Origin of the sequence: Pseudomonas sp. LABIM340 (assembly GCF_040017195.2) — a bacterium.
GTDB lineage: Bacteria > Pseudomonadota > Gammaproteobacteria > Pseudomonadales > Pseudomonadaceae > Pseudomonas.
On sequence record NZ_CM200227.1, the window covers coordinates 6,316,193 to 6,370,620 of the forward strand.

56 protein-coding genes and 1 pseudogene (1 of these 57 cut by a window edge) are annotated in these 54,428 nt (G+C 66.2%); 30 read left to right on the top strand and 27 right to left on the bottom strand.

The genetic code is table 11. The features are described 5' to 3' along the window. From ABKS89_RS29045 to desA, 6 genes are all read right to left on the bottom strand, one after another. Positions 1-844: the 5' portion of a lipopolysaccharide biosynthesis protein gene (locus tag ABKS89_RS29045; RefSeq protein ID WP_348588510.1), read on the bottom strand. 677 nt of this gene lie to the left of the window's left edge; only the first 844 of its 1,521 coding nucleotides appear in the window; it begins with the start codon at positions 842-844; its stop codon lies beyond the left edge, outside the window. Between the two features lie 10 nt (positions 845-854). Continuing rightward, entirely contained in the window at positions 855-1,949 is a 1,095-nt protein-coding gene (locus ABKS89_RS29050) for a DegT/DnrJ/EryC1/StrS family aminotransferase (RefSeq protein WP_348588511.1), read from the bottom strand. A 57-nt stretch (positions 1,950-2,006) separates the two neighbouring features. Continuing rightward, on the bottom strand, positions 2,007-3,428 hold the full coding sequence (locus ABKS89_RS29055) for a hypothetical protein (RefSeq protein WP_138213719.1): 1,422 nt from the start codon (positions 3,426-3,428) through the stop codon (positions 2,007-2,009). Further along, complete coding sequence (locus ABKS89_RS29060) at positions 3,428-3,895, bottom strand: hypothetical protein (RefSeq protein WP_348588512.1); 468 nt, start codon at positions 3,893-3,895, stop codon at positions 3,428-3,430. Before ABKS89_RS29060 ends, ABKS89_RS29055 begins: the two co-directional genes overlap by 1 nt. 576 nt (positions 3,896-4,471) lie before the next feature. Next, complete coding sequence (locus ABKS89_RS29065; RefSeq protein ID WP_081515216.1) at positions 4,472-5,440, bottom strand: sensor domain-containing diguanylate cyclase; 969 nt, start codon at positions 5,438-5,440, stop codon at positions 4,472-4,474. Between the two features lie 137 nt (positions 5,441-5,577). Beyond that, complete coding sequence (gene desA, locus ABKS89_RS29070; RefSeq protein WP_081515215.1) at positions 5,578-6,759, bottom strand: delta-9 fatty acid desaturase DesA; 1,182 nt, start codon at positions 6,757-6,759, stop codon at positions 5,578-5,580. A gap of 178 nt (positions 6,760-6,937) precedes the next feature. Between desA and ABKS89_RS29075 the strand changes: the two genes are divergently transcribed. The 7 genes from ABKS89_RS29075 (at position 6,938) to ABKS89_RS29105 (ending at position 14,494) form a co-directional block, all read left to right on the top strand. Beyond that, a complete protein-coding gene (locus ABKS89_RS29075) occupies positions 6,938-9,211 on the top strand; it encodes a putative bifunctional diguanylate cyclase/phosphodiesterase (protein ID WP_348588513.1) in 2,274 nt (757 codons plus the stop codon). 140 nt (positions 9,212-9,351) lie between these two features. Continuing rightward, positions 9,352-9,534, top strand: a complete 183-nt coding sequence (oscA, locus tag ABKS89_RS29080; protein ID WP_017520779.1) for a sulfur starvation response protein OscA — start codon at positions 9,352-9,354, stop codon at positions 9,532-9,534. Positions 9,535-9,692: 158 nt separating this feature from the next. Beyond that, positions 9,693-10,691, top strand: a complete 999-nt coding sequence (locus ABKS89_RS29085) for a sulfate ABC transporter substrate-binding protein (RefSeq protein WP_045215475.1) — start codon at positions 9,693-9,695, stop codon at positions 10,689-10,691. 123 nt (positions 10,692-10,814) lie between these two features. Next, a complete protein-coding gene (gene cysT, locus ABKS89_RS29090) occupies positions 10,815-11,633 on the top strand; it encodes a sulfate ABC transporter permease subunit CysT (RefSeq protein WP_138213716.1) in 819 nt (272 codons plus the stop codon). 10 nt (positions 11,634-11,643) lie between these two features. Continuing rightward, complete coding sequence (gene cysW, locus ABKS89_RS29095) at positions 11,644-12,516, top strand: sulfate ABC transporter permease subunit CysW (RefSeq protein ID WP_348588514.1); 873 nt, start codon at positions 11,644-11,646, stop codon at positions 12,514-12,516. 14 nt (positions 12,517-12,530) lie between these two features. Then, complete coding sequence (locus ABKS89_RS29100; protein ID WP_138213714.1) at positions 12,531-13,520, top strand: sulfate/molybdate ABC transporter ATP-binding protein; 990 nt, start codon at positions 12,531-12,533, stop codon at positions 13,518-13,520. Between the two features lie 224 nt (positions 13,521-13,744). Continuing rightward, complete coding sequence (locus tag ABKS89_RS29105) at positions 13,745-14,494, top strand: sulfite exporter TauE/SafE family protein (protein WP_348588515.1); 750 nt, start codon at positions 13,745-13,747, stop codon at positions 14,492-14,494. A 57-nt stretch (positions 14,495-14,551) separates the two neighbouring features. Here the strand turns inward: ABKS89_RS29105 and ABKS89_RS29110 are convergent, their stop codons facing one another. Next, positions 14,552-15,115, bottom strand: a complete 564-nt coding sequence (locus tag ABKS89_RS29110; RefSeq protein ID WP_348588516.1) for a TetR/AcrR family transcriptional regulator — start codon at positions 15,113-15,115, stop codon at positions 14,552-14,554. Positions 15,116-15,220: 105 nt separating this feature from the next. Here ABKS89_RS29110 and ABKS89_RS29115 point away from each other — a divergent pair, with 105 nt between their 5' ends. Together ABKS89_RS29115 and ABKS89_RS29120 are read left to right on the top strand one after the other, a co-directional pair. Continuing rightward, entirely contained in the window at positions 15,221-15,949 is a 729-nt protein-coding gene (locus ABKS89_RS29115) for an SDR family oxidoreductase (protein ID WP_138213711.1), read from the top strand. 35 nt (positions 15,950-15,984) lie between these two features. Further along, positions 15,985-16,575 carry a 2-hydroxychromene-2-carboxylate isomerase gene (locus ABKS89_RS29120; RefSeq protein WP_348588517.1) on the top strand — a complete coding sequence of 197 codons (591 nt, stop codon included), beginning with the start codon at positions 15,985-15,987 and terminating at the stop codon, positions 16,573-16,575. Between the two features lie 110 nt (positions 16,576-16,685). Here ABKS89_RS29120 and ABKS89_RS29125 read toward each other — a convergent pair whose 3' ends face one another. Next, positions 16,686-17,087: a hypothetical protein gene (locus tag ABKS89_RS29125; RefSeq protein WP_348588518.1), complete on the bottom strand. Its 402-nt coding sequence runs from the start codon at positions 17,085-17,087 to the stop codon at positions 16,686-16,688. Between the two features lie 158 nt (positions 17,088-17,245). On the opposite strand from ABKS89_RS29125, the gene ABKS89_RS29130 reads away from it, so the two are divergent. After that, positions 17,246-18,049 (top strand): MmyB family transcriptional regulator, encoded by an 804-nt coding sequence (locus tag ABKS89_RS29130; protein WP_348588519.1) that lies wholly within the window; start codon positions 17,246-17,248, stop codon positions 18,047-18,049. Between the two features lie 6 nt (positions 18,050-18,055). Here ABKS89_RS29130 and ABKS89_RS29135 read toward each other — a convergent pair whose 3' ends face one another. Beyond that, positions 18,056-18,580, bottom strand: coding sequence for an Mpo1 family 2-hydroxy fatty acid dioxygenase (locus ABKS89_RS29135; protein ID WP_348588520.1), 525 nt, complete (start codon positions 18,578-18,580; stop codon positions 18,056-18,058). 74 nt (positions 18,581-18,654) lie between these two features. On the opposite strand from ABKS89_RS29135, the gene ABKS89_RS29140 reads away from it, so the two are divergent. The 3 genes from ABKS89_RS29140 (at position 18,655) to ABKS89_RS29150 (ending at position 21,100) form a co-directional block, all read left to right on the top strand. Beyond that, a complete protein-coding gene (locus ABKS89_RS29140) occupies positions 18,655-19,344 on the top strand; it encodes a Crp/Fnr family transcriptional regulator (protein ID WP_348588521.1) in 690 nt (229 codons plus the stop codon). 205 nt (positions 19,345-19,549) lie between these two features. Then, the gene (locus ABKS89_RS29145) at positions 19,550-20,047 is read left to right on the top strand and encodes an outer membrane beta-barrel protein (protein ID WP_138213705.1); all 498 of its coding nucleotides are present in this window, start codon (positions 19,550-19,552) and stop codon (positions 20,045-20,047) included. 285 nt (positions 20,048-20,332) lie between these two features. Further along, positions 20,333-21,100: a hypothetical protein gene (locus tag ABKS89_RS29150; protein ID WP_138213704.1), complete on the top strand. Its 768-nt coding sequence runs from the start codon at positions 20,333-20,335 to the stop codon at positions 21,098-21,100. 4 nt (positions 21,101-21,104) lie between these two features. On the opposite strand, the gene ppk2 is transcribed toward ABKS89_RS29150, so the two are convergent. Together ppk2 and ABKS89_RS29160 are read right to left on the bottom strand one after the other, a co-directional pair. Continuing rightward, positions 21,105-21,992, bottom strand: a complete 888-nt coding sequence (ppk2, locus tag ABKS89_RS29155; protein WP_171039398.1) for a polyphosphate kinase 2 — start codon at positions 21,990-21,992, stop codon at positions 21,105-21,107. Between the two features lie 241 nt (positions 21,993-22,233). Then, positions 22,234-23,199 carry a magnesium transporter CorA family protein gene (locus ABKS89_RS29160; protein WP_138213703.1) on the bottom strand — a complete coding sequence of 322 codons (966 nt, stop codon included), beginning with the start codon at positions 23,197-23,199 and terminating at the stop codon, positions 22,234-22,236. Positions 23,200-23,288: 89 nt separating this feature from the next. Between ABKS89_RS29160 and ABKS89_RS29165 the strand changes: the two genes are divergently transcribed. The 3 genes from ABKS89_RS29165 to ABKS89_RS29175 all read left to right on the top strand — a co-directional run bounded on the left by ABKS89_RS29165 (position 23,289) and on the right by ABKS89_RS29175 (position 26,843). After that, positions 23,289-23,567: a hypothetical protein gene (locus ABKS89_RS29165; protein WP_138213702.1), complete on the top strand. Its 279-nt coding sequence runs from the start codon at positions 23,289-23,291 to the stop codon at positions 23,565-23,567. A gap of 100 nt (positions 23,568-23,667) precedes the next feature. Beyond that, positions 23,668-23,901, top strand: coding sequence for a TIGR02647 family protein (locus ABKS89_RS29170; protein ID WP_138213701.1), 234 nt, complete (start codon positions 23,668-23,670; stop codon positions 23,899-23,901). Positions 23,902-23,993: 92 nt separating this feature from the next. Beyond that, positions 23,994-26,843, top strand: coding sequence for a class I adenylate cyclase (locus ABKS89_RS29175; protein WP_348588522.1), 2,850 nt, complete (start codon positions 23,994-23,996; stop codon positions 26,841-26,843). A 45-nt stretch (positions 26,844-26,888) separates the two neighbouring features. Here ABKS89_RS29175 and rnk read toward each other — a convergent pair whose 3' ends face one another. The 4 genes from rnk to ABKS89_RS29195 all read right to left on the bottom strand — a co-directional run bounded on the left by rnk (position 26,889) and on the right by ABKS89_RS29195 (position 29,052). Beyond that, positions 26,889-27,293, bottom strand: coding sequence for a nucleoside diphosphate kinase regulator (rnk, locus tag ABKS89_RS29180; protein ID WP_081515196.1), 405 nt, complete (start codon positions 27,291-27,293; stop codon positions 26,889-26,891). Positions 27,294-27,474: 181 nt separating this feature from the next. Next, positions 27,475-27,681: a DUF1289 domain-containing protein gene (locus tag ABKS89_RS29185; RefSeq protein WP_138213699.1), complete on the bottom strand. Its 207-nt coding sequence runs from the start codon at positions 27,679-27,681 to the stop codon at positions 27,475-27,477. Beyond that, positions 27,659-27,994 carry an iron donor protein CyaY gene (cyaY, locus tag ABKS89_RS29190; RefSeq protein WP_024762102.1) on the bottom strand — a complete coding sequence of 112 codons (336 nt, stop codon included), beginning with the start codon at positions 27,992-27,994 and terminating at the stop codon, positions 27,659-27,661. Before cyaY ends, ABKS89_RS29185 begins: the two co-directional genes overlap by 23 nt. Beyond that, on the bottom strand, positions 27,991-29,052 hold the full coding sequence (locus ABKS89_RS29195; RefSeq protein ID WP_081515194.1) for an AraC family transcriptional regulator: 1,062 nt from the start codon (positions 29,050-29,052) through the stop codon (positions 27,991-27,993). The genes cyaY and ABKS89_RS29195 overlap by 4 nt, the downstream gene beginning before the upstream one ends. Before the next feature lie 153 nt (positions 29,053-29,205). On the opposite strand from ABKS89_RS29195, the gene lptM reads away from it, so the two are divergent. The 6 genes and pseudogenes from lptM (at position 29,206) to ABKS89_RS29225 (ending at position 32,854) form a co-directional block, all read left to right on the top strand. Further along, a complete protein-coding gene (gene lptM / locus ABKS89_RS29200) occupies positions 29,206-29,346 on the top strand; it encodes an LPS translocon maturation chaperone LptM (RefSeq protein ID WP_081515193.1) in 141 nt (46 codons plus the stop codon). Positions 29,347-29,437: 91 nt separating this feature from the next. Then, positions 29,438-29,668: pseudogene (locus tag ABKS89_RS29205) on the top strand (diaminopimelate decarboxylase); the annotation flags it as partial. Between the two features lie 13 nt (positions 29,669-29,681). Further along, positions 29,682-30,512, top strand: coding sequence for a diaminopimelate epimerase (gene dapF, locus ABKS89_RS29210; protein WP_138213698.1), 831 nt, complete (start codon positions 29,682-29,684; stop codon positions 30,510-30,512). Between the two features lie 11 nt (positions 30,513-30,523). Further along, positions 30,524-31,225, top strand: coding sequence for a DUF484 family protein (locus ABKS89_RS29215; protein ID WP_081515190.1), 702 nt, complete (start codon positions 30,524-30,526; stop codon positions 31,223-31,225). A 34-nt stretch (positions 31,226-31,259) separates the two neighbouring features. Continuing rightward, entirely contained in the window at positions 31,260-32,165 is a 906-nt protein-coding gene (gene xerC, locus ABKS89_RS29220; RefSeq protein ID WP_348588523.1) for a tyrosine recombinase XerC, read from the top strand. Continuing rightward, the gene (locus ABKS89_RS29225; RefSeq protein WP_348588524.1) at positions 32,162-32,854 is read left to right on the top strand and encodes an HAD family hydrolase; all 693 of its coding nucleotides are present in this window, start codon (positions 32,162-32,164) and stop codon (positions 32,852-32,854) included. Before xerC ends, ABKS89_RS29225 begins: the two co-directional genes overlap by 4 nt. A gap of 159 nt (positions 32,855-33,013) precedes the next feature. Here ABKS89_RS29225 and sutA read toward each other — a convergent pair whose 3' ends face one another. From sutA to glnK, 4 genes are all read right to left on the bottom strand, one after another. Beyond that, positions 33,014-33,346 carry a transcriptional regulator SutA gene (sutA, locus tag ABKS89_RS29230; protein ID WP_045215410.1) on the bottom strand — a complete coding sequence of 111 codons (333 nt, stop codon included), beginning with the start codon at positions 33,344-33,346 and terminating at the stop codon, positions 33,014-33,016. Between the two features lie 78 nt (positions 33,347-33,424). After that, positions 33,425-33,850 (bottom strand): secondary thiamine-phosphate synthase enzyme YjbQ, encoded by a 426-nt coding sequence (locus ABKS89_RS29235; protein ID WP_138213695.1) that lies wholly within the window; start codon positions 33,848-33,850, stop codon positions 33,425-33,427. A 107-nt stretch (positions 33,851-33,957) separates the two neighbouring features. Further along, positions 33,958-35,292 (bottom strand): ammonium transporter, encoded by a 1,335-nt coding sequence (locus tag ABKS89_RS29240; RefSeq protein ID WP_138213694.1) that lies wholly within the window; start codon positions 35,290-35,292, stop codon positions 33,958-33,960. Positions 35,293-35,333: 41 nt separating this feature from the next. After that, complete coding sequence (gene glnK, locus ABKS89_RS29245) at positions 35,334-35,672, bottom strand: P-II family nitrogen regulator (protein ID WP_003457590.1); 339 nt, start codon at positions 35,670-35,672, stop codon at positions 35,334-35,336. 403 nt (positions 35,673-36,075) lie between these two features. Between glnK and ABKS89_RS29250 the strand changes: the two genes are divergently transcribed. Both ABKS89_RS29250 and ABKS89_RS29255 read left to right on the top strand, forming a co-directional pair. Beyond that, positions 36,076-36,357, top strand: coding sequence for an accessory factor UbiK family protein (locus ABKS89_RS29250; protein WP_138213693.1), 282 nt, complete (start codon positions 36,076-36,078; stop codon positions 36,355-36,357). A 39-nt stretch (positions 36,358-36,396) separates the two neighbouring features. After that, a complete protein-coding gene (locus ABKS89_RS29255; RefSeq protein WP_348588525.1) occupies positions 36,397-37,887 on the top strand; it encodes a YifB family Mg chelatase-like AAA ATPase in 1,491 nt (496 codons plus the stop codon). Here ABKS89_RS29255 and ABKS89_RS29260 read toward each other — a convergent pair. Together ABKS89_RS29260 and ABKS89_RS29265 are read right to left on the bottom strand one after the other, a co-directional pair. Then, positions 37,884-38,372: a RidA family protein gene (locus ABKS89_RS29260; protein ID WP_348588526.1), complete on the bottom strand. Its 489-nt coding sequence runs from the start codon at positions 38,370-38,372 to the stop codon at positions 37,884-37,886. The two genes, ABKS89_RS29255 and ABKS89_RS29260, sit on opposite strands and share 4 nt — an antisense overlap. A 28-nt stretch (positions 38,373-38,400) precedes the next feature. Further along, a complete protein-coding gene (locus ABKS89_RS29265) occupies positions 38,401-38,631 on the bottom strand; it encodes a DUF1127 domain-containing protein (RefSeq protein ID WP_138217074.1) in 231 nt (76 codons plus the stop codon). Between the two features lie 185 nt (positions 38,632-38,816). Between ABKS89_RS29265 and ABKS89_RS29270 the strand changes: the two genes are divergently transcribed. Together ABKS89_RS29270 and ABKS89_RS29275 are read left to right on the top strand one after the other, a co-directional pair. Further along, on the top strand, positions 38,817-40,265 hold the full coding sequence (locus ABKS89_RS29270) for an aminotransferase-like domain-containing protein (RefSeq protein ID WP_348588527.1): 1,449 nt from the start codon (positions 38,817-38,819) through the stop codon (positions 40,263-40,265). Positions 40,266-40,347: 82 nt separating this feature from the next. Next, positions 40,348-41,151 (top strand): prolipoprotein diacylglyceryl transferase family protein, encoded by an 804-nt coding sequence (locus ABKS89_RS29275; protein ID WP_348588528.1) that lies wholly within the window; start codon positions 40,348-40,350, stop codon positions 41,149-41,151. Positions 41,152-41,164: 13 nt separating this feature from the next. On the opposite strand, the gene ABKS89_RS29280 is transcribed toward ABKS89_RS29275, so the two are convergent. The 4 genes from ABKS89_RS29280 to ABKS89_RS29295 form a co-directional block, all read right to left on the bottom strand. Beyond that, positions 41,165-43,141, bottom strand: a complete 1,977-nt coding sequence (locus tag ABKS89_RS29280) for a methyl-accepting chemotaxis protein (protein ID WP_348588529.1) — start codon at positions 43,139-43,141, stop codon at positions 41,165-41,167. A 433-nt stretch (positions 43,142-43,574) separates the two neighbouring features. Further along, on the bottom strand, positions 43,575-44,051 hold the full coding sequence (locus ABKS89_RS29285) for a BRO-N domain-containing protein (protein ID WP_348588530.1): 477 nt from the start codon (positions 44,049-44,051) through the stop codon (positions 43,575-43,577). A 600-nt stretch (positions 44,052-44,651) separates the two neighbouring features. Continuing rightward, a complete protein-coding gene (gene pchP / locus ABKS89_RS29290; protein WP_518300976.1) occupies positions 44,652-45,704 on the bottom strand; it encodes a phosphorylcholine phosphatase PcpP in 1,053 nt (350 codons plus the stop codon). A 184-nt stretch (positions 45,705-45,888) separates the two neighbouring features. Further along, complete coding sequence (locus ABKS89_RS29295) at positions 45,889-46,797, bottom strand: AraC family transcriptional regulator (RefSeq protein WP_348588531.1); 909 nt, start codon at positions 46,795-46,797, stop codon at positions 45,889-45,891. A 229-nt stretch (positions 46,798-47,026) separates the two neighbouring features. Between ABKS89_RS29295 and rclC the strand changes: the two genes are divergently transcribed. Both rclC and ABKS89_RS29305 read left to right on the top strand, forming a co-directional pair. Then, entirely contained in the window at positions 47,027-47,599 is a 573-nt protein-coding gene (gene rclC / locus ABKS89_RS29300; protein WP_348588532.1) for a reactive chlorine resistance membrane protein RclC, read from the top strand. Between the two features lie 26 nt (positions 47,600-47,625). Next, positions 47,626-47,844, top strand: a complete 219-nt coding sequence (locus ABKS89_RS29305) for a DUF2790 domain-containing protein (protein ID WP_348588534.1) — start codon at positions 47,626-47,628, stop codon at positions 47,842-47,844. Positions 47,845-47,850: 6 nt separating this feature from the next. On the opposite strand, the gene ABKS89_RS29310 is transcribed toward ABKS89_RS29305, so the two are convergent. Continuing rightward, complete coding sequence (locus ABKS89_RS29310) at positions 47,851-48,771, bottom strand: LysR substrate-binding domain-containing protein (protein ID WP_348588535.1); 921 nt, start codon at positions 48,769-48,771, stop codon at positions 47,851-47,853. A 139-nt stretch (positions 48,772-48,910) separates the two neighbouring features. Here ABKS89_RS29310 and ABKS89_RS29315 point away from each other — a divergent pair, with 139 nt between their 5' ends. Further along, entirely contained in the window at positions 48,911-50,305 is a 1,395-nt protein-coding gene (locus ABKS89_RS29315) for a NorM family multidrug efflux MATE transporter (RefSeq protein ID WP_348588536.1), read from the top strand. Here ABKS89_RS29315 and ABKS89_RS29320 read toward each other — a convergent pair. Beyond that, a complete protein-coding gene (locus ABKS89_RS29320) occupies positions 50,302-51,978 on the bottom strand; it encodes a putative bifunctional diguanylate cyclase/phosphodiesterase (RefSeq protein WP_138217084.1) in 1,677 nt (558 codons plus the stop codon). The genes ABKS89_RS29315 and ABKS89_RS29320 overlap by 4 nt on opposite strands. 294 nt (positions 51,979-52,272) lie before the next feature. On the opposite strand from ABKS89_RS29320, the gene rep reads away from it, so the two are divergent. Next, the gene (gene rep / locus ABKS89_RS29325) at positions 52,273-54,282 is read left to right on the top strand and encodes a DNA helicase Rep (RefSeq protein WP_138217085.1); all 2,010 of its coding nucleotides are present in this window, start codon (positions 52,273-52,275) and stop codon (positions 54,280-54,282) included. Positions 54,283-54,428: the final 146 nt, after the last annotated feature.

Consider the following 54,428-nt stretch of genomic DNA (forward strand, 5'->3'; position numbering starts at 1 on the left):
GATTGACCAGTGTGAGGACGCCGCCGGAAATCAGCGCCACCAGGGAGAAGTAACCGTACTGCTGCAACGGCAGCAGATTCGACAGCAGGACCTTGTCCAGCTGGGTGAGCACGATCCACAGGCAGGAAGTGAAGGACATGCCCAGAGCAAAGGGCAGTACCGGACGCACCGTGTCCCAGCAGAAGCGGGTCAGCAGGCGCACGCCCATCCACAGGTAAGCCTTGCCGCCCAGCAGCAGCGCCTCGATCAGCGACACCGCGACCTGGAACTGGAAGAACACCAGCGGGTCCTGGCTGACCTGCGCCACCAGCAGCAGGCCGCCGAAGTAGCGCAGGGTGGTGATGAACACGTTCACTGCGTTGATGAAGCCGTGCAGCTCCTGCCCCTGCAGCGCGCTGCGGTACAGGGTGGCGTACAGCCGCAGGGCCACCAGCAGGCCCATCAGGCTGATGCACTGCGCGACCAGCTCGGGCGAGAGTTGCTGCACATTGAGCCACTGCCCGGCGACCCAGTGGCTGCCGCCCCAGACCGCCAGGCTGCTGAGCAGGGTCAGCGGCAGCAGGATCAGTTCGAAGGAACGCAGCAGGCGGGCCTGGGCCTGCTCTTCACCGCTGACGCCGCGGCCGTGGGCAACCTGGCGCACCAGCGCCGGCGACAGGCCCATGTCGAGCAACAGCAGCCAGCTCTGCAACACCGCGAAGAAGCCGATCAGGCCGTAGGCCTCGGCCCCGAGGTGGCCGAGGTAGAACGGCTGGATCAGGATGCCGATGACGATGGCGTACGCCTGCCCTGCGTAATTGATCAGGGTGTTGCGGACCATCGACAGCGAGCGTGCGGTGCGCATGATCGTCCCCTTACACCGCGACAGCGACGCGGCCGCTTTCCAGCAGCAGCACTTCGATCACCGCGCGCTGGATCTCCTGCGGCAGACCCGGGTACAGCGGCAGGCAGAGGATGCGCTGGCTCAGCTCGCGGGACAGAACCTGCGGCACCTGCGGGGCGAGGTAATCGAGGGTATCCAGCGACGGGTAGAAGTAACGCCGCGGGTTGACCCCGATCTCGTTCAGCGCGGTGCGCACGCGCAGCACCTGGGCTTCGTCGCGCAGACCGATGGGGTAGTAGCTGTTGTTCAGCCGCGCGTAGCTCTCGCTGGCCTGCAGGTCGTAGTAGCCGCTGAGGGCTGCGGTGTAGCGGGCGGCGATCTCCTCGCGCTGGGCGAGGATGGTGTCGATCTCGTCGAGCACGCACAGGCCCATGGCGGCGGAGAACTCGTTGAGCTTGGCGTTGATCCCCAGGCCGACGATCTGGTCGACGCCGGCGATGCCGAAGTTGCACATCAGGCGGATCTGCTTCGCCAGCTCGTCGTCGGAGGTGACGATGGCGCCGCCCTCGATGGTGTGGAACAGCTTGGTGGCATGGAAGCTCAGGGTGGTGGCATCACCCCAGGCCAGCACCGACCGGTCGCGGTAGCGCGAGCCGAAGGCGTGGGCGCCGTCGTAGATCACTTTCAACTGGTTGCGCTGGGCCACCGCCTGAATCTCCTCCACCGCACAGGGATTACCGAACACGTGGGTGGCGACGATGGCGGTGGTATCCGGCGCAAGGCTGGCTTCGATGCGCGCAGGGTCGAGGTTCCAGGTCCGCGGGTCGATGTCGGCGAAGCGCGGGCGGATGCTCTCCCACTGCAGCGTGCTGCTGGTGGCAACGAAGCTGAAGGGGGTGGTCACGGCACTGCCGGTCACGCCCAGGGCCCGGTAGGCCACTTGCAGGGCGATGGTGCCGTTGTTGGTCAGAATCACATGGCGAACGCCGAAGTAGTCCTGCAGGCGCTCTTCCAGTTCCGTGACGAAGGGGCCGTGGTTGGTGATCCAGCCGGAGGCATAGATCTGGTCCACGTAGGCCTTGAACTTCTCCGGGTTACCCAGGTAGGTCTTGGTCACATTGATCACGGTCGCATCCCTCTCTTGGATGGAAAGTCCGTTGGCTGTCGAGCCGGCGCGCGCCGCTCAACCCAGTGCCGACAGCGCGAAGGGCGCGTCGTCGATGCCGGTGTGGCTGTGGTCTTGAGAAGCTTGCTCGGCTTGCGTTGCGCGGTTGGCCAAGTGCTCCTGCAGGGCCTCGATGACCCGGCCGCTGGCGTCGTTGTGGAACTGCCAGACGCCGTAGATGCGGCTGTCGAAGGAGCGCTCGCTGCCCAGCATCGGGTTGGCCGCCAGACCGGACCCGAGGCCGAAGCTGTAGAGGCCGGGAATCGGCCGTCCGGTGTGGTCACGCAGGCAGCCGGCAGCGTCGGAATCCAGCCCGCCCTTGCTCTCGCGCACCTGCAGCGGCTCGCCGTTGGCCCGGCGCAGGGCCGGCAGGCATGGCTGGTAGCCGATGGCCTGGACGAACACGCCGTCGTCGCTGCAGCACTGCTCCAGGCGTTCGCGCGCGGCAGGTGAGCGATCTTCCAGGCACAGCAGCTCGACCTTCACCCGGGTGCCGCTGACCACGCCGTTCGAGAGCACGTCAGTGCCGACCTGGTGGGCGCGGTAGCGCAGGCCGCCGGAGCGGTTGACCCGACCGGACACCGGACAAACATCCATGCCCTCGTCCACTCCATAGCCGGCCGCGCGAGCTTCCTCGACGCTCTCGAAGAACAGGCGGATCGGCGCGCGGTGCAGCAGGGTGATCTGCTCCAGGCCCAGGCAGTCCAGGGCGCAGGCGAGGTTGTCGAGGATCGAGAAGGCGCTGTGGGAACCACCGACCACGGTGAAGCGGGTGCCCGGGGTCACCCGGTCGCCGAACAGCTCCACCAGCTCGGCGGCGTTCAGGCTCAGCAACGCGTCGGAGGAGTAGACCGTGGGGCCGTCGTGGGACAGGTGCAGGTCTTGCTCGGCCAGGCTCCAGTTCAGGTACTCGCGGTTCTGCCGGCCGCCCAGGTTCATCACCAGCGCGCCGGCGTCGATCTGCGCGGTGTGGGAGCCGCTGCGCAGCGCCAGCTGGAAGCTGCCGTCGTCCAGTGCGGTGATCTTTTCGATACGCGTACCCAGCGCCACTTCGACACCCAGGTGCTCGGTGACGTAGCGCATGAACAGCGTCGAGGCGTGCGCCAGCAGCTCGCCCACCTGGGTGAGCATCGGCGCGCCATGGGGATCGTTCTGCAGGGCGCGGAACGCGCTGGAATGCGCCAGCGGCGCGAAGATGGGCAACAGCGCCGGATCGCGCAGGCAGTCGAGGAACACATCGCCCACCGAGTTGGCGGTGATGTGGTAATCCCCCAACCGGCCACGGCCGACCGCCAGTGCAGCGTCCACGACCAGCAGGCCATCGCGGGCGAGGCTCGCCAGCGCACCGGTCTTGTAGGCGTTGAACAGGAAGCCCATGCCTGCCGGGCCGGCGCCGCCGACCACACAGGCATAGTTGGAACGAAGCGTTTGCTCGGCCATCAGCCTTGACTCCCAGCGCGTCGGGGCGCGCGGCTTTCGTGAGGCCGGCGCTGTCGGCCGGCAGGGTGGCAGCGCTCGCGCCGGAATTCCGTCACTCGCGGCGCAGCCGCCGTCGCGCGGACCTTCCTCGGGAAGGTCACGGGAGTCAGTTCGGAATGGATGGCGAACGCCTGCAGAAGAACTTCGTCACGACGCCGAAGTTGCTGTTTCAAAAATGAAACGCACACTGTCTGGCGCGGCTTTATTTCCGGGGAAAGTTCATCTTTGTTACACCGCAAAGAACCGGCATAACAAAATTTCGAACTAAAGGAATCAGCTCGACTAAACTTTTTATTAACGCCTTGGGGATTGGCGCCAAACTCCCGCAGTTTCACCAGCGAAACACTTCCCGTCCGGGAAGCGCCGCTCTTTTTGCCTGTTTCGACGGCACGATAAGTTCCGTCGCTTTCCATTGTTCCAGCGGCCATCGTCACTCACTCCAGTCCAGGAGGTGCTCTACGCCGGGCCATAATCAAAATTCGAAGACAAGGCTACCGCCCGAGTTCGAATGACCCGATTCGATTAACGACAATCAACTGTTCGTCCCTGGAGTGGCCGTTACTTTTCGCTGGGCAAAGCTACCGCCCCTCGGCCAAGTTCCGAAAATCTGGAAAAACAAAAAGCAAAAATCTATCGCGCTTCCGCAGCGAGAGGCTGGCGAAAGTTGTCAGGCAGCGATAGGAAAATGACAGGAAGAAGAGGTGGCAGAATCTTCCATGACCTTACTGCTCGTGCGACTGCTCCCTGAGGTGTCTCATCCGGACACCACACGATATTGCTATGTGGATAGTAATAGTGGGGGGGACGAAGGCATGTCAACGTAGGAAGCAGTCCTACGCCGGGATTCCGACAGAAGGCAAATCACGCTCCGTAAGCTATTGATTTATAATGCGTCATAAAGCCGACACAGGCATTTTGACAGCAGAAACATACAGCCCCGAATCTGCGAAAAAGGGATTAATCAGAAAGTATTAATGTTTCCACCGCGGACAGGCTGGAGTGTTTCATCCCTGAACAATGCGGTCCTTGCCGGTGCGTTTCGCCTGATACAGGGCCGCATCGGAACGGCTGTAGAGCGCGGAAAGATTCTGGTCATCGGGCTGTAGCAGAGTCAGCCCCTGGCTGATGGTGACGCTGAAGAAATGCTCGGCCTCGTTGAAGCGCAGGCGCTGTACTTCCCGCTGCAGGCGCTCGCCGATCTGTCGCGCCATGCTCTCGTCGCAACCGGGCAGCAGCACGGCGAACTCCTCGCCGCCGATGCGGCCGAACAGGTCGCCGCGGCGCAGCGCGCCCGCCCCGCTCTGGGCGATGCGCTGCAGGACCACATCACCGACCTGGTGGCCATAGACGTCGTTGATCTTCTTGAAGTCGTCCACGTCCAGCAGCAGGAAGGCCAACGGCGTGGAGGTCGCCTTGCAGTCGCGGAAGGCCTGCTCGGCGCTGTCGAAGAAGTAGCGGCGGTTGCTGCTCTGGGTCAGCACGTCGGTGGTGGCCAGGCGGTGCAGCTCGGTTTCCAGGTGCTTCTTGTCGGTGATGTCTTCGGCGATGCCGACGATCATCAGCGGCAAACCGGCATCGCTGTGCTGGCTGACGAAGCATTTGTCGCTGAGCCAGCGCACTTCACCGTCGGCGCGCAGGATGCGGTATTCGCGCTGCTCGATGGCGCCGCGCTGCAGCACTTCCTGCAGGGTGCTCTGGGCATAGTCCAGGTCATCGGGGTAGATGCAGTTGCGCCACTCGTTGTAGTCCGCCAGCAGCAGCGCGGCGGAGCGGCCGAAGATGCGCTCGTACGCCGGGCTGACATAGACCATGCGCTGGGCCTGCCAGTCGAAGGCCCAGAGTACCGAGTTCACGCTCGCCAGCAGCGCGCTGAAGAGCTGTTCGCGCTCCTTCAGGCGCGTCACCTCGGCGCGACTGTGCAGCAGTGCCAGCAAAGCCTCTTCCTGATCGGCCGGCAGTTTATTCTCATCCATGTATCAGCGTCCTCCCGCTCATTGACCGGGGCTATGACCGCAAACTACGCCAGGCTGCTGCAAATTAAACGAAAAGCCCGCCGAACGGCGGGCTTTTCTGAGACGCATCTCTCAACGTCCTAGGACGATTCCGCCAATCAGACGGCCGGACGCAGGGAGTAGGTCTTCAGTTGCTCGGCAAACTCGCGCAGGGACTGGATGCCGCTGGCTTCCGCCTCGTGCACCCACTGCTTGATCGCCGCGAGCATGTCGTGGCCGTTGGCGCTGGTTTTCACCCAGATCTGCTGCAGGGCCAGGCGCTTCTCGTAGATCACCTGCAGGGACTGGCTCTGCGCGAGCAGGTCCTGGATGCGCGCATGGTGGCGCTCTTCCAGCAGGCTGGTTTCACGCGAGAGCAGGCGCTTGGCGCGGCGGAACAGGTGGCGTACCGACTCGTCGGCCTTGGCCAGTTCCTGCTTCACCAGCGGGCCGATCACCAGCTTGCGGTACTGGGCCATGATCTGGAAGCGGTTGTTGAGGATGGCCATGGCGGTATCCATGTCCAGGTTGCCCTTGCCTTCCACGCGGTGCGCGATGGGTGCCACGCGGGCAACCTTGGCCAGGCGCAGGAAGCTGAACACCTTGATCCAGGCCCAGCCCAGGTCGAATTCCCACTTCTTCACCGACAGCTTCGCCGAGTTCGGGTAGGTGTGGTGGTTGTTGTGCAGCTCCTCACCGCCGATCAGGATGCCCCAGGGCACGAGATTGGTCGCGGCGTCGCGGCATTCGAAGTTGCGGTAGCCGACAGCGTGGCCCAGACCGTTGATGACGCCGGCGGCCCACACGGGGATCCACATCATCTGCACGGCCCAGACAGTCATGCCGAGCACGCCGAACAGGGCGAGGTCGATGATCGCCATCAGCACGATGCCGCCGATGGGGTAGCGCGAGTAAACGTTGCGCTCGATCCAGTCTTCCGGGCAGTTCTTGCCGTAGATACGCAGGGTATCGGGGTTCTCCGCCTCCTTGCGATACAGCTCGGCGCCGGTGCGCAGCACGGTGCCCAGGCCCTTGTACACAGGGCTGTGCGGGTCTTCGGCAGTTTCGCATTTGGCGTGGTGCTTGCGGTGGATGGCGGTCCACTCGCGGGTATTCATGGCCGTGGTCATCCACAGCCAGAAACGGAAGAAATGCTGCAGCGCCGGATGCAGCTCAAGCGCGCGATGCGCCGAGTAGCGGTGCAGATAGACGGTGACGCTGACGATAGTGATATGCGTCAGGACCAGAGTGACTGCCACCAGTTGCCACGGCGACAGGTCAAGGAAACCGTTGTACCACATAGGCGATACTGTACCTCGGAAGGGGGTAGAACTACGCCCTGCTGGGCGTGTTGTACCGGGAAAAGACAGCCGCATTATCACCAAGCAGGTCCGGATTACCATCCGGTCTTTTAGATACGAATGTGGCCACGTGGCCATCATTTATACTGCACAGCCAATAAATCCAACCCACGACCGCATGAATCCACGCCTCAGCGCCCTGCGCATCAGCTTTCTGTACCTGGTCGCCGCCACCCTCTGGGTCTGGCTGGGTGACCAATGGTTACAAAATGTCCTGCTCGACCCCGCCTCGCTGGCGCGGGCGATGGAGCTGAAGAAGTACGGATTCCTCGCGGTCACCTTCCTCGTGCTGTTCTTCCTGCTCTGGCGGCACTTTCGCCAGCAGCACGCCGCCTTCGCCGCGCTGACCGACAAGGAGCAGCGCCTGAGCCGCGCCTTCGCAGTGGTCGAGGACGGCATCTGGGACTGGGACCTGGAAACCCAGCGCGTCCATTACTCCTCCGGCTACGCCAACCTGCTCGGCCTGCCCCTGGAGCACCTGAGCGATGACCTGCTGCTGTGGGAAAACCGCCTGCATCCGGAAGACCGCGCGCGCGTCCTGGCCCTCCACCAGGATTGCCTCCAGGGCCTGCGTACGCGCCTGGAATGCGTCTACCGCATCCGCCACAGCGACGGCACCTACCGCTGGGTTCGCAGCAGCGGCCGCCTGACCCGCGACGAGGACGGCCGCCCACTGCGCCTGACCGGCGTCAACCGCGACATCACCCACCAGCGCAGCAACGAAGACCACCTGCGCCAGGCCGCCGCGGTCTTCGAGGCGACCCAGGAAGGCCTGCTGGTGACCGACGCGCGCGGCGTGATCGTGCATACCAACCCGTCGTTCTCGCGCATCACCGGCTACAGCGCCGAGGACGTGCTCGGCGGCCAGCCGTCGCTGCTCAAATCCGGCCGCCAGGACGATGCCTTTTACCAGCGCATGTGGACCGCCCTGCACGACAACGGTGTGTGGAGCGGCGAGATCTGGAACCGCCGCAAGAGCGGCGAGGTGTACCCGCAGTGGCAGCACATCCGCGCCGTGCGCAATGACGAGGGCGAACTGACCCACTACGTCGCGGTGTTCTCCGACCTCAGCAGCCTCAAGCGCTCGCAGCACGAACTGGATTTCCTCGCCCACCACGACCCGCTGACCGGCCTGCCCAACCGCCTGCTGCTGCGCGAGCGCATCGAACAGGCGCTGGCCCGTGCCGAGCGCGAACAGGGCGGCGGCGCGCTACTGAGCATCGACCTTGACCACTTCAAGCACATCAACGACAGCCTCGGCCACAACATCGGCGACCTGCTGATCCGCGCGGTGGCCAAGCGCCTGGAAGACTGCCTGGACGAACGCTGCTGCCTGGCGCGGCTGGGCGGCGACGAGTTCGCCGTGGTCCTCGAAAGCCAGCAGCCGCACCATGCCAGCAGCCTCGCCCAGCGCCTGCTGGAAGCGATGAGCGCGCCCTTCGAGGTCAACGAACAGATCATCTACATGTCGGTAAGCCTGGGGGTCAGCCTGTTCCCCGAGGACGCGCGCAACGTTGACCACCTGCTGCAGCACGCCGACGCCGCGCTGTTCCAGGCCAAGGCCAGCGGGCGCAACCTCTACGCCTTCTATACCCCCGAGCTGACCGCCCGCGCGCGTTCCCACGTGCAGGTGGAATCAGCGCTGCGCCACGCGCTGGACCACGACGAGCTGCGCCTGTACTTCCAGCCGGTACACGACCTGGCCACCGGCCGCATGGTCGGCGTCGAGTCGCTGGTGCGCTGGCAGCACCCGAGCCAGGGGCTGATTCCACCCAGCGAGTTCATCCCGGTGGCCGAGGAAAGCGGCCTGATCACCGCCATCGACGCCTGGGTGCTGGAACAGGCCTGCCGACAGATGCGCCAGTGGCTGGACGCCGGCATTGGCCTGGACTTCATCGCGGTCAACGTTTCCAGCCGGCTGTTCGGTCGCGGCGGCCTGGAAGAGCGCGTGGCCCTGGCGCTGGAGCAGAGCGGCCTGGAGCCGCATCACCTGGAGCTGGAAGTCACCGAAAGCGCGGTGATGGAGAACTTCGACCAGGCCCTGGAGCTGCTCTGCCAACTGCGCCTGCTGGGCGTACACCTGGCCATCGACGACTTCGGCACCGGTTATTCCTCGCTGATGCGCCTCAAGCGCATGCCGGTGCACAAGCTGAAGATCGACCAGGGTTTCGTCGCCGGCCTGCCGGACGAATCCGAGGACGCCGCCATCGCCTGCGCGGTGATCGCCCTGGGCCAGAGCATGGGCCTGCAGGTGGTCGCCGAGGGTATCGAGCGCCCGGACCAGGCCGCCTTCCTCCTCACCCACGCCTGCAACTTCGGCCAGGGCTACTGGTACGGCGCCCCGCAGCCGGCCGACATCCTGCTGGCGCAATTGCCGCGCGGCACCGCGTAAATCCTCGCTAAAAACTTTCTGATATATAAAAATTCTTAAACAGTATTTTTAAGAATATCCAGCTCCTGCCTAAGATGCGCTCACACCGCACGCGCCGTCGATGAAACGGCCGGTGGTAAACCCACTAGGAGCAGATACCCATGAGCGCAACCCTCCGTAGCCTGGACGGCCAGGACGAAGCCAACATCCTGCGTGAAGTGCAGAGCGCCCTGCGTGGCCTGCGTTTCGGTGCCGTCGAGATCACCGTGCACAACGGCCAGGTCGTGCAGATCGAGCGCAAGGAAAAATTCCGCCTGCAGCAGAGCCCCGGCAAACCTGCCTGAGCCCTGAACGAACCGACTGGACATCCGGAGCGTCGCCATGACCGAACTGCCCCACCGGTATTGCAGCTGCCAGCCACGAATGCGTGGCTGACAACGCCCCTCCCCCGAAAGACCCTGCCAAACAAACATAAAGAACTGCATTTTTTCAGGAGCTGCACATGTCCATCCGCCGTTTCGCCCTGGCCGCACTGGCCAGCGCCTTGATCGCAGGCCCCGTCTCCGCCGCGACCCAACTGCTCAACGTTTCCTACGACCCGACCCGCGAGCTGTACCAGGCCTACAACGCCGCTTTCATCAAACACTGGAAGGCCCAGGGCGGTGACGACCTGACCGTGCAGCAATCCCACGGTGGCTCGGGCAAGCAGGCCCGCGCCGTGATCGACGGCCTGAAGGCCGACGTGGTGACCCTGGCCCTGGCCGGCGACATCGACGAACTGAACAAGCTGGGCAAGCTGCTGCCCGCCGACTGGCAGGCCCGCCTGCCCGACAACAGCACTCCCTACACCTCGACCATCGTGTTCCTGGTCCGCAAGGGCAACCCCAAGGGCATCAAGGACTGGGCCGACCTGACCAAGCAGGGCGTGGAAGTCATTACCCCGAACCCGAAGACCTCCGGCGGCGCCCGCTGGAACTTCCTGGCCGCCTGGGCCTGGGCGAAGAAGGAATACGGTAGCGACGAGAAAGCCCAGGAATACGTGCAGAACCTGTACAAGCACGTGCCGGTTCTGGACACTGGCGCCCGCGGTTCGACCATCACCTTCGTCAACAACAACATTGGCGACGTGCTGCTGGCCTGGGAGAACGAAGCCTTCCTGGCCAAGAAGGAACAGGGCGGCGAGAACTTCGAGATCGTCGTGCCGTCGGTGTCCATCCTCGCCGAGCCGCCGGTGGCCGTGGTCGACAAGACCGTCGACAAGAAAGGCACCCGCAAGGTCGCCGAGGAATACCTGAAGTACCTGTACAGCGAAGAAGGCCAGCGCATCGCCGCGCAGAACTTCTACCGCCCGCGTGATGCCAAGGTCGCTGCCGAGTTCGCCAACCAGTTCCCGAAACTCAACCTGGTGACCATCGACAAGGACTTCGGCGGCTGGAAAGTCGCGCAGCCCAAGTTCTTCAACGACGGCGGCATCTTCGACAAGATCTACCAGGCGCAGTGATGCACCACCCGCCCGGCCTTGCGCCGGGCGGCCCGATCCGCGCGGGCCGGTGCACAGCCCGCGTGGAAGGAAAACCCCCGCCCCATGGCGGGGGCTCAACGCGTTCATGAGAAAGGACAGACAATGTCGCGACGCATCTCCCCGGTCATACCCGGCTTCGGGCTGACTCTGGGCTACACCCTGGTGTATCTCAGCCTGTTGGTGCTGATTCCGCTGGGGGCCATGTTCCTCAAGACGACCCAGCTCTCCTGGGATCAGTTCTGGACCATCATCACCGCGCCGCGGGTCATCGCCGCCCTGAAGCTGAGCTTCGGCACCGCGCTGATCGCCGCCCTGATCAACGGCGTGATCGGCACCCTGCTGGCCTGGGTGCTGGTGCGCTACCGCTTCCCGGGACGCAAGATCATCGACGCAATGATCGACCTGCCCTTCGCCCTGCCCACCGCCGTGGCCGGTATCGCGCTCACCGCGCTGTACGCCCCCAACGGCATGGTCGGCCGCTTCGCCACCGAGCTGGGCTTCAAGATCGCCTACACCCCGCTGGGCATCACCCTGGCGCTGACCTTCGTGGTCCTGCCGTTCGTGGTGCGCACGGTGCAGCCGGTGCTGGCGGACATCCCGCGTGAAATCGAGGAAGCCGCCGCCTGCCTGGGCGCCAAGCCGTTGCAGGTGTTCCGCCACGTGCTGCTGCCGGCGCTGCTGCCGGCCTGGCTGACCGGCTTCGCCCTGGCCTTCGCCCGCGGCGTCGGCGAGTACGGCTCGGTGATCTTCATCGCCGGCAACATGCCGATGAAGACCGAGATCCTGCCGCTGCTGATCATGGTCAAGCTGGACCAGTACGACTACACCGGCGCCACCGCCATCGGCGTGCTGATGCTGGTCGTCGCCTTCGTCCTGCTGCTGCTGATCAACCTGCTGCAACGCCGCATCGAAACACCCTGAGGAGCGCGCCATGAGTACCGCAAGCCTTTCCGCCGCGGCCGCTGCCAACGCTGCTCGCCGGGGTAATGTCTGGGGCCGCCGCGCCCTGATCGCGCTGGCCTGGCTGGCCTTCGCCGTGTTCCTGCTGCTGCCGCTGTTCGTGGTGCTGAGCGAGGCGCTGAAGCAGGGCTTCGGCACCTTCTTCGACGCCATCCTGGAACCCGACGCGCTCGCCGCGCTGAAGCTGACGCTGATCGCCGTGGGCATTTCGGTGCCGCTGAACCTGGTGTTCGGCGTCGCCGCCGCCTGGTGCGTGACCAAGTTCGAGTTCCCCGGCAAGAGCATCCTGGTGACCATGATCGACCTGCCGTTCTCGGTCTCCCCGGTAATCGCCGGCCTGATCTACGTGCTGCTGTTCGGCGCCCAGGGCTACTTCGGCGAGTGGCTGTCGGACCACGACATCCAGATCGTCTTCGCCGTGCCCGGCATCGTCCTGGCCACCATTTTCGTTACCTTCCCCTTCGTCGCCCGCGAGCTGATCCCGCTCATGCAGGAACAGGGCACCCAGGAGGAAGAGGCCGCGCGCCTGCTCGGCGCCAACGGCTGGCAGATGTTCTGGCACGTGACCCTGCCGAACATCAAATGGGGCCTGATCTACGGCGTGGTGCTGTGCACCGCGCGGGCCATGGGCGAGTTCGGCGCGGTGTCGGTGGTCTCCGGGCACATCCGCGGCGTCACCAACACCCTGCCGCTGCACGTCGAAATCCTCTACAACGAATACAACCACGTCGCCGCTTTCAGCGTCGCCACCCTGCTGCTGCTGATGGCCCTGGTCATCCTGCTGCTCAAGCAGTGGAGCGAGTCGCGCCTGTCCCGCACCAAAGTCAAAGCTGACGATGAATAAGTGAGAGCCACGCCATGAGCATCGAGATCCGTAACGTCAGCAAGAACTTCAACGCCTTCAAGGCGCTGAACGACATCAACCTCGACATCCACAGCGGCGAGCTGGTCGCCCTGCTCGGCCCGTCCGGCTGCGGCAAGACCACCCTGCTGCGCATCATCGCCGGCCTGGAAACCCCGGACGTGGGCAACATCGTGTTCCACGGCGAGGACGTATCCCAGCACGACGTGCGTGATCGCAACGTCGGCTTCGTGTTCCAGCACTACGCGCTGTTCCGCCACATGACGGTGTTCGACAACGTCGCCTTCGGCTTGCGCATGAAGCCGAAGAAGGAGCGCCCGAGCGAGTCGCGCATCGCCGAGAAGGTCCACGAACTGCTCAACATGGTGCAGCTGGACTGGCTCTCCGACCGCTACCCGGAGCAGCTCTCCGGCGGCCAGCGCCAGCGTATCGCGCTGGCCCGTGCACTGGCGGTGGAACCGAAGATCCTGCTGCTCGACGAGCCCTTCGGCGCCCTCGACGCCAAGGTGCGTAAAGAGCTGCGCCGCTGGCTTGCACGCCTGCACGAGGAGATCAACCTGACCTCCGTGTTCGTCACCCACGACCAGGAAGAAGCGATGGAAGTTGCCGACCGCATCGTGGTGATGAACAAGGGCGTGATCGAACAGATCGGCTCCCCTGGCGAGGTCTACGAGAACCCGGCCAGCGACTTCGTCTACCACTTCCTCGGCGACTCCAACCGCCTGCACATCGGCGGTGACGAGCATGTGCTGTTCCGCCCGCACGAAATCTCGCTGTCGCGCTCCGAAGTGGCCGAGCACCGTGCCGCCGAAGTCCGCGACATCCGCCCGCTGGGCGCGATCACCCGGGTGACCCTCAAGGTCGACGGCCAGGACGAGCTGATCGAGGCCGAAGTGGTGAAGGACCACGACAGCCTGACCGGGCTGGCCCGTGGCGAGACGCTGTACTTCAAGCCGAAGGCGTACCAGCCGGTGGCGAATATCTGATCGGGCGGTCTTCCGCCTCATGCTCCAGCACGGGGGCTTGCCCTCTCCCCAGCCCTCTGAGCGGGGCGCGCAGCCAGGGTTAGGGTGAGGGCCGATCCGAGCACCGAAATATCCTGTAGGAGCGTCCCATGGACGCGATCGCGGGCATGGCCCGCTCCTACAGGTTCGCGCCGAGCCTCGTTCTTCCGTATCCTGCCCCGGTCCTTTTCACGCAAGGCCCGGCCATGTTCGACGCCCTCCCCCAGCACCTCGAACTGATCGTCCTCACCTTCCTCCTCGCCGGTCTGGTGAAGGGCGTGGTGGGCCTCGGCCTGCCCACGGTCGCCGTCGGGCTGCTCGGGCTGGTGATGCCGCCGATGCAGGCAGCCGCGATTCTCGTCGTGCCGTCCACCGTCACCAATATCTGGCAGCTCGCCGCCGGGCCGCGCTTCCTCGGGCTGCTCAAGCGGATGTGGGGCATGCTGGTCGGCATCGTCATCGGCACCCTGCTGGTGGGCTGGCTGCTGGCGGGCCGCAACTGGCCGGCGGCGACACCGCTGCTGGGTGTGGCGCTGATTCTTTACGCGCTGCTGGGACTGTCGAACAAGCGCTTCAGCGTGGCGCCGAAGCATGAGCGCTGGCTGTCGCCGCTGATCGGCGTGATCACCGGCGGCGTCACTGCCGTGACCGGCGTCTTCGTGATTCCCGCCGTGCCTTTCCTGCAAGCTCTCGGGCTGGAGAAGGACGACCTGGTGCAGGCACTGGGATTGTCCTTCACCGTCTCGACCCTGGCCCTGGCGATCACCCTCAGCCAGCACGGCTCGCTGCTGCAGGCGGACGTGCTCGGCCTGTCGCTGCTGGCCCTGTTGCCGGCGCTGGCGGGCATGTACCTGGGCACCTGGCTGCGCTCGCGGATCAGCCCGCTGGCGTTCCGCCGCTGCTTCTTCGGTGGGTTGTTATTGCTCGGTGCAGACCTGGCGATACGTGGTCTTTAACCTGTAGGAGCGCGCCATGCGCGCGATCGCGGGCATGGCCCGCTTCTACAAGGGAGATTACTGCTCGTCGAGATGACGCAGCAGGAAGTCCCGGCTCGATTCGATGATCGCCTTCTGCGTCTTCTCGCTGGCAACCATCCGCGCCACCACCAGCGCGCCGACGCACTGCGCCAGCAGCGCCCAGGCGTCTTCCGGCGAACCCAGCGCCTCGGCCCAGGCCTGTTGCAACTCCACCAGGGCATCCTCGGCGCTCTGCCGCACGGGCTCCTCGGCGCGGGCGATCTCCGCCCCCAGCGCCGGAATCGCACAACCGGCGCCAGCGTCCTGCACGTGGGTAACGCTCAGGTAGCGCTTCAAACCGCGCTCCAGGCGCGCACGATCGAGCACCTTGCCCTTGGCGGCGAGGCGCTCGACGCTCTGCCGCAGCTCGCGTTCGACGATGGCGGCGAACAGTTCGTCCTTGGAGCCAAAGTGGTTGTAGAACGCCCCGCCGGACAAGCCCACCGCCTTCATCAGTCCGTCCACGCCGGAGGTGGCGAAGCCGCCCTGCTTGGCGAGCGCGCCGCTGCTGTCGAGCAGGCGCTGGCGGGTTTCTTCCTTGTGGGTGGCTGAGTAGCGCATCGGGGCGACTCCGGTGAAGCGGTTGACGTTGGAGTCGAGAGTAACATAACGTTCGTTTACCTAACGACCGTTTACCCACTTTCGCGCAACCCTGAGGAAACGAGAATGTCGAACAAGAAAGTCGTCCTGGTCATCGGCGCCGGCGATGCCACCGGCGGTGCCATCGCCCGCCGCTTCGCCCGTGAAGGCTACGTCGCCTGCGTCACCCGGCGTTCGGCGGACAAGCTGCAGCCGCTGGTAGAGCAGATTCGCGCCGAAGGCGGCGAGGCCCACGGTTTCGCCTCCGACGCACGCAAGGAAGAGGCGGTGATCGAGCTGGTGGAAACCATCGAGCGCGACATCGGCCCCATCGAAGCCTTCGTCTTCAACATCGGCGCCAACGTGCCCTGCAGCATCCTCGACGAGACCGCGCGCAAGTACTTCAAGATCTGGGAAATGGCCTGTTTCTCCGGCTTCCTCACCGGCCGCGAGGTGGCCAAGCGCATGGTCAAGCGCCAGCGCGGTACTCTCCTGTTCACCGGCGCCACCGCCGGCCTGCGCGGCGCCTCGGGCTTCGCCGCCTTCGCCGGAGCCAAGCACGGCATCCGCGCACTGGCGCAGAGCATGGCCCGCGAGCTGGGGCCGATGGGCCTGCACGTTGCCCACGTGGTGGTGGACGGCGCCATCGACACCGAATTCATCCGCGAGACCTTCCCCGAGCGCTACGCGCTGAAAGACCAGGACGGCATCCTCGACCCCGAGCACATCGCCGACAGCTACTGGTACCTGCACTCCCAGCCGCGCGATGCCTGGACCTTCGAACTGGATCTACGCCCCTGGATCGAGCGCTGGTAATCCGCCCATAACGACAACAAGAAAGAGAGCCACTCATGAGCAAGAGCGTCGAGTTCTACTTCGATTTCGGCAGCCCGACTTCCTACCTGGCCTACACTCAGCTGCCGGCGATCTGCGCCGAAGCTGGCGCCGGGCTGGTCTATCGCCCCGTGCTGCTGGGCGGCGTGTTCCAGGCCACCGGCAATGCCTCGCCCATCGCCATCCCGGCCAAGGGCCGCTACACGATGATCGACATGCTGCGCTTCGCCCGCCGCTATGGCGTGCCGCTGAAGATGAACCCGTACTTCCCGATCAACACCCTCACCCTGATGCGCGCCGCCACCGGCGTGCAGCTGCGCCAGCCGGAACGCTTCGAGGCGCTGCTGGCCTGCGTGTTCAAGGGCATGTGGGTGGACGCGCTGAACCTGGGCGACCCGGCGGTGCTCGGTCCGCTGCTGGCTGAGGCGGGCTTCGACCCGCAGGCGCTGCTGGCGCTGACCGCCGAGCAGGAAGTGAAGGATGCGCTGAAGGCCAACACCGAGGCGGCGATCAAGCGCGGGATGTTCGGCGCACCGACGATGTTCGTCGGCAGCGAGATGTTCTTCGGCCAGGATCGCCTCGACTTCGTCCGCGAAGCCTTGGCATAACGCGTTCCGCATCCTGTAGCGCCGTAGGGCGCATAACCTGGAACAGGTTATGCGCCGGATTCAGTCCGGCGGATAACGCTGGCGCGTTGTGCGCCCTACTGTTGTTGCATTCACAAGGCCAGGACAGCCGACCGGCGCAGACCGAAGAACTCCAGTTCGGCCAGCAGCAGGACCACCAGCGCCTGGCCGATGACGAAGGCGTAGCCCAGGGTGGTCGGCTGTACGTAGCCGGTCACCAGCAGGGCGACGCTCTCCACCACCCACAGCGCGTTCAGGGCGATCACCGCCCAGACGCCGGTGCGCGACAGCAGCGTCTGGTTGCTCATCCAGTAGAGCACCAGCGCCAGCGGCAGGAGCACGATCCCGGCCACCAGCAGCAGGACGAAGGGCAGGCCCAGCAGTGTGCCCAGCGGTTGCGCGGCCAGGGCCATCAGCAGGCCCATGGCGCCGCCGGCGATGGCATCGACTTTCAGGGTCAGGCGAAGCAGCGGGGAAGGTTGCAGCAGAGTCATGGCGAAGCTCCTTCAGGGGTCACCACCGGTTGGCGGCGTGTGGCTGAAGAATCCGCCCGGGACGTAGGTGCGTCGATTACCTGCCAGGTAATGGCCGTCACGGGGTGGCAGGTCTATTGTTCGATGCCATGACCCGTACTGCCACGAACGGTCCAGCCATGAACAGCCCAGCCCACAACAGCCCGGCCCAACCGGTCGGCACCCTGCTCCGCCAGTGGCGTCAGCGCCGCCGGCTCAGCCAGCTCGACCTCGCCTGCGACGCGGAGATTTCCACCCGCCACCTGAGCTTCGTCGAAACCGGCCGCGCCCTGCCCAGCCGCGAGATGCTGCTGCATCTGGCCGAACAGCTGGACATTCCCCTGCGCGAACGCAACCGCCTGCTCAGCGCCGCCGGCTACGCCCCGGTGTATTCGGAGAAGGGCCTGGACGACCCGGCACTGACCGTGGCCCGGCAGGCCATCGATCAGCTGCTCAAGGCCCACGAGCCGAACCCGGCGATGGTGGTGGACCGCCACTGGAACCTGCTGGCGTCCAACCGCACGGTGGATATCTTCCTGCTTGGCGTCGACCCGGAGCTGCTGCAGCCGCCGATCAACGTGCTGCGCATGAGCCTGCACCCCAAGGGGCTGGCACCGCGCATCCTCAATCTGGGGCCGTGGAAGGCGCATGTGGTGGAGCGCCTGCAGCGCGACTTCGAGGCCAGCGGCGACCCCGCGCTGGCGGCGCTGCGCGACGAAGTGGCGGCCTACCCGGCGCCGCCCTACGACGAGGCGGCCAGCGGCGACATGGTGCTGATCCCGGTGCAACTGCAGACGGAGCTGGGCGTGTGCAGCCTGATCGGCACCATCACGGTGTTCGGCACACCGGTGGACGTGACGCTGTCGGAGCTGGCCCTGGAAACCTTCTTCCCGGCCGACCCCGACAGCGCGCGAATCCTGCGCCAGCTCAGCGGTACGGACTGAAGCGAATCAGGCGGTCGCCTTCTTCTCGCGGATGCAGGTGGGGCCGGCGCGCTCTTCCACAGCGTGGCGCACTTCGTCGCGCAGGCCGAGCAGGAAGGCCGCTTCGGCGGCCACGAACAGCGGACCGACGATCAACCCGGTAAGGTCATCGACGAACGCCGGCTTGCGCCCTTCGTAGTAGTGGCCGACGAACTGGATGATCCAGCCCACCACGAACAGGCCGATGCCCCAGGTGAGCCAGTAGGCGGTGCTGCCGGCGGCAAAGCCGGCGCCCAGCCACAACGACAGCGCCAGCAGCGCGGTCATCAGCAGGCCGAAGCGCAGGTCCAGGCGCAAGTAGAACACCACCGAGGCCAGCGCCAGCAGCGCGGCGGGCGAGACCAGCAGGCCCGCCAGCTCGAAGCCGGGGCGCGACAGCAGGGTGGCGATGGCCAGCACGATCATCGGAATCCCGATGAAATGGCTGACGATGTTCCGCCGGTCACGGTGGTAGGCGGCATATTGGGCAAGGTGATCGACCAGAGTTTTCATTGTTGTTCTCCCGCAAGGTACTGGCATGATGGCGATCTGTGCCCTGCCACTCTGTCAGCTAGCCGACATTGCCCATGACCGACGCCAAGCCTTACCTCGCCTGCCTGCAAGATGGCCGCTGGTTCCAGACCCTCCCCGAGGGCCTGCGCCAGGCCCTGTGCGACGCCGCCGTGGTGCGCCGCCTGCCCGCCGGCCAGCGCCTGTTCGCCCGTGGCGATGCGCCGTGCGGCCTGTATTGCGTGGTGGAAGGCGCGATGCGCGTCAGCGTGGTCGGCGAGACCGGCAAGGAAGCGCTGCTGGCGCTGGTGGAAGCGCCCAACTGGTTCGGCGAGATCTGCCTGTTCGACGGCCAGCCGCGCACCCACGACGCCTACGCCGAGGGCGCCACCGTGCTGCTGCAGGTACCCGTGGCGCCGCTGCAGGCGTTGCTGGCGCTGCACCCGGAATACTGGCGCGACTTCGCCCTGCTGATGAGCCACAAGCTGCGCATCACCTTCGCCGTGCTGGAGGAGCTGTCGCTGCTGCCGGCCGCGCCGCGCCTGGCCCGGCGCCTGCTGATGATCGCCGAGGGTTACGGCGAGTCGGCCACCGCCAAGCGCGAGCTGCACCTGCCGCAGGAACAGCTCGCGGCCATGCTGTCGCTGTCGCGGCAGACCACCAACCAGATCCTCAAGGAGCTGGAAGCCCAGGGCATCGTGCGCCTGAGCTACGGCGGCATCGAGATACTGGACCGCGAGCGACTGCGCCAGGCCGCCCACGCCTGACGCTCGCCGACAACCTCCAGAACGGCAGCCTCTAGAACAAAAGCCAGACGAGTCTCGACAAGCTTCGATGGTCGCGCACGCCACCGCCCCGCTCTAATGCCCCCGCCGCTGCGCCGGAGCCGAAAAGCCCGCGCCAGAGCGGCACCCCAACCCTCCGCAAGACAGCAAGGCGGCCGGCTCTCCACGTCGGCCGCAAGGGAATCCTATGCGCCTTTCGAAACTCCTCTGCGCCCTCGCCCTGACCGCTCCGGCCCTGGCGATGGCCGACGACAGCGGCCTCTACGTCGGTGGCGGCGTCACCCGCCTCGAGATCGACGACCGCTCCTTCGATGACCAGGACGACAGCTACAAGCTGTACGCCGGCTACCGCCTGAACAACTACCTGTCCCTGGAAGGCGCGGTGGTCGACTTCGGCGACATGAGCGACGGCGACAAGCACTTCGACGGTCAATCGCTGCAGGCCAACGTGCACCTGGGCTTCCCCATCGGCCAGCGCATCCGCCTGTACGGCATCGCCGGCGTACACGCCTGGCACGCCGATAACGATGCCGCCGGCAAGTCCGACGACGTGGACGCGCTCTATGGCTTCGGTGGCGAAATGGACGTGATCGGCGGCCTGGGCGTGCGCCTGGAACAGGAATACCTGGACGTCGGTGACATCGACCTCGACCAGACCACCCTCTCCGCCTACTGGCGCTTCTGACGCCAGCCTGCCCCTCAAGCCCGGCGGAAGGTCCGGCTCTCTCCCCAGAGCACTCCCCCCTCCCGACCTTCCGCCGGCACCTCCACCCGTATAGCGCATCACCCGTACAAAGCATCCCCGCACCAGGCGTCACCCGTACCAGGCATCACCTGCGCAAATCACTCTTTCGGTCGGTTGCAGCGGCCTCGTTCGCGGCTAGCCTAGGAATAGCTGCGTTTCTGGCGCCAAAAAGACACACACCCGGCGAATCGCGCGGCTCACAATAACAATAAGGACGCCTCCGCCATGCTCCGGAATCTCGATGTCGTTCGTGGGTTCATGCTGTGCTGTTTCGGACTCTTCGCCCTCGCCGCCCAGGCCAACCTCCCCAGCGAGGAACTGCAGCTGCAGACCCTGCAGGTCTATACCTGCCGCTCGATCAACAGCCTGTTGCTGCTGCGCGGCGAAGGTTTCCAGGAGGGCCACGCCGCCCAGTTGGAGAAGGACCTGGCTACCCTCGACAACGCCGTCAAGGCCTACCCCAAGGCCGACGATGCGCTGCGCAAGGCCCACGCGGAGTTCGTTACCCAGATTCGCAATGGCGTTTCCTACGGCCCCAAGGAAGAAGACCTGCCCTGGCGCTACAACCAGGACCTGAGCCGTTCCCTGCGCGACCTGCTCAACCAGATCGAACGTTTCGTCCCCGCCACCGCCGACGCCAGCCAGATTCCGCTGTGGGAGCTGCCGGTACGCGTGGAATACCTCGCCACCCAGTACCTGGGCCGCGCCTATATCAGTGGCCTGGAGCTGGCCCGCGAACAGCCGCAGGAATACCTCGGCCAGGACGAGGGCGTGCTGGTGCCGCTGCTGACCCAGCGCATCGACCAGTTGCCCGAGAGCGACGCGACCAAGAAACTGCGGACCCGCTGGGAGTACCTGAGCAAGGCGCTGCTGGACATGAACAGCAAGAGCAACAGCGGCGTCAGCGCCTCCGGCCGGCCCTGGGCGCCGATCATCGTCGATCGCAACGCCCGCGCGGTCTCCGGCCAGCTCATGCTGATCAGCCAGCAGTAACGCCTCAGGCCGGGATGGGTTCCGGTTCCGGCTCCGGCGCCTGCACCGCCACCATTGTCTGCGCCGGGCGCTCCAGCTCGTCGCGGTCCATCAGCGCGGCACGCCCCGTCAGCAGCGCATCCGGCGCGCGGGCGATCTTCGGGTTCTTGTCCGGGTAGTCCAGGCTGTGCAGGAAGTGCCGCAGGCAGTTGAGCCGCGCGCGCTTCTTGTCGTCGGACTTGACCACCACCCAGGGCGCGTCGGCGGTGTCGGTGTGGAAGAACATCGCTTCCTTGGCCTGGGTGTAATCGTCCCAGCGGTCCAGCGACTGGATGTCGATCGGCGACAGCTTCCAGTGCTTGAGTGGGTCGTCGCGGCGCGAGACGAAGCGGCGCAGTTGCTCCTCGCGGCTCACCGAGAACCAGAACTTGAACAGGTGGATGCCGTTGCGCACCAGCATGCGTTCCAGCTCCGGCGTCTGCTGCATGAACTCCAGGTACTGGCGCGGCGAACAGAAGCCCATTACCCGCTCGACCCCGGCGCGGTTGTACCAGGAGCGGTCGAAGAAGACGATTTCACCGGCCGTGGGCAGGTGCTGGATGTAGCGCTGGAAGTACCACTGGCCGCGCTCGGCGTCGCTGGGTTTCTCCAGCGCCACTACGCGGGCGCCGCGCGGGTTGAGGTGTTCGGTGAAGCGTTTGATGGTGCCGCCCTTGCCGGCGGCATCGCGGCCCTCGAAGAGCAGGACGATGCGCTGGCCGGTCTCCTTCACCCAGTTCTGCACCTTCAGCAGCTCGATCTGCAGCTCGGCCTTGGCCTTCTCGTACTCCCTGCGCTGCAGGCGCTTGCGGTAGGGATAGCTGGCGGGCAGCTGGGCGGAGCCGGAGTCCTCGTTGCTGCCGCGCGGGGCCATGGCGACGGTCAGCGCGACCGGGCCCTGACTCTGCGCCTGGATCTGCGCGCCGCCCTCGGTGGTCGCTTCGGGCAGCGCGGCGGCGGCGGGCTTGCTGGCTTCGGGTTGCGGCAGGCTCTCCTGGGAAATGGGCTGCCGGGGCTTGGGCTGCTGGGCCATGGTCTCCTCCTGTGAGACGTGGGGACGGCCCTCCACTGTGCTACCCGTGCCGCAAGCCTTTCTTGACCCGCATCAACCCCGTCTAGAGCCAGCCTTTGTACTTGAACCAGTAGTAGGGAATGATCGCCGAGATCACCATCGCCACCAGCGCCATGGGGTAGCCGGCCAGCCATTGCAGCTCTGGCATGTGCGCGAAGTTCATGCCGTACACCGTGCCCACCAGGGTCGGCGGCAGGAACAGCACGGCAGCGATGGAGAACACCTTGATGATGCTGTTCTGCTCGATGTTGATCAGGCCCAGGGTGGCGTCCAGCAGGAAGGTGATTTCCCCGGCCATCTTGGTCTGGTACTCGCTGAGCGAGCGCACGTCGCGCTCCACCGACTTCATGCCCAGCTTCACCTCGTCGCTGATCCAGCCGTTGCTGCCCTGGCGGAAGTACGACAGCGGCCGGCTGATGCTCAGCAGGCTCTCGTTGAGCTTGGACAGCAGCGAGTTCTTGCGTCCCAGCTGCTTGACCACTTCCTGCAGGTCGGCCTTCTCGCTGGCCGGGCCCTCGCGGAAGATGCTGGTGCCCAGGCTGTCGAGCTGCTTCTGGACGATCTCCAGCACGTCGGCGATGCGGTCCACCACGCTGTCCATCAGGGTCACGAACAGCTGATCGCTGCGACCCTCGCAGCCGCCGCGCTGGGTGCGCGTCTCGAAGGTGCGGAAGGCCAGCAGGTCGGTATAGCGCACCGTCACCAGCCAGTGCGGGGTCAGCACGCAGGTGACTTCCGAGACGGTGGGATTGTGCTCGCGGATGCCGCCGACCACGCTGGTGGTCATGTACAGCGCACCATTGCTCTCGTAGAAGCGCGAGGAATCTTCGATCTCGGCCATCTCCTCGCGGGTCGGCACATCCACCGCGATGATCGACTCCAGCAGCCGCTCCTCTTCCGCCGTGGGCTGGAACAGATCGATCCACAGCGTGTCCTTGGGCATGCCGTGGCACTCGCTGCCGTTGTGGCGCACCAGGCGGTCGCCGACGAGGGTGTAATAGGTGATCATGTCGCCCGACAATCCTTCTACGCATCGGAAGTTGCCCCGCAGGTTGGCCAACTTCCCGGCGCTCCACAAGCCCATCGGAGAATCCCGAGATGAGCGAACACGATGATGGCGAAGAGGCCTTCGCCGAAGACACCCTGATCCAGGCCATCGAGAACCAGATCGAGAGCGAGAGCCCGGCAGCGGCCCGCGCGGTGTTCAACAAGCTGACCCTGGTCGGCTACGAACGCGAGGACGCCCTGCACCTGATGGCCCTGGTGCTCGCCCACGAGATCGAAGCGATGCTGGCCGAGGATCGCCCGTTCAACGGCGAGTGGTACGAACAGGCCCTCCGCGCGCTGCCAACCCTGCCCGACGGCACCGAGGCGTAACGGCAGCATCGCGAAATGAATCAGCGACACAAGACCGCTTGCCGAACCGGTCGGACTTGAGACTACACTGAGGCCTCATTGACCATCGGGAGTTAGGCGAATGGCTTTCACGAAAGAAATGGTTGAGGAACTGGACCTGCTGGCGCTCTATGACCTGGAGAACAGCCAGGCGGGATTGAAAGTCCACCACGACGCCTCCGCCCAAGCCGTGGCGGCTGCGGGTCGGCTTCACGCCAAGGGCCTGATCGACAAACAGGACGGCGGCTATCTCACCAACCTGGGCCTCGATGCCGCCGAGCACGCCCAGGTCCTGCTCGGCATCCTGCGCAGCTGACCTCAAGTTCCCCCGCGAGCGGGCGATAAACTGGCACACTTCCGAGCGCCGCATTCCCTGATGCGGCGCCGCTGGCCAGACAGCAGTACGCCATGACGCTCACCCCCGAGATCCGCCCGGACATCGACGACGGCATCGACCGAAAGGTGCTGACGCAGCTGCGTCAACGCTTCCTCAAGGTCAACGCCGCGCGCCTGCATCGGGCCAGCGAAGCGCTTTCCACGCGCCAGCAGCTGGTTCTCAAGCTGTTGCCACTGCTGCTGGACGTGAACCATCCGCTGCTGCCCGGCTACGTTTCGGCCAGTACGCCCGCCGGGTTGTCGAATTTCGTCCCGGACGACGAAATCCTCGCCGAAGCCCAGCGCCTGACCCGCTCCTTCAGCTACAAGACCCGCCGCGGCAACCCGCCGCTGCCGATCCACGGGCTGTTCCTGATGGGCAGCCTGGGCACCGTCGCCCAGGCCGAGCAGAGCGACCTCGACCTGTGGGTCTGCCACGCCTCCGACCTCACCGAGCGCGAGCTGGCAGAGCTGCGCCGCAAGTGCGAGCTGCTCGAGCAATGGGCCGCCACCCAGGGTGCCGAGGTGCACTGCTTCCTCGTCGACCCGCAGCACTACACCCAGGGCGCCCGCGAGGCCCGGCTGACCTCCGACGACTGCGGCACCAGCCAGCACTACCTGCTGCTGGACGAGTTCTACCGCACCGCCATCTGGCTTGGCGGCCGCACGCCCCTGTGGTGGCTGGTGCCGGTCTACGAAGAGAACCGCTACGCCGAGTACTGCCAGACGCTGCTGAACAAGCGCTTCATCCGCGCCGACGACGTCCTCGACCTCGGCCACCTGGCGCGCATCCCGCCGGGCGAGTTCATCGGCGCCGGCATGTGGCAGCTGTTCAAGGGCATCGAGTCGCCCTACAAGTCGGTGCTCAAGCTGCTGCTCACCGAGGTCTACGCCAGCGAACACCCGCAGGTGTCCTGCCTGAGCCTGCGCTACAAGCAGGCGATCTACGCCGGGCGCCTGGACGTGGAGGAGCTGGACCCCTACGTCATGCTCTACCGCCGCCTGGAGGAATACCTCAAGGAGCGCGGCGAAACCGAGCGCCTGGAGCTGATCCGCCGCTGCCTCTACCTGAAGGTCGGCAAGAAGCTCAGCCGCCCGCCGCGCCAGGGCCACAAGAGCTGGCAGCGCAAGGTGATGGAGCGCGTCTCGGCGCCCTGGAAGTGGGACAGCCGCGCCTTCGCCCAGCTCGACAGCCGCAGCCAGTGGAAGGTCCGCCAGGTGCTCCTGGAGCGCCGTGCGCTGGTCAACGAACTGACCCACAGCTACCGCTTCCTCTCGCAGTTCGCCCGCCTGCAGCACGTCGCCAGCGGCATCAACCCGCGGGACATGGGCATCCTCGGCCGGCGCCTGTATGCCGCCTTCGAGCGCAAGGCCGGCAAGGTCGAATTCATCAACCCGGGCATTGCCCCGGACATGGCCGAAGACATCCTCACCCTCGCCCAGCTGCCCGGCAGCGAAGCCGGAAAGCCGCCGTACTGGGCGCTGTTCGGCGGCAACCTGTCATTGCAGGAGATGGCCGACTTCGCCCCGCTGCGCCGCGCCCGCGACCTCATGGAACTGCTCGCCTGGAGCCATCGCAACGGGGTGATCGACGCCACCACGCGGCTGTCCCTGCAACCGGGTAGCAGCGACCTGAGCGAGTTCGAACTGCAGAACCTGCTGGGCTGCCTGCAGCAGGCCGTCCCGCTGCCGCTCAACGAGGTGCCGGAAAGCGCCCTGTTGCGCAGCGCGGTGCCTTCGCAGGTGTTGCTGCTGGTGAACGTCGGCGTCGACCCGCTGCGCCAGCACAGCCAGATGAACGTGCACATGACCACCGAGCGCACCGACTCGCTCGGCTATTCCGGCGTGCGCGACAACCTGGTGCTGACCCTCGACCAGATCACCCTGAACAGCTGGAACGAACTGCTGGTCAGCCGCTACGCAGGCCCGCACGCGCTGCTCGACTGCCTGCGCGAATTCCTCAACAGCGTGCCCTCCGACGCCCCGCCGCCGCGCCTGCTGGTGCGCTGCTTCTGCCGCAACCGCGCCACGGCCATCGCCCAGCGCGTGGAAGACCTGTTCCGCGACGCCCACGCGCAGCTCGCCAGCGGCAAGGGCGGGCGCTACCTGCTGCAGGTGCGCCAGCACTTCCACCTGCTGCACCTGGTGCCGGGCAGCGTCAGCCATCGGGTGATCGACGGGTTGCCGGCACTGGTCGAGCACCTGGGCGACACCCAGGACGACAGCGGCTTCCTGCAACTGGACCGGCACGCGCTGGAGGGCGATGACCTCGCCATGATCCTGCCGCTGGGCCGGGCCAATACCGTACAGGTGTTCTACCGCCTGGACGAAGGCAGCGCGGAAATCACCATCCTCGACGAGCGCAACGCCCTCTGGCGGCGCCGCCAGGAATACGACACCGAGGAAGGCCTGCTGCTGCCGCTGCAGCGCTTCCTGCAATCGGTGCAGTACCGCCGTAACGCGGTGATCTCGCTACTGGAGGCGCAGGGACCGGTGGGCGCCGACATCATCTTCTACGAGGTGGTGACCAACGGCCACCAGCGCGCGCAACGCATCGAACGACGCAGCACGCCGCAACCGCTGGAAGCCTTGCCGTTCTATAACGTGCAGGCGATTGTCGAACCGGGCGAAGGCCAGCGAGCGCGCACCACGCTGTTCTGCAACCACCGCGAGTTCTCGGAGCTGGAGTTCGGCAGCGAGCTGTTCCAGGCCGCGGCCCGGCATATCCTCGACCGTCGGCGAGGGCAAGAGCGCTACCCCTGCTACATCACCGACCTGGACCTGTCGGCCATGCGCGAAGGCGGGGAGCTGCAGACGGTGCACTTCCTGCGTTACAAGCAGAGCCTGGAGCAGGCTCTGAACCGGGCGCTGGCCGAGGCCTGAAGGCCGGCCGGACGCCCGGGGAGGGAGGTTCCCGAAAAGGGGAACTCAGCGATCGAAGTCGCCGGCCGCTTCGGGCTGGTATTCCACTTCCAGCAGGGTCAGCTTCAGCGTCTTGCCGCTGGGTACCGGCCAGTCGATGCTCTGGCCGGTGGTCAGGCCGAGCAGCGCAGTGCCTACCGGAGCAAGAATCGAAACCTTGCCTTCACCGCCGACGCCGGCCGGGTAGACCAGGGTCAGGTGGTATTCCTTGCCGCTGCCTTCCTCGCGGCAGCGCACGGTGGAGTTCATCGTGACCACGCCCGGCGGTATCTCGTCGTGGCCGACCACCGTGGCGCGGGCCAGCTCGGCCTCCAGCGCCTCGGCCGCGGGGCCGTACTCATCCAGGCTGTCGAGCATGCGCTCCAGACGTTGCAGGTCGAGTCGAGTCACGGTGATGGGTGTCGTGGTCATGATGGTTGGCAGTCTCCTTACAGGAGAGCCCCGGACGCTCACGCGTTCGGGGCCCTGGGTGTTCTGGCAGTAATGACGTTCGGGAATCGAACGTCATGAAATCCGAAAAAAGAAAAACCCCGCCCAAGGCGGGGTTTTTCTGGACACTAACACAGCACAGAAAATAAGCAACACCGACCAGTCACCACTTGGGCCGCTGGTTGTTTCGGCGCTTTTCGCAGTCCGCCAGGATCGCCAGGCGCCGCTCGCCGTCGGCCTCGTTCCACTCCAGGATCTCGCCCAGGGTGCGCCCGCAGCCGACGCAGATGTCCGCGTCGTCCAGGCAGCAGCGTCGGCAGCAGGGCGAGGCGACGCTCGCCTGCGGTTCAGATGCCGGGGAAGTCGACATCCTCGCCTGCCTGCTCCAGGGTTGCGCGATTGAGCAGCGCGCCCAGTGGTTCGCGAGTGCTATCGCAGATCCACAGCGAGCCAGATTCGTCGTAGTCGAAGTGGAAGCCGCCGGAGCGAGCCGCCACCCACAGCTGGCGCAGCGCCGGCTGGCGGCTGAGGATCAGCTGGGTGCCATTCTCGAAGCGCACGGTCAGCACGCCGCTGGAGTTTTCCAGGTCCAGGTCCAGGTCGCTGTCGTCGAAGGCGTCCTCCACCGTTACCTGTACGGCGTCCACCAGGTCATGGAAGCGGGCTTCGCTCAAAGTGCTCATGCATCGTCCTCGGGATCAGTCAAAGGCACCAGTTTACGCCGGTATTCGCCCAGACTCTGCCCCGTCCAGCGCCGGAATGCGCGGGCGAGCGAGCCGGCTTCGCTGAAGCCGAGCAGGTAGGCGATGTCGGCGGTGTCCAGCGCCGGGTCGCGCAGGTAGTGCAGCACCAGTTGCTGGCGGGTTTCATCCACCAGCTGGCTGAACGACAGGCCGGTGTCGCGCAGCCGCCGCTGCAGGGTGCGCGGGCTCAGCGCCAGGGTCTGCGACAGGCGCTCCAGATCCGCGCCCTGCTCCGGCAACTGGCGCGCCAGCTCCAGGCGCGCGCGGTCGAGCACGGTGTCGCCCTTGTTGATTTCCACCAGCAGACGTTCGGCGTAGGCATCCAGCGTGCGCTGCACCTGGGCATCGGCCTGGCCGAGCGGTAGCGAAAGCAGGCGTCTGGGGAAGACCAGGGCGTTGTCCGGCTGATCGAACAGCACCGGGCAGCGGAAGATGCGCTCGTGCTCGCTGACATCTGCCGGGGCGCTATGGCTGAAGCGCACCTCGAACGGCACCTCGTCCACGCCGCTGACCCAGTGGCCGAAACTGACCCAGCCGGCCAGCGTCTCTTCGCTCATCTGTCTTTGCTGTTGCGGCAGCAGCGGCTCCCAGCTGTGCTTCACCAGCGCCTCGCAGCCGGCGCGCGGCGGCTCGTCGGCCAGCTCGACGCGGCCCAGGTTGCCTACCAGCGAGGCATAGCGCGCCTGCCGGTGCAGGGCGTCGGAGAGGGTCGCGCAACTCATGATCAGGTAACCGAGCACGCCGTAGTAGCCGGGCCGCACCGCCTCGCCCAGGTGCAGGCCGAGGTTGTCGTCGCCGCTCAGGCGCACGCCGGCGCCCACCAGCTCCAGGTAGGCGCTGGCGGCGATGCGCTGGTCGCGCTGGGCAAGGATCGAAGGCTCCAGGTGCACCGTCGCCAGCAACTGCGCCGGGTCCACGCCCTGGCGCTGCAGATGCTCCACAAGGCCCTGCAGGTAGGCCACCGACACCGAACTGGGCAGGGGATCGCGATAGTCCATCAGGCATTCCATTTTTTGCCCGCCATCATAGGGCCACCGGCCCTTTCGGCGCGAGCCGCAAGCCCCGCCGGGCGGGAGTCCGCTTGAATAGGCAAGCCGGCGGGGGGTCGGTATACTCCGGACCCATTGACGCTTTATTACAAGGATTCCGCCATGAAGCGACTGCTGCTTCCCTTCGTCGCGCTCGCCGTCTTCACCGCCGCGCTGGCCGGCTGTGGCCAGAAAGGCCCGCTGTACCTGCCGGACGACCAGAAGGCCAAGAGCGAGCACAGCAAGGACCGCTACGGTCTCTGAGGGCGTTCCCATGGACGCCTTCGACGTCCGCGACGGGCAACTGTTCGCGGCAGACGTGCCGTCGCCGGCAACCGCCGGGCGCTTCGGCATGCCGCAAAGCGGTAACGGCGACTTCCTCGCCCGACTCCGCAACCCCGTCCGCGAAGAAGGCGGCCTGCTGGCCGTGCGTTCGGCCGGCGCCTATGGTTTCGTCATGAATTCCAACTACAACACCCGGGGCCGCGCCGCCGAGGTGCTGGTGGATAGCTCGGCCGCGCACTGGGTGCGTCGCCACGGAACACGACCAGAGCTGTTCGCCGGCGAAAGCCTGCTGCCGGACTGAGGCCGAGACGACGATGCTTCTGCGCTTTACCAAGATGCATGGGCTGGGCAATGACTTCATGGTCCTGGACCTGGTCAGCCAGCACGCCCATGTGCAACCACGCCACGTCAAACAGTGGGGCGACCGCAATTTCGGGGTCGGCTTCGATCAACTGCTGATCGTCGAGCCGCCGAGCACGCCGGACGCCGATTTCCGCTACCGCATCTTCAACTGCGACGGCACTGAGGTCGAACAGTGCGGCAACGGCGCGCGCTGCTTCGCCCGTTTCGTGGTCGACAAGCGCCTGACCGCGAAAAAGACCATCCGCGTGGAAACCAAGGGCGGCATGATCGAACTGACCATCGCCAACGACGGCCAGGTCATCGTCGACATGGGCCCGCCGCGCCTGCAACCCGAGCAGGTGCCGTTCCAGGCCGGTGCTGAAGCGCTGAGCTACTCCCTCGAAGTGGATGGCCAGAGCTACGAGTTGGCGGCCATCTCCATGGGCAACCCGCACGGCGTGCTGCGCGTGGATGACGTGGACAGCGCTCCGGTGCGCACCCTGGGGCCGAAACTGGAAATCCACGAAAGCTTCCCGCAGAAGGCCAACATCGGCTTCCTGCAGATCGTCAATCCGCACCAGGCGCGCCTGCGCGTCTGGGAACGCGGCGCCGGCGAGACACTGGCCTGCGGCACCGGCGCCTGCGCTGCCGCCGTTGCCGGCATCCGCCAGGGCTGGCTGCAATCGCCGGTACAGATCGACCTTCCCGGCGGACGGTTGTCCATCGAGTGGGCAGGACCGGGTCAGCCCGTTATGATGACCGGGCCCGCCGTGCGGGTGTTCGAAGGCCAGGTACGTCTATAACCGGGACGCTTATGACCGATACTCCGCAGGACCCCACCGTTACGCTCGAAGCCGAACAGGTCGCCGACTATCTTCGCCGGCACCCTGAATTCTTCGTCGATCATGACGAGCTGATCCCGGAGATGCGCATTCCGCACCAGCCGGGCGACGCCGTGTCGCTGGTGGAGCGCCAGGTCCGCCTGCTGCGCGAGCGCAACATCGAGATGCGCCATCGGCTGTCGCAGCTGATGGACGTGGCCCGCGACAACGACCGCCTGTTCGACAAGACCCGCCGCCTGGTGCTCGACCTGCTCGACGCCACCAGCCTCGAGGAAATCGTCAGCACCACGGAAGACAGCCTGCGCCACGAGTTCCTCGTGCCCTACGTCAGCCTGATCCTGTTCAGCGACAACAACCTGCCGGTGGGCCGTTCGGTGAGCAGCGCCGAGGCGCACCAGGCCATCGGCGGCCTGCTGTCGGGCGGCAAGACCGTCTGCGGCGTGCTGCGCCCCCACGAGCTGGCCTTCCTGTTCTGCGAAAGCGAACGCGAGCAGGTCGGCTCCGCCGCCGTGGTGCCGCTGACCTTCCAGGGCCTGCACGGCGTATTGGCGATCGGCAGCCCCGATCCGCAGCACTACAAGAGCTCGCTGGGCACGCTGTTCCTGGGCTACGTCGCCGAAGTCCTCGCGCGGACCCTGCCGCGCTTCTCCACGCCACTGCGCTCGGTACGCTGATCCCGCCGGGCCTTCACCGCTGGGAGCTGATCGCTTGTCGCTCGAAGCCGATCTGGATGCCTACCTGGAACACCTGCGCAGCGAGCGCCAGGTGTCCGTCCATACCCTCGATGGCTATCGCCGCGACCTGCTGCGCCTCGCCGCGCTCTGCGAAAAATCCTCGCTGAACGAGTGGCCCGCGCTGCAGGTGCGCGACCTGCGCATGTTCGTCGCCCGCCTGCACCAGCAGGGCCTTGCCAGCCGCAGCCTGGCGCGCCTGCTGTCGGCCACCCGCGGGCTGTACCAGTACCTGATCCGCGAAGGCCGTTGCCGGCACAACCCCGCCGACGGACTCGCCGCGCCCAAGGGCGCTCGCAAGCTGCCGCGTACGCTGGATACCGACCGAACCGCGCAACTGCTCGACGGCGGCGTCGAGGACGACTTCATCGCCCGCCGCGACCAGGCACTGCTGGAGCTGTTCTATTCCTCAGGCCTGCGCCTCTCCGAACTGGTCGGCCTCGACCTGGAGTGGCTGGACCTCAAGGACGGTCTGGTGCGCGTGCACGGCAAGGGCAACAAGGTGCGCGAGCTGCCGGTCGGCCACGCCGCGCGGCAGGCCATCGAGAACTGGCTGCCGCTGCGGGCCCTCGCCTCGCCACAGGACAACGCAGTGTTCATCGGCCGCAGCGGCAAGCGCCTGACGCCCCGCGCGATCCAGTTGCGCGTGCGCGAAGCCGGCGTGCGCGAACTGGGCCAGCACCTGCATCCGCACATGCTGCGGCACTCCTTCGCCAGTCATATGCTGGAGTCTTCCCAGGACCTGCGCGCGGTGCAGGAGCTGCTCGGCCACGCCGATATCGCCACCACGCAGATCTACACCCACCTGGACTTCCAGCACCTCGCCACGGTCTATGACCAGGCGCACCCACGGGCACGCCGTAAACCCGGAGCAGAAGAATGAGTATCCGTCTGGTCACCTTCGACCTCGATGACACGCTGTGGGACGTTGCCCCGGTGATGAACAGCGCGGAAGCCACCCTGCGCGACTGGCTGGCAGTGAACGCCACACGGTTGGGCCCGGTGCCCATCGAACACCTGTGGGCGATCCGCTCGCGGCTGATGGAGCAGGACCCGATGCTCCGGCACCGACTGAGCGAACTGCGCCGCCGCATCCTGTACCACGCCCTGCTCGACGCGGGTTATCCACAGGCCGAGGCCAGCGACCTGGCCGAGGCCGGGTTTCAGACCTTCCTTCACGCGCGGCACCAGGTGGCGCTGTTCCCCGAGGTGCACCCGACCCTGGAGCAACTGGCCAACCGTTTCATCCTCGGCGTGCTCACCAACGGCAACGCCGACGTGCGCCGCCTGGGCCTGGCCGATTACTTCCAGTTCGCCCTCTGCGCGGAAGAGCTGGGCGTCGGCAAACCCGACCCGCATCCCTTCCAGGAAGCGCTCAAGCGCGGCGGCGTTGCGGCGGAACACGCCGTGCACATCGGCGACCACCCCAGCGATGACATCGCCGGCGCGCGGCGCGCGGGCATGAAGGCGATCTGGTTCAACCCGGCGCGCAAGGCGTGGGATGGTGAAGAGGCGCCCAGCGCGATCATCCACAACCTGTCCGAGCTGCCGGGCGTGCTGGCAAAACTCTGACTCCGGCCGCCCTGTAGGAGCGCGCCATGCGCGCGATCGCGGGCATGGCCCGCTCCTACAGGGCGCCAGTCGCAAGCATAGAAATTGCGCAACAAACAGACATGAAAAAGCCCCGCCGCTCCTCTCGGAGCGGCGGGGCTTTTCGACTCGCGTCAGATATCAGATAGGGCGGCTGCCGTATTTGCTATCCGGTTTCTTGGGCGGGTCGGCCACGACGTTCGGCTCGATCTCCTGCACCTTGCCGCCGCGAGTGAGGAATTCCTCCATCGCACGGGCCAGTGCATCACGATCCTTCTGCTTGGCTTCGACCGAGGGCAGTTCCTCTTCTTCCGCAGCGGCCTTGGCTTTCTTGCCACCGCCCTTGGGAGAAGGGGCTTCATCCCCATCGCCGCTGTCTGCTTCGGCGTCGCTGTCGTCCGCTGCGGCGAGTTCCTCGCCATCGTCCTCGTCAGCGCCGTCCAGCTCGTCCTGTTCCAGTTCTTCGTCGCTCATTGTTCAACCTCTGTGGTGCTGCAAAGCACGTTAGTTATAGCCCAGCTGCGCGCTTTGACGAACGCCGCCGGAAAAAATTCATACAAGCTCGCCCTGCCAGGTCGCCACTATGCTGCGCGGGCCGCCGTGGTCACGGTGCTCGCCCAGATAGATACCTTGCCAGGTGCCCATTGCCAAGCCTCCCCCCTGTATCGGCAGCGTCAGCTGACAGCCCAGCAGGCTCGACTTGAAATGCGCCGGAAGGTCGTCCGGACCTTCGTAGTCATGTTCATAGCCGCTCTCGCCCTGGGGCACCAGGCGATTGAAGAATCGCTCGAAATCGCGGCGCACCGAGGGGTCGGCATTCTCGTTCACCGTCAGCGAGGCGGAGGTGTGCTGCAACAGCAGGTGCAGCAGGCCGACCCGGCACTTCGACAACTCCGGCAACGCGGCCAGGATCTCGTCGGTGATCAGGTGGAAACCTCGCGGGCGAGGGCGCAGGGTGATGGTCTTCTGCTGCCACATGGCGGGCAATCCTTCCGTCGCTAACGGTGATGCGCGCGCATTCTAGCGTGCTGATCGAAAAAACAAAGGGCGCCCGAGGGCGCCCTTCGTCGAACTTGCGCGAACCGTTACAGGTTGTAGCCGCGCTCGTTGTGCAGGGAGAGGTCCAGACCCACGGTTTCCTCTTCCTCGGAGACGCGCAGGCCCATGACCAGGTCCAGGACCTTGAGGATCACGAAGCTGACGATACCGGTGTAGACGATGGTGAAGGCCACGCCCTTGAACTGGGTGAACAGCTGCGCGCCGATATCGGTCACGGTGCCGAAGCCGCCCAGTGCCGGGGCTGCGAACACGCCGGTGAGCAGGGCGCCGACGATACCGCCGACAGCGTGCACGCCGAAGGCGTCCAGGGAGTCGTCGTAACCGACAGCACGCTTGAGCGTAGTGGCAGCGAAGAAGCAGATCACGCCAGCGGACAGACCGATGACGATGGCGCCCATCGGGCCGCAGGTACCGGCAGCCGGGGTGATGGCGACCAGACCGGCAACCACGCCGGATGCGATGCCCAGGGCGCTCGGCTTACCGTGGGTGATCCACTCGGCGAACATCCAGCCCAAGGCGGCGGCGGCAGTGGCGATCTGGGTGACCAGCATGGCCATGCCGGCGGTGCCGTTGGCGGCAGCAGCGGAACCGGCGTTGAAGCCGAACCAGCCGATCCACAGCAGGGCGGCGCCGATCAGGGTGTAGCCCAGGTTGTGCGGGGCCATGGCAGCGGTCGGGTAGCCCTTGCGCTTGCCGAGGACGATGCACGCCACCAGGCCAGCGATACCGGCGTTGATGTGCACCACGGTGCCGCCGGCGAAGTCCAGCACGCCCCAGTCCCACAGCAGGCCGCCGTCACCGCTCCAGACCATGTGGGCGATCGGTGCGTAGACCAGGGTGAACCACAGTGCGGTGAAGATCAGCATGGCCGAGAACTTCATGCGTTCGGCGAAGGCGCCGACGATCAGGGCCGGGGTGATGATCGCGAAGGTCATCTGGAACATCACGAAGACGCTCTCAGGGAACAGCGCGGCGGCGGAAGTCAGGCCGCTGGTGGTCAGGCCGCTGAGGAAGGCCTTGTCCAGTCCGCCGACGAAGGAAGCGAAGTTGACCACGCCCTTTTCCATACCGACGGTATCGAAGGCCAGGCTGTAGCCGTAGACGACCCAGAGGATGCTGATCAGCGCGGTGATCGCGAAGCACTGCATCATGATCGACAGGACGTTCTTGGCGCGCACCATGCCGCCGTAGAACAGCGCCAGGCCAGGGATGGTCATCAGCAGCACCAGGGCGCTGGAAATCAGCATCCAGGCGGTGTCGCCGCTGTTCAGGACGGGGGCCGCAGCCTCGTCGGCCAAGGCCAGACCGGGCATTGCGAGGGGCAATAGGGCGCCTAGCCCTGCGTATTTGCGCAGAGTCATTGTTGTTTCTCCTGGGGCGTGGGGTTCGGTGTGGGCTTGGCTTAGATCGCGTCGGTGCCGGTTTCGCCGGTACGGATACGAATGGCCTGTTCCAGATTTACGACAAAGATCTTGCCGTCACCGATCTTCCCGGTGTTGGCGGCCTTGGTGATGGCTTCGATAACACGATCCAGCTGGTCATCGGCGATGGCGACGTCGATCTTCACCTTCGGCAGGAAATCGACAACGTATTCCGCGCCACGGTACAGCTCGGTGTGACCCTTCTGCCGGCCGAAGCCTTTGACTTCGGTCACAGTGATGCCCTGCACGCCGATCTCGGACAGCGACTCACGAACGTCGTCCAGCTTGAACGGCTTGATGATGGCTGTGACTAGCTTCATGTAACTCTCTCCCGTGTTTTGGTGGACCCGCCCCAGGAAGAACGAACCCGGAGACAAGTCTAAGCGCAGTGTCTGGCTTTTGTAATGCGCCGGCCGCCCTACCTCAGCACTCCGACTGCCTTGATCGAAGCAATCCACCGCCTCGCCTGCCGCACCGGAACTGCATCGGTGCACGCCATATCTGCCCCAAAGCATGAAGCTTGCCAGTTCGTGAAAATGCCCGTGGCATCAGGCACTTGGCCTGAAACGGGGCTTTCTGGCGAATCGCCAGCGCCGCTCTGGCGCACCGAAAGCGCGCACGCAGAGCGGGCACACTGCTCAAAAAGCGTGCAACCCGGCGCGCCGCAGCCAGCGCTGGCTGCGTGATAGACTGCGCTCTGATTCAATCCGGAACCCATGAACCATGCTGCCGCCCAAAGCCTTCCTCGATGCCATCAGCCAACAAGCCGGACGCCTGTTCGGTGGCGAATCGCCCCTGCCGAAGGCCGAGCTGGAAGCCCAGTTCAAGGTTCTGATGCAGAGCGCCTTCAGCAAGCTCGACCTGGTCAGCCGCGACGAATTCGACAGCCAGATGGTCGTCCTCGCGCGCACCCGCGCCCGCCTCGAAGCACTGGAAGCGAAGGTCGCGGAGATGGAAGCCAGGCTCTCGCCCGCCGACACCACCGCCCCCGCCGCCTCAGAATAAGTCCCGCCTGGCGGGCGGCATGGAATCCAGGAGTGATCCATGTCCCTCGCCATCGTCCATAGCCGCGCCCAGGTCGGCGTGGAAGCGCCCGGCGTCACCGTCGAGGCGCACCTCGCCAACGGCCTGCCGTCACTGACCCTGGTCGGCCTGCCCGAAGGCGCCGTGAAGGAGAGCAAGGACCGCGTGCGTAGCGCCCTGCTCAACTCGGGCTTCGACTTCCCCAACCGCAGAATCACCCTCAACCTCGCCCCGGCCGACCTGCCCAAAGACGGCGGGCGCTTCGACCTAGCCATTGCCCTGGGCATCCTCGCCGCCAGCGGCCAGTTGGCCGACGCCGCCGGACTGGATGGTCTGGAATGCCTGGGCGAACTGGCGCTCTCCGGCACGCTGCGACCGGTACCCGGCGTGTTACCTGCCGCGCTGGCAGCCCGTACTGCCGGGCGCGCGCTGTTGGTGCCGAAGGAGAACGCAGAGGAAGCCAGCCTCGCCAGCGGCCTGACCGTCTACGCCGTCGGCCACCTGCTGGAGCTGGCCGCGCACTTCAGCGGCCAGGAGCGCCTGCGCCCCTACGAGGCCAACGGCCTGCTGCGCGCCACGCCGCCCTACCCCGACCTCGCCGAAGTGCAAGGCCAGGCCGCCGCCAAGCGCGCGCTGCTGGTGGCCGCTGCCGGCGCGCACAACCTGCTGTTCAGTGGGCCGCCCGGCACCGGCAAGACCCTGCTCGCCAGCCGCCTGCCCGGCCTGATGCCGCCGCTGGATGAAGACGAAGCGCTGCAGGTCGCGGCGATCCATTCCGTGGCCGGGCGCGGGCCGCTGACCCACTGGCCGCAACGCCCATTCCGGCAACCCCACCACACCGCGTCCGCGCCCGCACTGGTGGGAGGCGGCAGCCGCCCGCAGCCAGGGGAAATCACCCTGGCGCACGAAGGCGTGCTGTTTCTCGACGAGCTGCCGGAATTCGATCGGAAGGTACTGGAGGTGCTGCGCGAGCCGCTCGAAGGCGGCGAGATCGTCATCGCCCGCGCAAACGGCCGCGTGCGCTTCCCGGCGCGCTTCCAGCTGGTGGCGGCGATGAACCCCTGCCCCTGTGGCTATCTGGGCGACCCCAGCGGCCGTTGCCGCTGCTCGCCGGAGCAGATCCAGCGCTACCGGGCCAAGCTCTCCGGGCCGCTTCTGGACCGCATCGACCTGCACCTCACCGTCAGCCGCGAAAGCACCAGCCTCGCGCCCAGCGGGCCGAGTACCAGCAGTGCCGAGCTGGCTGTACAGGTCGCCGCCGCACGCCAGCGCCAGCTCGCCCGGCAGGGTTGCGCCAACGCCTTTCTGACCCTGAAGAAGATGCACCAATACTGTGCATTGACCCCGGAAGACCAAGCCTGGCTGGAGAAGGCCGGCGAGCGCCTGAACCTGTCACTGCGCGCCCTGCACCGGATTCTCAAGGTCGCGCGCACCCTCGCCGACCTGCAGCAGGCGGACAGCATCGCCCGCCCGCACCTGGCCGAAGCCCTGCAGTACCGCGCGGGGCACTAGCCCGGCAGGTCCTGCGTGACGGCAAGGAGGTTCAGCTCCACCGTCGCGTTCTTCGGCAACTGGTAGACGCCGACCGAAGTGCGCGTGTGAACACCAGCCGCGCCCAGCACCTCATACAGCACCGCCGAGGCACCGTCGGCCACCTCGCTCTGCTGCGTAAAGTGCTCCGCCGACTGCACGAACACATTGAGCTGCAGCACCTTGCGCACACAGTCGAGGTCGCCCAGCGCCTGCCGCAGCAGCGCCAGCGCCCGCATCACGCAGACCTTCGCGGCCAGCTGGGCGTCGGCCAGCGACACCTCGCTGCCCGCCCGGCCGGTGACGACGACCACATCACCCACCCGTGGAATCTGCCCACTGAGGTGCACCTGGTTTCCGTCGATGAGGAAGGGCACGTAGTTGCCGCCGATCTTCATTTCCCCGCTGAAGTCGTAGCCGAGTTCGGCGGCGATCCTTTCGAACGCAGCAGCGCGCGTCTCGCTCATAAACACTCCCTGATTGGTCAGTTTCTGATCAGCAGCGCCAGAACGGCCGCATCGCCTCTATCCGCGCCTGCTCGCGGGTGACGCCGATATCCTTCAGCTGCGCATCGGACAGCTCCAGCAGCTGCTTGCGGGTACGCACGCGGCGCCAGAACTGCTGCCAGCGGCTTTCCTGCGGGGCGCGCGGAGCTTCGCGCACGCCGGGAATCTCCAGCAGTTCCTGTTGGTAAAGGGTCAGCCGCACATCGCTCAGGCCGCTCATGTCGTCACTCCTCCAGTCGAACACTTTCGAACATGGGACTAGCGTGACGAATCGGCGGAAATCATTACAGATTCAACGCGGTTAAGTTTTTTCCATACAGACTCGAGCGAAATCCTTCTGAATGGCGTATTTTCTGCCGATCTGTACTGCATTCCGCCGAGTCTGTCCCACACGGGAGATCTGTCATGAAACGCTACGCGCAGCTGGCCGCCACCCTCGGCGACCGCATCGAGCAGGGCCTGTACCGTCCCGGCGACCGCCTGCCCTCGGTGCGCGCGCTAAGCGAGGAGCACGGCGTCAGCATCAGCACCGTGCAGCAGGCCTACCGCGTGCTGGAGGACTCCGGGCTGGTGGAGCCCAGGCCGAAGTCCGGCTACTTCGTACCCGAACGCCGCGAGCTGCCGCCGATGCCGGCCATGACCCGCCCGGCGCAACGGCCGGTGGATGTGTCGCAGTGGGACCAGGTGCTGGAGCAGGTGCGCCGCGCGCCCGGCGGCGATTTCGTTCAGCTCGGGCGCGGCACACCGGACATCGCCAGCCCGTCGCTCAAGCCGCTGCAGCGGGCGATGGTGCACGCCGCGCGCCGCACCGACCTGCAGAGCCTCGGCTACGAAGGCATCCAGGGCTCGCTGCCGCTGCGCGAGCAGATCGCCCGGCTGATGCTGGATTCCGGCTGCCAGGTGCCGCCCAGCGAGATCGTCATCACCACCGGCTGCCAGGAGGCGCTGGCCATTACCCTGCGCGCCATCTGCGAGCCGGGCGACATCATCGCCATCGACTCGCCGAGCTTCCACGGCGCCATGCAGGCGCTCAAGGCGTATGGCCTGAAGGCGCTGGAAATCCCCACCGACCCCACCAATGGCATCAGCCTGGAGGCGCTGGAACTGGCCATGGAACAGTGGCCGGTGAAGCTCATCCTGCTCACCCCCAACTGCAATAACCCGCTGGGCTACATCATGCCCGACGCCCGCAAGCGCGCCCTGCTCACACTGGCGGCGCGCTATGACGTGCCGATCCTCGAGGACGATGTCTACGGCGAACTGGCCTACGCCTACCCGCGGCCGCGCAGCATCAAGTCCTTCGACACCGACGACCGCGTGCTGCTGGCCAGTTCGTTCTCCAAGACGGTGGCGCCCGGTCTGCGCACAGGCTGGGTGGTACCGGGGCGCTACCTGGACCGCATCCTCCACTTCAAGTACATCGCCAGCGGCACCTGCGCGCCGCAACCGCAGATGGCCCTGGCCGAGTTCATCGGCGGCGGCCACTACGAGCCGCACATCCGTCGCATGCGCGCGCAGTACCAGCGCCACCGCGACCTGATGACCGAATGGGTCGGCCGCTACTTCCCCGAAGGTGCGCGGGTGACCCGGCCGCGTGGCGGCTTCATGCTCTGGGTCGAGTTCGACCCGCTGTTCGACAGCGTGCGACTGAACCAGGAGCTGCGCCGCGACAACGTGCAGGTGGCGGCGGGCAACATCTTTTCCGCCTCGGGCAAGTACCGCAACTGCATCCGCATGAACTACTCGAACCGCGACCTGGCGGTGATCGAGGATGCCGTGCGCAAGGTCGGCGCCTGCGCCCGGCGGCTGACCGCCGAGCTGCGCGAGCAGCAGGCCGAGCCGCTGCCGGCCTGAGGCGAAACATTTATCCACAGCCCGGCGCTGCCCCGTGGCCGCGCCCTGCTGTACCTTGGTTTCCTTTTGCCAGGCACCCGCTTTGACCAGTCTCACCCTCGGCCCGCTGGCCCTTCCCCTGCCCCACGTGCTGCTCTACCTCGGCTTCTTCGGCGCCCTGCTGGCCGGCTGGCTGGCCGGGCGCAAGCGCGGCGCCAACCCCGAAGGCGCGCTGTTCGCCATGCTCCTCGGCGGCCTGCTGGTGGCGCGGCTGGCCTTCGTCGCACGCTACTTCGAGCAATACGCGACAACGCCGCTGAGCATCGTGGATATCCGCGATGGCGGCTTTCTCGCCCTGCCGGGAGTGATCGCCGCCGCACTGATCGGCGCGCTGCTGGCCTGGAAGCGGACAGAGCTTCGCCGCCCGCTGGCCATCGCGGCCGTGGTCGGTGTGTGCCTGTGGGGTGGCGGCAAGGCCGTGACCTCGGCGCTGGACCGCAGCCAGCAGATTCCCGAACTCACCGTGATGGACCTGCGCGGTGCCGCCGTGGACCTGCGCGCGCTGGATGGCCGGCCCATGGTGGTGAACCTCTGGGCCACCTGGTGCCCGCCGTGCCGGCGCGAGATGCCGGTGCTGGAGGCCGCTCAGCAACAGCGCAGCGATGTGCGCTTCCTTCTGGTCAACCAGGGCGAGAACGCCGAGGCCGTGCAGCGTTTCCTGCGCGACCAGGGCCTGAGCGAAGCGGCGGTGCTGCTCGACAGCGGCAACCGTCTCGGCCAGGCCACCGGCTCCTACGGCATGCCCACCACGCTGTTCTACGACGCCCAGGGGCGCCTGAAGCACAGCCAGATGGGCGAGCTGTCCGCCGCCAGCCTGGAGTACGGGCTGGGCCAGCTCAAGGACTGACCCGCCCGGCGCTTCAGCGGAAGCGTCCGACCTCGTCGCGCAGGCCGGCGGCCAGGCTGTCCAGCTCGCGCACGGTCTGCGCCAGATCGGCCACCACCTGACGCTGCTCGCTGTTGGCCTGGGCGATGCCCTGCAGGTTGCTGCTGAGCAGGGTCGCGGTGCGGCTCTGCTCCTGGGTCGCGGTGGTGATGGCGGCGAACTGCTCGCCGGCCGCACTGCTCTGCTGGGAGATTTCCGCCAGTGCCGCAGCGACCTTCTCGTTCAGCGCCAGCCCGTGCTGCATCAGCTGGCTGCCCTGCTCGATGGTCTCGGTGGCGCTGCCGGTGTCCTGCTGGATGGCGCCGATCATCTGCGAGATTTCCGTGGTGGCGGCCTGGGTGCGCGCCGCCAGGCTGCGCACTTCATCGGCAACCACGGCAAAACCGCGCCCCTGCTCGCCGGCACGGGCGGCCTCGATGGCGGCGTTGAGCGCCAACAGGTTGGTCTGCTCGGCAATCGAAGTGATCACCCCGACGATGCTGCCGATCTCCTGGGAGCGCGTGCCGAGGCGGTTCACCCGCTCCACGGTCTGCTGCAGCGCGCCGGCGATCTGCGCCAGCGAGGCAGAGGCATCGTCCATGGAGTGCAGGCCGATGCGCGTCTGCCGGGTGTTCTCGCTGGCCATGCGTTCGGTGCTGCGCATGTTGTCGGCGATGTCCATCGAGGTGGCGCTGAACTCTTCCACCGCGCCGGCCATGCTGTTGATCTCGCCGGACTGCTGCTCCATGCCGGCGTACGCGCCGCTGGACAGGCCCGACAGCGAACGTGAGCAATGCCCCACTTCCTCCGCCGCGCCGCGCACCCGCGAGACCATGCTGGAGAGCGCTTCGCCCATCTGGTTGAAGCTGCGCGCCAGGTCGCCGATCTCGTCATGACTGGCAACCGACAGGCGCGCGCCCAGGTCGCCGGCGCCCAGCGCATGGGCCTGGCGCACCAGGTCACCCAGCGGGCGCAGGCGGCGCTGCAGCAGCCAGGTGGTGGCGATCACCGCCAGCAGCATGGCGATCAGGCTGCCCATGGCCAGTTGGCCACCGACGCGCCAGGTCACCGCGCGGATCTCGTCCTTGGGCATGCTTGCGACGACGGTCCAGGGGCCGCCGGCGAAGGGTTGCGCCACGCTGTAGAAGTCGTCCTGGCTGTCGCTCCAGAAGCGGCCGCGGCCGGGGCTGTCCAGCAGGCTGGCGAGGCTGTCGGCGACGCGTTCGGGGTTGCGCGCGCCGGCCGGCGGCACCAGCCAGTGGTGCTGTTCATCCAGCAGCGCCAGCGAGCCGCCCTGACCGAGGCGGAAGCGGCCGAGGTTGTCGAACTGGCGCTTCTGCGCGTCGGTGTAGTCGAAGCCGACGAACAGCACGGCGATCACCCGCCCGCTGCCATCGCGCACCGGGGTGTACTGGGTCATGTAGAAGCGATCGAACAGCAGCGCGCGGCCGACGTAGCTTTCGCCGCGCATCAGCAGCGGGTAGGCCGGGCTGTTGTGGTCGAGCACGGTGCCCATGGCGCGGCTGCCGTCCTGCTTCATCAGCGAGGTGGTGATGCGCACGAAGTCGTCGCCATCGCGCACGAACACGGTGGCGACACCGGCGGTGAGCTGGCGGAATTCGTCGACCAGGGTGAAGTCGCCGTTCAGGCGGGTGTCGCCCAGGTACAGCGCCGGGGCTTGCAGCGCGGCGACCGGCACGCGCTCATCGGTGTGCGCTTTCAGGCCAGCGGCGAAGCGCTTCTCGAACAGGCCGGCGAGGCGCTGGGTGCTCTCGCGCAGGGTGCCGTGGAAGGTTTCCAGCTGGTCCGCCAGCAGGCGCGCTTCGCTGGCGAGGTGTTCTTCGCGGGTGGTCAGGGTAGCGCTGTCTAACGAGCGCAAGGCAAACAGCGTGCTGCCGCTGATCAACAGGATCAGGAGCACGGCCAGGGCCATCGCCAACTGCAGGGCGATGCGGGATCGGGGCTGGTTCATTTTTCTGCTTCTGCACGCAACGGCGGGCCGTCGCCCGTTGTTCGAGGAGCGGCCTGCTTCGGTTCGAGGGGAGTGCCGGCGTGGTTCGCCGGTCTGCACAGGCTATCGGCGGCGCGTGACAATACTTGAGTCATTCACCCGGATTTGGCTTGGGCCGGGGGCTCCAGCGCTCACCTGTAGGCGCGCGCCATGCGCGCGATCGCGGGCATGGCCCGCTCCTACAGTGTGAATCCGGAGTCAGTCCGCAGGATGGTGTGGAGCGCAGGACCGTAGGGCGCATAACCCGGAACGGGTTATCCGCCGCATGCGCGACGGCTACCAGAGCAGCCGGGAGCACGACGTAGGATGGCGTGGAGCGCAGCGATACCCATCCAACGCATGCGCACCGGGCAGCATGGGTATCGCTGCGCTCCACGCATCCTACAAAAACAGGTCAGGTGCGCAGGTGGTTTTCCATCAGGCCCACGGCATCGCGCCAGCGCAGCCAGAGGTTGCCTTGCCAATCCATCACCGGCAGCGACTCGCCCAGCAGGTGCTGCATGCGCCGACGTGGCAGGCGGGAGTCGTGGTTGAACTGGTCACGCAAGGCGGGCACAACCTCGTTGGTCAGCCATTGGCGCAGGCTGCGGTTTTCCGGGTGGTGGCAGTAGATCAGCAGCAGGGCGTAGAGGCCGCTCTCGCTGACCAGCAGTTCCGGCTCGGCACTGCCGGCAAGGCGCTCACGGCGGGACTGGTCGTGGTCCAGCCGGCCGATGAGATGGGCTTCGACGGGGCGGTTGATCAGCTTGCTCAGGTCGCGGACCACGAACCACGCCTGCTGCTCGATCAGCAGGGCGCGCAGTTGCCGGTTGTAGCGGACGAACAGGGTTGGGATCAGGCCGTCATCGGCCGGGGAAATCGAAAGGTTCATGCTGGAGCTCCTTGCTCAATCAAGAAGCCGCCGCCCGAACTGCCAAAAGAGGGAGGCGGACCGTGCAAGGGTGGAAACCAGCGCAATGTTGTCACAAAGCCGGCCGGACAGAAGTCCGCCTCACACGGCCCGCCATGGACAGCAAAGCGAACCCGGCACCGAACGGGTGCCGGATTGCTCCTGTATATAGCGACAACAACACTGCACGGGTTTCCACGCCCGGCCACGATGACACTGTGGCAGGGCGGAACGCTAAGCAGTGGACTCGTAGGACCGCAACGCCGGAAAAGTGTAGGGACCTTCCCCAGCATCCCGCAGAGGATTTACCGGATTGGCGCGTTGGCCTTCAGGAACTGCGAGGCCATCGGGCATTTCCGCGCGAAAGCCCCTGCTCCGGACTTCCCCTGTAGGAGCGAGCCATGCTCGCGATCGCGGGCATGGCCCGCTCCTACAAAGGGGGCACCGGCGTTAGACAGCTCGCGGAAAACCGTAGGGCGTATAACCCGGAACGGGTTATACGCCGATAGCACCACGGCGGATAACGCTGGCGCGTTATACGCCCTACCGGAACGCCCACGCTCCTACGCAAGCGCTAGGCGCTTACTGGATCTCTTCCGGGGTGACGATCACCCAGTTCTTGTCGGCGGTGACCGGCTGGCCGAGCTTGGCCTGGGCTTCGGCATTCTTCTTGATCATGCCATTGAGCTGGTCCATGTACTTGGCTTTGCGGTTGATCCACAGGTGCACGCCATTCTCGGCGGTGCCGTTGAACAGCATGTAGCCATCGCTGCTGGGAGTGTCGCCGCCGACCAGGATGGGCTTCTTCCACTGGTCGATGTAGGTGAGGATCGCCGCCTGCTTGCCGGCCATCCAGGTCGCCGGAGTCCACAGGTAGGGGGTGATCTCCAGGTTCAGGTTGGCCTTGGGATCGTACTTGCCTTCGGCAATCTGCTTGCGCGCGGTAGTCAGGGCACCGCTCTGGCGGTCCTTGAGCAGCGTGGTGACGCCGATGACATTCTCGGGCTTCACGTTGTAGCCGTACTTGGGATCGCTGGCGACCATGCGCACCAGTTCCTCGTGGGCGGCGGTCATCACGTAGACCTCGATGCCGTTCTCCATCAGCTTGTTGTACAGCTCGGTCTGGCCGGTGAAGACCTTGGGCGGGTTGATCTCGATGGTCTTGACCACGTCGCCTTCGTAGTAGGTGCTAGGCACCGGCTTGCCGTAGGCCATCAGCTCGTCGACGTAGCCCTTGAGCTCCTTGAGGGTGAAGCCGGAGAACACCTGGGCGACCCAGGGGTAGCAGACCAGGTCGTCGACTTCGCAAAGGCGGTAGTAGTAGCTGTTGAGGCTTTCCTTGTGGCCGTTGACGTCCTTGAAGGGGATCAGCTTGAGCGAGGGGTCGAGCTTCTCGCGGGTCAGCACGCCTTTCATTTCGAGGAAGGGCAGCAGCGATTCCTCGAGGTCGTAGCGGTAGCTGGTGTTGTCCATGTCGAAGACCGCGAAGGCGCCCTTGTTGGCGTTGGCGGCGATCAGGGCGTCGAGCTGCTTGGCGGCCGGCGCGGGCCAGTGTTTCAGTTCGGTGGCGGCGAAAGAGGTGCTGGCGAGGCCGGCCAGGATCAGGCCGGCGAGCAAGGTGCGCATGGGCTTCATGGAATTCCCCCGAGTGGTCTTGTGGGTATGGGGAAGGCCCATGGCGGGCCTTCACTGGACTAGTCCAGCAATGACCCTAGCAAAGCGCTGTTTCAGCTCTGCGACGGCAGCGACGTAAAGCGTCGCGAAGGCGGCAGGACATATCCATACGCGCCACGCGGCTTTGCTGGCGACGACGGCTGGTCTAGTTCACCGCGCGACGCAGGCGACCGGGGGCGTCGCCGTAGGTTTCCTTGAACTTCTTGGTGAAGGACGCCTGGGACTGGTAGCCGACCTGGGCGGCGATGTCGGTGAGGCTCAGCTGCGAGCCGCTCAGCAGGCGGTAGGCCAGTTCCATGCGCACTTTCGTCAGCAGCGCCCAGGGCGACAGCCCGGCCACCTGGGTGAACAGGCGCATGAAGGTGGCGCGGGACATGCTGGCGCGCTCAGCCAGCGCCTCGATGGTCCACTCGTGGGCGGGGTCGTCGAGCATCGCCTGCCAGGCGCGGCTCAGGCGCTTGTCGGCCAGCAGCGCCAGGGTGCCGCTGCTGGGGACGTACTCCTGCAGGTAGACGCGCAGGATCAGGGTGAAGAGAGCCGAGGACAGCGCGTCGACCAGGAAGCGCGCGCCCGCCTGGTTGCCGTCCGCCTCGCCGCGCAGCAGGCCGACCAGCGCGGCCAGTTGCTCACTCAGGCCCAGCTCCTGGCTGGAGATATTGAGGAACGCCGGCAGCGCGCCGATCAGCAGCGAGTCGCGCTGGTAGTGGAAGCTGCCGCAGAGGATATCCAGCGCCTCGCCTTCGCTGCCGATGCGATGCACCGGCAACAGGCCGTCCTGGCTGACCCGGGCGGGCACCGGGCTGACCTTCGGCCCCTGGCTGCGCAACAGGTGCGCGCCGCCGCGGGGGAAGACCAGGATGTCGCCGGCTTTCAGTTGAAGGACTTGTCCGTCAGGCATTTCCGCCTGGCAACGCCCCGACAGCAGGATGTGGTACTGCGCCACGCCGCCCGGCGCCTGTTCATGGTCCAGCGCCCAGTCGCCCTGGAGTTGGCAGCGCAGGTCGAGGCTGCCACGCAGGCCGGCGAGCTGGATCAGGCGATCGATGGAGTTCATGGCGTTCCACGCGCAGGAAAGGGCCTACAGATTACGCGCGGGATCGGCCAAGTAAACGCGGCTACCCCCTTCTTTCCCGCTTCCGTACTCCCTTGGTGCGGAGCCATGGGCCGGCGAAAACGCATCTGAGATCCACCGACAAAAACCCGAGCACAACGCGCAAGAAGCGCAGCGGCGCGATTCCGACAATGGGTACTCCTGATTTCAACCGACTCGCAAGGAGTTCCCCATGACCTCTCCCATCACCCAGGGCCTGCAGGCGCTGACCCGCCTCGACCACGTCGGCGCCAACCTGATGCGCGTCGCCATCGCCGTGGTGTTCATCTGGATCGGCGCGCTGAAATTCGTGCCCTACGAAGCCGACAGCATCACGCCCTTCGTCGCCAACAGCCCGTTCATGTCGTTCTTCTACGAGCACCCCGAGGATTACCGCGCGCACCTCACCCACGAGGGCGAGCTGGATGTGGACAAGCGCGCCTGGCAGACAGAAAACAACACCTACGGCTTTTCCAAGGGCCTGGGCGTGGTGGAGCTGAGCATCGCCCTGCTGGTGCTGCTCAACCCGCTGTCGCGGCGCCTGGGCCTGCTGGGCGGATTCCTGTCGTTCGGCACGCCGCTGGTGACGCTGACCTTCCTGATCACCACGCCCGAGGCCTGGGTGCCGGCGCTGGGCGACGCGCAGCACGGCTTCCCCTACCTGTCCGGCGCGGGCCGGCTGGTGCTCAAGGACACCCTGATGCTCGCCGGCGGCCTGCTGGTGATGGCCGACTCCGCCCGCTCGCTGCTGCGCGAACGCGCCTGATTCAACTCTTCTGAAGGAAGCACACCATGAAAGCGCTGATTGCCCTGATCCTCACCACCCTGTTCGTCGCCGCCTGCGGCACTGTGCCGGCCCACGACAGGCCCGACGTGCACCGGGTCATCTCCATCACCGATACCCAGCAGGCCTGCGGCATCGTGCCGGTGGCCATGGTCTACGAAGACGCCCAGGCCCAGCAGCACGAGCTGCACTACCAGGTGTGGGCCAACGGCTGCAGCGGCGACTGACGGCGCTTATTCGAAATAGTCCACCGGCGGCAGTTGCATGGCCTGCATCTCCGCCAGCAGGAAGTCACGCAACCGGCGCAGCCGCTCCTGATGCCGGCGCGCGCGCGGCCAGACCAGGTAGTAACTCTCGCCGCTGGCCACCGCGCTGGGCCAGGGCAGCGCCAGCCGGCCCTGGCTGGCATCCTCGGCGACCATCACCAGGTCGCCGATGGAAACCCCATAGCCGCGGGTCGCGGCGACGATACCCAGCTCCAGCGTGTCGAACACCTGCCCGCCCTTGAGCGACACCTTCTCCCCCAGACCCATGCGTTGCAGCCAGCGCCGCCAGTCACGGCGGTCGGGCGTAGGGTGCAGTAGCTCGGCCGCGGCCAGTCGCCCGGCGTCCCAGGGGCCGTCCGCCAGCAGCGCGGGCGCGCCGACGGGAATCAGCCATTCGGGGAACAGCAGGGTGGCTTCCCAGTCCGGCGGGAAGTGCCCGGAACTCAGCAGCACCGCGCAGTCGAAGGGCTCATGGACGAAATCCACGCGGTCCACGTCCATCCAGGCGCTGGTCAACTGCACCTCGATATCGCTGTGCTGCATGCGGAACCGGCTCAGCCGAGCCAGCAGCCAGCGCATGGTCAGGGTCGAGGGTGCCTTCAGGCGCAGCACGCCCTCTTCGGCGCGCAGGCTGGCACAGGCGCGCTCCAGTGCATCGAAGCCATCGCGCAGTCCGGGCAGCAGCATCCGCGCCGTTTCGGTCAGCTCCAGCTGGCGGCCGCGCCGCTGGAACAGGCGGCAGGCAAAGTGTTCTTCCAGGGTCTTGATATGCCGGCTCACCGCGCTCTGGGTGATCGCCAGTTCCTCAGCGGCGCGGGTGAAGGACGCATGCCGGGCGGCCGCCTCGAAGGCGCGCAGGGCGTAAAGGGGCGGCAACTGGCGGTTCATGGTGGGCTCCAAAAGGTGGCATGCATGAGTATGACTCATGAATGGCATCGCATTTTTCCTTTTGTGCCCGCATCCACGGCGGCCGGAGAATGGGCGACTCCCTATCGATGCGGCAGCTGCCGCTTGCTGAGCCTGACTCATGAAACGCCCGTACCGTGACGAACTTGCCGCCATCCTTCGCCTCGCCGGCCCGCTGATCGCCGCGCAGCTGGCCTACGTGGCCATGGTGTTCACCGACACCGTGATGATGGGCAAGCTCGGCCGCGAGGCGCTGGCCGCCGGTGGGCTGGGCGCGTCGACCTATGCGCTGGTGTCGACCTTCTGCGTCGGCGTGGTGGCAGCCACCGGCAACCTGGTGGCGATCCGGCATGGCGCGAAGGACGCGCGCGGCGTGGTGCAGGCGACCCAGGCCGGCCTGTGGATCGGTGGCGCGCTGGCGCTGCTGGCGGGCCTGCTGCTGTGGAACCTCGGGCCGATCCTGATCGCCTTCGGCCAGGCGCCGGAGACGGTCTCCGGCACGATGAGCTTTCTGCACAGCATCATCTTCGCCCTGCCCGGCTACATGGCCTTCATGGTGCTGCGGGGCTTCACCAGCGCCATTGAGCGACCAGGCCCGGTCATGGCCATCAGCCTGATCGGCGCGCTGGCCAACTTCGCCCTCAACTACGCCTTCATCGAGGGCCTGTTCGGCCTGCCGCGCCTGGGACTGGCGGGGATCGGCATGGTCACCGCGTTGGTGATGAACACGCTGCCGGTGATCTTCGCCCTGTACCTGCGCTGGCACCGGGCGTATGCGCCCTATCCGCTGCTGGCCGGGCTGTCGAAGCCGGACTTCAGGGTGATCGGCGAATCCCTGCGCCTGGGTATTTCCATCGGCGGCACCTACGCGGTGGAGTCGGGCATGTTCACCGTGGCCACCCTGTGCATGGGCGTGATCGGCAGCACCGCGCTGGCGGCGCACCAGATCGCCATCCAGTCGGTGTACGTGGCCTTCATGGTGCCCATGGGGATTTCCTACGCGGTGACCTTCCGCATCGGCCAGCACTACGGCGCCGGCCGGCTGGTAGAGGCGCGCCGCGCCGGGCGGCTGGGCATCGGCTTCGGCGCCAGCTGCATGTTCGCCTTCGCCGGGCTGTTCTGGCTCGCGCCGGAGCTGGTCATCGGCCTGTTCATCGACCACCACGACCCGGCCAACCGCGAGGTGGTGCAGTTGGCCGTCAGCCTGCTGGCCATCGCCGCGTGGTTCGAGCTGTTCGACGGCACCCAGTGCATCGCCATGGGCGCGATCCGTGGCCTGAAGGATGCGCGCACCACCTTCCTCGTCGGTCTGGCGGGATACTGGCTGGTGGGCGTGCCGATGGCGCTGCTGCTGGCCTTCCCGCTGGGCTGGGGGCCGAGTGGCGTGTGGTGGGGCTTGGCCTCCGGGCTGGCCTGCGCGGCCATCGGGCTGACGCTGGCGTTCGAGGCGAAGACCTCACGTCTGCTGCGCCCGCGCACTGCCGGCGCGGGCCTGGCTGTGCTGGCTGAGCGCTAGCTGACCGAATCCTGCAGGCGCAGCGCGCGGTTGGCGCCGAACACCAGGAACCGCGCCAGCTCCGCGAGCGGCAACGGGCGGCTGATCCAGTAGCCCTGCACCTGGTCGCAACCGAACTGGCGCAGCTCGTCCTGCTGGGCGATGGTCTCGACGCCCTCGGCGACCACTTCCAGGTTCAGGTTGTGCGCCAGGTTGATCATGGCCTTCACCAGTTGCAGGTTCTCCGGGCGCTCATGCATGTCGCCGACGAAGCTCTTGTCGATCTTCAGCAGGGTGATGGGCAGGCTGCTCAGGTGCACGAAGGACGAGAAGCCGGTGCCGAAATCGTCCAGCGAGAAGCGCACGCCCAGGCGGCCAAGGGCCTGCATGGTCTGCTGGACCTGGTCGCTGCGGCGCATCACGGCGGTTTCGGTGAGTTCGAATTCCAGCCACTGGGCGTCGACGCCACGCTCGCGGATCAGGCGCTCCAGGGTCGGCAGCAGCTGGCTGTCCTGGAACTGGCGGAACGACAGGTTCACCGCCATGTGCAGCGGCGGCAGGCCACGCCCGCGCAGCCATTGCATGTCGCGCAGGGCGCGGGAGATGACCCAGTAGCCCAGCGGCACGATCAGCCCGCTTTCCTCGGCCAGCGGCACGAAGTCGCCCGGCGTCAGCAGGCCGCGCTCGGGATGGCGCCAGCGCACGAGAGCTTCGAGGCCGACGATCTGCCCGCTGTGCAGGTCCAGGCGCGGCTGGTAGTGCAGTTCCAGTTCGTCGCGGCGCAGCGCGCGGCGCAGTTCGCTTTCCAGATCGGCGAGGCTGCGGGCGCCACGGTTGATGCGTTCGTCGAAGACGTGGAAGGTGCAACCCTGGCGCGACTTGGCCTGCTGCATGGCGATGTGCGCGTGCCACAGCAGCGGGTCGGCGGCTTCGCCGGCGCGGGCGTGGGCCACACCCAGGCTGCAGCCCAGCAACAGGCTTTCGCCTTCGACCCAGTAGGGTTCGCCCAGGGATTCGACGATCAGCTCGGCGATCTTCTCCACCCGCGCCGGGTCGCGGCGGGTGTCCAGCAGCAGGGCGAACTCGTCACTGCCCAGGCGGGCAATGTCGTCGCCGTTGTCCAGGTGTGCCTTCAGACGCGCCACCACCTGCAGGATCAGGCGGTCGCCGGCCTGGTGGCCGAGGGCGTCGTTGACGTGGCGGAAGTTGTCCAGGTCCAGGTGACCCAGTGCCAGGCCGCGCCCTTCGCTCTCGCTGAGGCGGGCGGCGAGCAGGGTCTGGAAGCCCTGGCGGTTGGCGATACCGGTCAGCGGGTCCTGTTCGGCCAGGCTCTGCAGGGTGTTCTGCAGCGAGGTGCGTTCACGCACGTAACGCAGGGTGCGGCGCAGGACTTCGACGCTGAGGGATTCCGCCACCAGGTAGTCGGCGACGCCGACTGGCTCTTCCGCGGGCTCGCGCTCCAGCAGCAGGACCAGCGGCAGGTGGCATTGGTGGGCGGACGGCAATTTGCCGGGCGTGGCGAGCACCAGGCCGACCTGGTCTTCGTCGAACAGGCTGCTGGCTGCCTGCCAGGACGGGGCCGTGATCAGCGAATAGCCCTGCCCCAACGCGGCCAGATGCCCGCGCAGTAGCTGGGCCCACTGCGGCGCTTCCGCCAGCAGGAGCAGGCGCGTTGGTTCGACCGACGCTGCCAAGCGACCCCCATGTATCTCTAAAAAGGGGAGAAACTCCAGGCACCATCCCTGCGCCCACTTCTCCCGGTTTTGAAGCGACGCCATCCGGACATCCCACGGATGTAGACGAAACTTCAGAGAAACTCTTAAGAGTTTTCTTCAAGTAATGCTGTCACAAGCCTAATACATGTACAGATTTATCCAAAACACATAAGTACGATCGTGTCACAGATCGCCGCTATTCCGAGCGGCACCCCGACGCCCGGCACGGCCTGCTAGAATACGCGCCCGCTCCACTACAGACCCCCGCCTTTCATGTCCCGACTCAATCCCCGGCAGCAAGAGGCCGTGAACTACGTCGGCGGCCCGCTCCTGGTGCTGGCCGGCGCCGGCTCCGGCAAGACCAGCGTGATCACCCGCAAGATCGCCTACCTGGTCCAGCAGTGCGGCATCCGCGCCCAGTACATCGTCGCCGTGACCTTCACCAACAAGGCCGCCCGCGAGATGAAGGAGCGCGTCAGCACCCTGCTGCGCCCCGGCGAGGGCAAGGGCCTGACCGTCTCGACCTTCCACAACCTGGGCCTGAACATCATCCGCAAGGAACACGCGGCCCTGGGCTACAAGCCCGGCTTCTCGATCTTCGACGAGAGCGATGTGAAGGCGCTGATGACCGACATCATGCAGAAGGAATATTCCGGCGATGACGGTCTGGACGAGATCAAGGGCCTGATCGGCAGCTGGAAGAACGACCTGATCCTTCCGGAAGAGGCGCTGGAAAAGGCGCGCAACCCCAAGGAACAGACCGCCGCGATGGTCTACCTGCACTACCAGCGCACGCTCAAGGCGTACAACGCGGTGGACTTCGACGATCTCATCCTGCAGCCGGTGAAGCTGTTCCAGGAGCACCCGGAGATCCTCGACAAGTGGCGCAACCGCGTGCGCTACATGCTGGTGGACGAATACCAGGACACCAACGCCAGCCAGTACCTGCTGGTGAAGATGCTGGTGCAGCAGCGCGCGCACTTCACCGTGGTGGGCGACGACGATCAGTCGATCTACGCCTGGCGCGGCGCGCGCCCGGAAAACCTGATGCAGCTGAAGGAAGACTTCCCCTCGCTGAAGGTGGTGATGCTGGAGCAGAACTACCGCTCCACCAGCCGCATCCTCAAATGCGCCAACATCCTCATCGCCAACAACCCCCACGTGTTCGAGAAGCAGCTGTGGAGCGAGATGGGCGAAGGCGACCCGATCCGGGTGATCCGTTGCCGCAACGAGGAGTCCGAGGCCGAGCGGGTGGCGATGGAAATCCTCACCATCCACCTGAAGACGCAGCGGCCCTACAGCGAATTCGCCATCCTCTACCGGGGCAACTATCAGGCGAAGCTGATCGAGCTGAAACTTCAGCACCACCAGATTCCCTATCACCTGTCAGGCGGCACCAGCTTCTTCGGACGCCAGGAAGTGAAGGACCTGATGTCCTATTTCCGTCTGCTGGTGAACCCGGACGATGACAACGCCTTCCTCCGGGTGATCAACGTGCCGCGCCGGGAGATCGGCTCCACCACCCTGGAGAAGCTCGGCAACTACGCCACAGAGCGCGGCTGCTCGATGTTCAACGCCTCCGGCGAGCTGGGCCTGTCCGAGCACCTGGACGCCCGCTACATCGAGCGCCTGCAGCGCTTCAAGCGCTTCATCGACAAGGTCCGCGAGCAGTGCGCCGGCAGCGACCCGATCGGCGCGCTGCGCAGCATGGTGATGGACATCGACTACGAGAACTGGCTCCGACAGAACGCCTCCAGCGACAAGATCGCCGACTTCCGCATGGGCAACGTCTGGTTCCTCATCGAAGCGCTGAAGAACACTCTGGAGCGCGACGAAGAAGGCGACATGACCATCGAGCAGGCCATCGCCAAGCTGGTACTGCGCGACATGCTCGAACGCCAGCAGGAAGAGGAAGAAGGCGCGGACGGTGTGCAGATGATGACCCTGCACGCCTCCAAGGGCCTGGAATTCCCCTACGTGTTCATTCTCGGCGTGGAAGAGGAAATCCTCCCACACCGCTCCAGCATCGAGGCCGACACCATCGAGGAAGAGCGGCGACTGGCCTACGTGGGCATCACCCGGGCGAAGAAGAACCTGGCGATGACCTTCGCCGCCAAGCGCAAGCAGTACGGCGAGATCATCGACTGCTCGCCCAGCCGCTTCCTCGACGAACTGCCGCCCGAGGACCTGGTCTGGGAAGGCCAGGAAGACGCGCCGCAGGAGGTCAAGGTGGCCAAGGGCAACTCGGCTCTGGCGGATATCCGGGCGATGCTCAAGCGCTGAGCCGCTACACCTGTAGGAGCAAGAGCCCCTAACCCTCTCCCGCAAGCGGGAGAGGGGGCTGTTCGGTGCAGGATGACACCGCGGCTTCAGCCGATTCGGACGGCTCCCTCTCCCTCCGGGATAGGGCTGGGGTGAGGGGAAAACCC

Excerpts from the sequence above, each read along its gene's own strand:
- ABKS89_RS29055 (WP_138213719.1), bottom strand. The coding sequence starts at position 3,428 with ATGGCCGAGCAAACGCTTCGTTCCAACTATGCCTGTGTGGTCGGCGGC.
- ABKS89_RS29060 (WP_348588512.1), bottom strand. The coding sequence starts at position 3,895 with ATGGCCGCTGGAACAATGGAAAGCGACGGAACTTATCGTGCCGTCGAA.
- ABKS89_RS29065 (WP_081515216.1), bottom strand. The coding sequence starts at position 5,440 with ATGGATGAGAATAAACTGCCGGCCGATCAGGAAGAGGCTTTGCTGGCA.
- desA (WP_081515215.1), bottom strand. The coding sequence starts at position 6,759 with ATGTGGTACAACGGTTTCCTTGACCTGTCGCCGTGGCAACTGGTGGCA.
- ABKS89_RS29075 (WP_348588513.1), top strand. The coding sequence starts at position 6,938 with ATGAATCCACGCCTCAGCGCCCTGCGCATCAGCTTTCTGTACCTGGTC.
- oscA (WP_017520779.1), top strand. The coding sequence starts at position 9,352 with ATGAGCGCAACCCTCCGTAGCCTGGACGGCCAGGACGAAGCCAACATC.
- ABKS89_RS29085 (WP_045215475.1), top strand. The coding sequence starts at position 9,693 with ATGTCCATCCGCCGTTTCGCCCTGGCCGCACTGGCCAGCGCCTTGATC.
- cysT (WP_138213716.1), top strand. The coding sequence starts at position 10,815 with ATGTCGCGACGCATCTCCCCGGTCATACCCGGCTTCGGGCTGACTCTG.
- cysW (WP_348588514.1), top strand. The coding sequence starts at position 11,644 with ATGAGTACCGCAAGCCTTTCCGCCGCGGCCGCTGCCAACGCTGCTCGC.
- ABKS89_RS29100 (WP_138213714.1), top strand. The coding sequence starts at position 12,531 with ATGAGCATCGAGATCCGTAACGTCAGCAAGAACTTCAACGCCTTCAAG.
- ABKS89_RS29105 (WP_348588515.1), top strand. The coding sequence starts at position 13,745 with ATGTTCGACGCCCTCCCCCAGCACCTCGAACTGATCGTCCTCACCTTC.
- ABKS89_RS29110 (WP_348588516.1), bottom strand. The coding sequence starts at position 15,115 with ATGCGCTACTCAGCCACCCACAAGGAAGAAACCCGCCAGCGCCTGCTC.
- ABKS89_RS29115 (WP_138213711.1), top strand. The coding sequence starts at position 15,221 with ATGTCGAACAAGAAAGTCGTCCTGGTCATCGGCGCCGGCGATGCCACC.
- ABKS89_RS29120 (WP_348588517.1), top strand. The coding sequence starts at position 15,985 with ATGAGCAAGAGCGTCGAGTTCTACTTCGATTTCGGCAGCCCGACTTCC.
- ABKS89_RS29125 (WP_348588518.1), bottom strand. The coding sequence starts at position 17,087 with ATGACTCTGCTGCAACCTTCCCCGCTGCTTCGCCTGACCCTGAAAGTC.
- ABKS89_RS29130 (WP_348588519.1), top strand. The coding sequence starts at position 17,246 with ATGAACAGCCCAGCCCACAACAGCCCGGCCCAACCGGTCGGCACCCTG.
- ABKS89_RS29135 (WP_348588520.1), bottom strand. The coding sequence starts at position 18,580 with ATGAAAACTCTGGTCGATCACCTTGCCCAATATGCCGCCTACCACCGT.
- ABKS89_RS29140 (WP_348588521.1), top strand. The coding sequence starts at position 18,655 with ATGACCGACGCCAAGCCTTACCTCGCCTGCCTGCAAGATGGCCGCTGG.
- ABKS89_RS29145 (WP_138213705.1), top strand. The coding sequence starts at position 19,550 with ATGCGCCTTTCGAAACTCCTCTGCGCCCTCGCCCTGACCGCTCCGGCC.
- ABKS89_RS29150 (WP_138213704.1), top strand. The coding sequence starts at position 20,333 with ATGCTCCGGAATCTCGATGTCGTTCGTGGGTTCATGCTGTGCTGTTTC.
- ppk2 (WP_171039398.1), bottom strand. The coding sequence starts at position 21,992 with ATGGCCCCGCGCGGCAGCAACGAGGACTCCGGCTCCGCCCAGCTGCCC.
- ABKS89_RS29160 (WP_138213703.1), bottom strand. The coding sequence starts at position 23,199 with ATGATCACCTATTACACCCTCGTCGGCGACCGCCTGGTGCGCCACAAC.
- ABKS89_RS29165 (WP_138213702.1), top strand. The coding sequence starts at position 23,289 with ATGAGCGAACACGATGATGGCGAAGAGGCCTTCGCCGAAGACACCCTG.
- ABKS89_RS29170 (WP_138213701.1), top strand. The coding sequence starts at position 23,668 with ATGGCTTTCACGAAAGAAATGGTTGAGGAACTGGACCTGCTGGCGCTC.
- ABKS89_RS29175 (WP_348588522.1), top strand. The coding sequence starts at position 23,994 with ATGACGCTCACCCCCGAGATCCGCCCGGACATCGACGACGGCATCGAC.
- rnk (WP_081515196.1), bottom strand. The coding sequence starts at position 27,293 with ATGACCACGACACCCATCACCGTGACTCGACTCGACCTGCAACGTCTG.
- ABKS89_RS29185 (WP_138213699.1), bottom strand. The coding sequence starts at position 27,681 with ATGTCGACTTCCCCGGCATCTGAACCGCAGGCGAGCGTCGCCTCGCCC.
- cyaY (WP_024762102.1), bottom strand. The coding sequence starts at position 27,994 with ATGAGCACTTTGAGCGAAGCCCGCTTCCATGACCTGGTGGACGCCGTA.
- ABKS89_RS29195 (WP_081515194.1), bottom strand. The coding sequence starts at position 29,052 with ATGGACTATCGCGATCCCCTGCCCAGTTCGGTGTCGGTGGCCTACCTG.
- lptM (WP_081515193.1), top strand. The coding sequence starts at position 29,206 with ATGAAGCGACTGCTGCTTCCCTTCGTCGCGCTCGCCGTCTTCACCGCC.
- dapF (WP_138213698.1), top strand. The coding sequence starts at position 29,682 with ATGCTTCTGCGCTTTACCAAGATGCATGGGCTGGGCAATGACTTCATG.
- ABKS89_RS29215 (WP_081515190.1), top strand. The coding sequence starts at position 30,524 with ATGACCGATACTCCGCAGGACCCCACCGTTACGCTCGAAGCCGAACAG.
- ABKS89_RS29225 (WP_348588524.1), top strand. The coding sequence starts at position 32,162 with ATGAGTATCCGTCTGGTCACCTTCGACCTCGATGACACGCTGTGGGAC.
- sutA (WP_045215410.1), bottom strand. The coding sequence starts at position 33,346 with ATGAGCGACGAAGAACTGGAACAGGACGAGCTGGACGGCGCTGACGAG.
- ABKS89_RS29235 (WP_138213695.1), bottom strand. The coding sequence starts at position 33,850 with ATGTGGCAGCAGAAGACCATCACCCTGCGCCCTCGCCCGCGAGGTTTC.
- ABKS89_RS29240 (WP_138213694.1), bottom strand. The coding sequence starts at position 35,292 with ATGACTCTGCGCAAATACGCAGGGCTAGGCGCCCTATTGCCCCTCGCA.
- glnK (WP_003457590.1), bottom strand. The coding sequence starts at position 35,672 with ATGAAGCTAGTCACAGCCATCATCAAGCCGTTCAAGCTGGACGACGTT.
- ABKS89_RS29250 (WP_138213693.1), top strand. The coding sequence starts at position 36,076 with ATGCTGCCGCCCAAAGCCTTCCTCGATGCCATCAGCCAACAAGCCGGA.
- ABKS89_RS29255 (WP_348588525.1), top strand. The coding sequence starts at position 36,397 with ATGTCCCTCGCCATCGTCCATAGCCGCGCCCAGGTCGGCGTGGAAGCG.
- ABKS89_RS29260 (WP_348588526.1), bottom strand. The coding sequence starts at position 38,372 with ATGAGCGAGACGCGCGCTGCTGCGTTCGAAAGGATCGCCGCCGAACTC.
- ABKS89_RS29265 (WP_138217074.1), bottom strand. The coding sequence starts at position 38,631 with ATGAGCGGCCTGAGCGATGTGCGGCTGACCCTTTACCAACAGGAACTG.
- ABKS89_RS29270 (WP_348588527.1), top strand. The coding sequence starts at position 38,817 with ATGAAACGCTACGCGCAGCTGGCCGCCACCCTCGGCGACCGCATCGAG.
- ABKS89_RS29280 (WP_348588529.1), bottom strand. The coding sequence starts at position 43,141 with ATGAACCAGCCCCGATCCCGCATCGCCCTGCAGTTGGCGATGGCCCTG.
- ABKS89_RS29285 (WP_348588530.1), bottom strand. The coding sequence starts at position 44,051 with ATGAACCTTTCGATTTCCCCGGCCGATGACGGCCTGATCCCAACCCTG.
- pchP (WP_518300976.1), bottom strand. The coding sequence starts at position 45,704 with ATGAAGCCCATGCGCACCTTGCTCGCCGGCCTGATCCTGGCCGGCCTC.
- ABKS89_RS29295 (WP_348588531.1), bottom strand. The coding sequence starts at position 46,797 with ATGAACTCCATCGATCGCCTGATCCAGCTCGCCGGCCTGCGTGGCAGC.
- rclC (WP_348588532.1), top strand. The coding sequence starts at position 47,027 with ATGACCTCTCCCATCACCCAGGGCCTGCAGGCGCTGACCCGCCTCGAC.
- ABKS89_RS29305 (WP_348588534.1), top strand. The coding sequence starts at position 47,626 with ATGAAAGCGCTGATTGCCCTGATCCTCACCACCCTGTTCGTCGCCGCC.
- ABKS89_RS29310 (WP_348588535.1), bottom strand. The coding sequence starts at position 48,771 with ATGAACCGCCAGTTGCCGCCCCTTTACGCCCTGCGCGCCTTCGAGGCG.
- ABKS89_RS29315 (WP_348588536.1), top strand. The coding sequence starts at position 48,911 with ATGAAACGCCCGTACCGTGACGAACTTGCCGCCATCCTTCGCCTCGCC.
- rep (WP_138217085.1), top strand. The coding sequence starts at position 52,273 with ATGTCCCGACTCAATCCCCGGCAGCAAGAGGCCGTGAACTACGTCGGC.